We start from the raw sequence: 56,910 nt of genomic DNA, 5'->3' as shown, positions 1-56,910 counted from the left end.
TTCATCTCCGGTAAAATAAACTACAATGGTTCGGTCTTTCAACATACCCAACTCGTGTAGGGCTTTTAAGCTGGCAAAGATCATGACATTTCCACCCTTCATGTCATTCACTCCCTGTCCGGTAGCGGTGCTGTCATTGATGATGGTAAAAGGAGAAAAAGGCATATCTGCTTCAAAAACCGTATCCAAATGCCCGATAAAAAAAAGCTTTTTGCCTATACTTCACTTTTTTGTGGCCACAAAGTGACCTGCTCTGTTTAGGGAATCCGGCAGGCTCACCCATTCTGTTTCAAAACCGATGGTTTGAAACTCCCTTTCGAAGATACGACCCACTTCCCTGACACCATTCAGATTTAAAGTGCCCGAATTGATATTGACCGTTTCTTCTAAAAGACCCAACATCTCCTCGTAATTTTCCTCAACCCGCTGAATGAGTAGCTTCTCCTTGTCAGAAAGCCGTTGGCCCATGGCTTCAACCGTTAAAATCAGAAGGGCAAAAGCAAAGAATTTTTTCATAAGCTAAGGGATTAATGAGTAGATTTTGGGTTTGTTTAAGGACAAAATTAATCATCTTGGGCATCTTTGAAACCACAGTGACATAAATCTATACCCCTTATCAGGAAATAGACCCTTCTAGATGATACATGAACATTGACACTTTTCAATTCCGGACCGATTACGTATCTTTCTACATCTGCCTATTTATCTAAAGAAAATTTCCTGAAATGATAAACCTGAAAAAACTGTTGATTTGCCTTACTATTGGGCTATTTGGGAGCTTGTCTTCTATACAAGCACAATCGGTATATCTTGCGTATGACAAAACCTCACCCCAATCCACATATGCTTATTCTCAACTTTCCCAAGTTCTAAAACAAAAGGGATATCAAATTCAATCAGCACCCGGCAATTATGATTTCCTGATTAGTTTGGCCACTCATCCCATGCGGCTCAAACCAGAATCATTTTCTATCATTCCGGAAGCAAAAGTCATCAGCATTTATGGGGGTGATCAAAGGGGAATGATTTACGGGGCCCTCGCAGTGGTGGAGGCCCTAGAAAATGGACAAACCCTAGGAGAGATCAAAGCTTCCGAAGCAAGTCCAAATCAGGAGTTTCGAGCCATCAAATTCAACCTTCCATGGCAAACCTACCGTGAGAGTTCAGCGCTTGACCTGCATATGGAGACAGCAAAAGATCCTGAATTTTGGAAGGCGTTTTTGGATATGATGGTCAAGAACCGCTTCAATACCATCAGTCTTTGGAACATGCATCCATATACTTTCATGATCAAACCGAAGAATTTTCCTGAGGCAAGCCCTTGGACCGATCAAGAACTGGCGGAATGGAAAAAATTGTATGCCTCCATATTCCAAATGGCCAAAGAGCGTGGATTGGATACCTATTTGGTACATTGGAGCATATTTGTATCTGAGGAATTTTCCCAAGCCCATGGGTTAGCAAAAGACAATGTCTTCCCCAATTATTATGTAGAGGGGGATACCTCTGAGATAGTTCGTCGGTATTTGCGGGAAAGTGTAACACAGGTTTTGGAAGAATATCCTGATCTGGATGGCATAGGCATCTCACATGGGGAAGGCATGGCTGGTATGACTCCCCTGGAAAGACAACTTTGGATGGATGATGTCCTGATTGCAGGAATGTTGGAAGCCAATAGGCCCGTAAAACTGATCCACCGGGTTCCGTTTTCTTCCGGTCTGTCATCTGAAGGCGGTACCAGCAGAAACGTAGAGGTAGTCACAAGAGAGGCGATCGAAAGGTTGGAAAACCGCTTCGATGGGCCTATTTGGGCCGAGATGAAGTTCAATTGGTCCCATGCACACTCCACCCCCAAACTGGTGAAAGTCCATGGTGGGGATCTGGGCGATACCTATTTCGATCCCCTTCCTTCCAATTACAAAATAACATGGATGGCAAGGAATGAAGATTTCTTTGCCTTGAGGTGGGGAGTGCCAAGCTTTATCCGAGAACATATTGCCCGTAACGGAGAAGCTTCCTATGTAGGAGGGTACTTCGTTGGATCCGAATGTTATATTCCCGCCAAAGATTATTTCACTTCCTCAAACGGTTCCTTCAACTGGAAATATGCTTTTGAAAGACAGTGGCTTTTTTATAAGCTTTGGGGCAGGTTGCTTTATGATCCTAAAACCCCCGATAAGGTTTTTCAAGCGGCTTTCAATCAGCGGTATGGAGATGGTGGGGACAATTTGTTGAATGCATTTTCTCTGGCCTCTTCCACCCAGCTTCGTTTGGCCTCTCAATATGACTCCAAATGGGATTTTACATTGTATAGTGAAGGTTTCTTGGCCCTTCAGGGAGATACTACCAAATTTATTTCTGTAAACCAATTGATAGCGCACCCCACCATGGATAAAGATTACGTGTCAGTGGCTGACTATGTGGATAAAGGGCTCACCAAAGGCTCATTTGGTGCCGGGTCCACCACTCCACTAAGTTTGGCCAAAAATCTGGAGCATGACAACCTTGAGGCATTGCGGCTTGTTGAAGGGATTGATGTATCCAATGATGCTTCCCTTCTGCATGAAGTGGCCGATGTGAAGATTTGGGCAAATTTAGGCCTATATTTTGCCGAAAAGCTACGTGGAGCAGTGGCTTTACAGACTTTTAGAAAAACGTCAGACGCCAATTATCAACAGGAAGCGATTGATCACCTTGAAAAGGCTTTGGCTTATTGGGATGAGGTAATTCAGATTTCACGCCCTCTTTACAAAGATATGCCTCTTACGCATTACAACCACAATTTCTTTTATCCCAATGAGGACAATCTTTTCCATTGGGCATTATTGCGAAAAGATGTGGCTAGAGACATTGAAATAGCTAGAAATAGTGTTGGTGAGCACAAATAGTATAAGCATGGTTAGGTTCAAAAAAACAGGATGGGTCTGTAGGAACAGGCATTGAATTCGATTAATCGAAGGAATAGGTCCGATAAAGAAAAAATAAAGGCAGCTTACTAAAGTGACCCGCAATTTTTGGTCATCCCCGTTGATGCAGACATTGTGGTACCCTATTGCCAAAGTGAACTTTTTACCAAAGCATTGGAAGCAAAAGGGCTATTATATAAGTTTGTAATCGTATCAGGAGGACAACATGTGCCAGACACCTTCAAATAAGACAGGTTTGTCCAAATGATAGAATTCTTTCTGTTAGCATCAAAGAAACCATAAAAATTTGGCTCTAGTATTAGGGATCAACAATGGAATTTAAATATCCTCACGATACGATTGATCATTAACTTTTGAAGGAAGGCACCAAAAAAGAGAAAGGGGCCTAAAAAACGATTTTTAAAATACCCCTCGCAGTGACTTAATCTTAAAATTTTTAGCAGAAAAAGTTGCTTAATCACCCATGTCAAAATTAGTAAATAATTTCACATTAACAAAAACATGTTTTGAATTATTTTATTTGCATTTTAGACAAAGATATTTTTAATTTTTCATGAATTAGTTCAATTTGAATCGATGATATCCTGAGATATCTGTTTATAAATTTCAGCCAGCTGCTCATTGTAGTTTAGAAAATGAACATGGTCTTCGAGGGTTTCAAAATCATTGCGTATGGCCGGTCCTGTTTGGGCATATTTTGATCCCATTTCTAAGCTTTTGCCGATGGTCTCAATGATGAGGGGTTTGAGCATGTCAAAATCCAATCCTTGTCTTCGCATCACCTCTTCTGCGATCCTGATCATATGATTGGTAAAGTTATTGGAAAACACTGCTGCGATATGCAAGGCCTTACGATCTTTTGATTTAACCACATATTGCAGAGGAGAAAGGCTTTTAGCCAATTTTTTCAACTTCTGCAGCGTAGTCTGATCATCCGATTCCAAAATAAAAGGTACATCATCCATTTCCAACTCTCTTCCGGCGGTGAAGGTCTGTAGTGGGTAAAAAATACCGGTGAAAGAAGCCGAACTGTAGTTAAGGTAATCCAGTGGCACTGTTCCTGAGGTATGGACCAGAATGCTGTCTTCTGGAAGGATCACCTTATCAGCGATTTCACTGATAGCAGAATCACTTACAGCCAAAATAAAAATTTCTGCTTTGCTTTCTGAGAAGTCCAGGTCATCCTTGGGCTCAGCTTCATACAGCCGTTCGGTAATTTTTGAAGCTGCCTTTATATTTCTTCCGTACACCTGCAAGACATGGTGCCCCGCATTTTCCATTGCTGGAGCCAGGTGCCAGGCTACGTGACCTGTACCTAAGAGAACAATTTTGAAATTCATAGCTGAAATAACCAAAATTTCCTGAAAAAATAAAGAAACCGAGACCAACTTCTTTAGGGTGGTCTCGGTTTCTTCTTTCCATAAAAATTTTATTCCAATCCTTTGTCACGCATCTTACTGAATTCATCATATCGCCTGTAAATGGCTACTGAGAATCCGAAGAGCATGATGATGGTGCCAGCCCAAAGAATGTTGATATGGGGTTTGACCATGGCTTTCATCACCACATAATCCTTTTGGTAGCGGTTGACCTTAAAAACAAATTTGTTTTCTTCCGGCAAAATATTTTCCAAGGTCACTTTGACACCCAGGTCATTGTCAATGACCGGAATCCTACCCACTTGACTGCCCCGGATCAGAAAAATGGGTTCAAGAGGCTTTCTTATATCATTGTCCAGAACGATCAGCTTGGCTTTCACCGCAATATCACCTTCCTCCAATTCAAAGCCTTCCACCTCTGTGATTACTTCCCCACCTTCAAAATTTGTTACGAAATCACTGATGAAAACCTGTTCTCCGGGACTGATTTCGTACCATTCATCTTCCTTCCATTCAGGATCCTCATAATCATTGATGGCAGATATATGGGTGTATAAGTCCTTGGAGAGAAACCTTTTGGAATCCGGCGAGGAGATCAGCCCCATCGTGGGATTGGGTTGAGACATAGGGAAGAGGGTAAATTTGTACTCATCGTCCTGATAATATTCTATTTCAAAATAACTGTTTTCCTCAAGGACCAGATTTACTTTATCTCCTTTTTGATGATACACCTTTCCTTTAGCCGAAATGTCCTCAAGGGCAATGGCTACATTGACATCATCTGTGGTTTGTAGCTTATTTACTCTGACATAACCAGGCACACCCACCACCTTCTTGTGTCTTCCCCGGTATACCACATCGTAATCCTTCATTTGGGTGGGTTTGTTGACCCAAAGCAACACATTCTGCTTATTAAGATCATCTTCCCATTCTCGCTTATAGGTCAAACCACTCAGATTGGTAGAGATTACTTCAGAGTATCCCGAAGAAAACATGATCCCAATCAATATCATCCCCAAGCCAATATGGGCTAGAGAACCGCCAGCCAATTTAAAGCTTGATTTTCTGAGTATCTTGATTAAAATGGTGCTGTTGGCCACAATGGTAAACACACCTGCCAAAACAATCACCATAAACCTTATGTCATACACCTTTGCCAAAACAATAATGATGGCTGTGAGTAAAATGGTAATGATGTAAGGAACTGTCAATGCTTCTTTTAGGGTTTTTCCGTCCATTTTGTTCCACCAAAAGAACTGTCCCACCGCGGTCAACAAAGCCAGGATAACGGCAAACCACAATTGGAATTTGGTGTAAAAACCTACTTGGTCCGCCGGGGGAGCCATGTTTGAAATGCCTCCAAACATTTCCACGATGGCATTAAATACTGGAATGGAAGTAGGCAAAATAACCTGAAAAGCCATCAAAGCCAAGGTGGTGGCTCCGATGAAAATCCAAAATTCTCTGGAATAAACTGATGCCTCTCTTTCCGAAGTGGGGATGTGTTTCCAGGACTTTGCGGCCAGAAAAACTGCAGCGAAGAGAAAAAAGAGCATGTAAATCAACAATTGCCCTGATAGCCCTAAGTCTGTAAAGGAATGTACAGAGGCATCTCCCAAGACGCCACTTCGGACCAAGAAAGTAGCATAAAGTACCAGGATAAAGGTGGAAATCACCAGAACAATGGAGGTTTTGAGTGCTGTGCTGCTTTTTTTGAAGGTGATCATGGTGTGAATAGATGCCACCAAAATCAACCAAGGCACATAAACGGCATTTTCTACTGGATCCCAATTCCAATAACCTCCAAAATTTAACGTCACATAAGCCCAATAGGCTCCCATTATGATGCCCATCCCCAGAATCATAGCCGAAAATATGGCCCATGGCAATGCTGGTCTGATCCATTCGGAATATTTTTTTGTAGCCAATCCCGCCATCAGAAAGGCGAAAGGTACCAAAGTAGAGGCATACCCTAGAAACAAGGTAGGTGGATGAATTACCATCCAAATGTTCTGCAACAACGGGTTAAGCCCCGTACCATCAGCAGGTACAAAATCTGGATTGATCTGGAAAATAGGGGCATTGCTGACATCTCTCAACAACATGAAAGGAGAACTACCTATCTTTAAATCCCCAATTACCACGCCTAAAATCATGGAAACAAGGAAAGCCTGAACCAATGCGAAAACGATCATGACAGGTCCCTCCCATGCCTTGTTGGTGCGAATCAAAATAAGTCCCAAAACCATGTTCCAAAAGATCCAAAGGATAAAGGCCCCTTCCTGACCTTCCCAAAAACTTGAGATCATGTAATGCACTGGCAGTGCTTTGGAGGAATGGGAATAAGCGTAGAAATACTCGAACCGGTGGTTGTAGATAATTTCAAAAAGAGCAAAAGCGATGGTCACGCTGGAAAGCGCATGCACGTAAAAAACCGTCCGACTGAATTTTTGCCAACTGGGTTTTTCCAATTCAGAAGCGATACTGAATCTGTAATAAGCATAAGCTGTGAGGATGGCGCTTACAAAAGCCAAGACCACTGCGAAATGGCCTAAATTACCAACAAAGGTATTGATCATAGTTTACTTTAATCGAGAAGGAAACATGCTTACATTCCGGCTGACTGTACCTCAGTCTCCTGATATTTGGATGGGCATTTCATGAGGATCTTATCTGCAACAAACATTTCCTCAGACTTAAAAGAACCGATAACGACGATTTGTTCAGTCCTAACAAAATCCGCTGGAACAGGTTCGTTGTAATAAACCTGTTGCTCTATGCCATCATTGTCCACCATGGTAAAAATGAAGGAGGTTTTATCTTCTTCTACCTGCAAGCCTACTACCCTACCATACGCGTCTTTTTTCAATTCTCCTACCACGTGGATGGCTTTGCTATCGCCTTTTACTGCCAAGGCTTTAGCTGTGGAGAAACTTTCATAAGTACTTGCATCTCCAATGGAGGAAATGATGATCAAGATGGCGACGGCTATGATTCCAATCCCGATGATATGTCCCTTTTTCATAATTTTTATCAATTTATACAGCAAGAAGGCTCATTGTACCTAACGACAAAACCTATCTCTCTGATCATTGTTATTAAGCATTTTAATCGGAAATTTTCTGAATAAAATGATATTCAATCATATCCACTCTCTTCTTTGAGCATTTTCTCGAGTTTGACCACTTTCCTATCGGTACTTATGAGGTAAACCAAAATTCCGCCGAAAACAATCCCGATAATGCCAACTAGCACATAAATTTTTCCGCTAGAACGCATGACGTCCGCCATTTCAATTCGGGAATTTTGATAGTCTTCCTCTGTGATGGGGATTTTATCCTGAGCCGATGCATTCAGGCTGATCACTAGGAAAAGGATGCAGAACCAGTTTTTCATTTAAGTCTGATTAATCAGTTTGTTTTCAAGTTTTCGCTCTATCCTTCTGAGTCTCACCCTAACTGTACTCAACCATGCTCCCAAAAGCGTCCAACCTATAATCGCGGGATAGAACACCAATCTAAGATTGCTGTCAAGATCATAGGCATTGAATCCAGGATTACCTCCGTTGCCAGGGTGAAGGCTATCGGTAAGTCTTGGCAAGACAAAGATCAGCGGAATAAAAGCCGCAAAGGCAAAGATATTGTAAATGGCACCTATTCTGGCTCTTTGATATACATCAGTGAGTGAATTTCTTAAAACCAAATAGGCAAAATACATCAGCAATCCAATGGCTGAAGCGTTTTGTTTGGGATCACCACTCCAATAGTCTCCCCAAGTAAATTTAGCCCACAACATGCCCGTGACAATTCCCAAGACACCAAAAAGAATGGCGGAATTGGTAAATTCTATGGCCATATCATCATGCTTCAGGTCATTGGATCGCAGGTATCGGATGCTGTGGTATACCGCTACCACCAGCATAAGGATCATGCCAAACCACATGGTCACATGGAAATACAAAGCCCGAATGGTTTCATTGAGAATAGGCAGTCTAGGAACATCTCCCAAAAGGCCCACGGTCAGGGTAAATCCCAATAAGATGACTGACAGTACCTTCCACCAGTTTGCTCTCATTTTATTTCGTTTGCTTAATTAAGTGCAAAAATAAGCCATAAGTTTCTCATTCCTGTGCTTTTTGTCATATAATAAGTCCCGTTTTGGATAAATGGCAGAAAATCGGAAAGAGGGGTATAGAAACAGGAAACCAAAGAGATAAGGTAAATCTTTTGTTTTGGGGTTTCAAACAGCTTTCGCCAAGTGGAAAATCTCAACTCCTCCAGAGGTAAGGAAAAAGTATATAAGCCGTGGCAGCGATCACGGCATTGATCGCCAAAAGGGTGATCAACTTATCCACACTGACAGACCAATCCAAACCATCCAGGGCGTTTTTAGAAATCCGTATGGACATCAATAAGATGGGAATAATGATGGGAAAACTCAGGATGGCCATCAGCGTCGCGTTGTTACCCGCTTTGGAAGCAATCCCCGAAACCATGGTAAGACAGGCCGAGAATCCCACAGATCCCAAAAAGAGGTTCAAGAGAAAAAGACCTTGGTCCTGCACCGGATTTCCCAATATCACCCCAAACACCAGATAACCCAACAAAGCCAACATCAGGGTCAGCAAGGTATTGTAAAAAATTTTGGAAATAATGATGGCTTCAGGGGAAGCGATCATGTAATAGTACAGCTGCCTGCCTTGATGCTCCTGAACGAAACTTTTGGCAACCGCATTGACAGCAGAAAAAAGAATGATGATCCAATACAAGGCATTCCAAGTCCCGACATTAAGGTTACCTTGCTGGGCACCTACACTGAGATAAGTGAGAAAAACCGCACTTACTACATACAATAGGATACCATTGAGGGCATACTTTTGCCTCCACTCCAGGGTGATTTCCTTTCTAACCAATACGGCAATTTCTTTCCACATGGTTTTGGTTCTTAATGACAATACTGATCCAACAGCTGACCCATTTCCTCTTTTATCTTTATCGCCTCTTTTTGTGCTGACCGTCCAAAATCTTTGTCTCTTGAAGCATAAATGATGCCTCTTGAGGAATTGACCAAAAGGCCACACTGTTTGTTCATCCCGTAGCGGGCCACTTCTTCCAAACTCCCGCCCTGCGCTCCAACGCCCGGTACCAGAAAAAAATGGTCGGGAACAATTTTTCTGACTTCGGCAATTCTTTCCCCTCTCGTCGCTCCCACCACATACATCAGGTTATCCAAATTTCCCCATTGTTGACTCTTCTTCAAAACCTCCGAATACAGAGGACTCCCGTCTTCAAGGAGCAGGGACTGGAAATTTTGACTGCCTTGGTTAGAGGTCAGGGCCAATAAAATGACCCACTTGTCTTTGAAATCCAGGAATGGTTTTACACTATCCTCACCCATATAGGGCGCCACAGTTAAAGCGTCAAAATCCATGGTTTCAAAAAAAGCTTTCGCATACAATGCAGAAGTGTTTCCGATATCGCCTCTTTTGGCATCGGCTATAGTAAAAATGTCTTTGGGAATGTATTCAAGGGTTTTCTGAAGGCTTTCCCACCCTTTAGGTCCTTGGGCTTCGTAGAAGGCTAAGTTGGGTTTATAGGCTATCGCATGGTCTGCAGTATGATCAATAATTTGTTTATTGAAGGCGAAGACCGGATCTTTTTCCTTCAGCAAATGGGTAGGTATTTTGGAAAGGTCTGTGTCCAATCCCACACAGAGGAAGGAGGACTTGTTCTGAATGTGTTGAAAGAGGGCTTGTCTATCCATGGGTTGATGCTGGGTTTAATGGAGAGGCCGTATAAAACTTGCCCCAACAAAAACTAGCACAAACTTAATACAAAGCATGCAAATAGTAAGGAAAAAGGTGCCTAGTTAAATAGCTATCAAGATTGGAACCCATTTCTTGGTGACTACACTTATTTTGAAAGCAGGGCAAACTCCTTGGCAAAATAGCTTAGAATCACATTGGCGCCTGCTCTTTTGATACTCAATAGAGATTCTAACATGGCCCTTTCTCCGTCTAGCCAGCCTTTTTCATCTGCTGCTTTGATCATGGCATATTCACCGCTCACATTATAGGCGGCGATAGGAAGGTTATAATTGTCATTCAGCAGGCGAATCACATCCAGGTAAGCCAGGGCAGGCTTGACCATCAGAAAATCAGCCCCTTCCTCTGCATCAAGATCTGCCTCTATCAAAGCCTCCCGATAATTCGCCGGATCCATTTGATAGGATTTCTTGTCTCCCATCTTAGGCGCAGAGTCCAAAGCATCTCTGAAAGGCCCATAAAATGCACTGGCGTATTTGGCGGTATAAGACATGATGGAAACTTCGGTGAAATCATGCTCATCCAGTACCTGTCGGATATACCCAACTCTTCCATCCATCATATCAGAGGGACCTAAAATATCGGCTCCTGCCCTTGCTTGGGCCAAAGCCATTTTGCCAAGGATTTCTAAGGTCTCATCATTGAGTATCTTGCCATTTTGAACCAATCCATCGTGTCCATCTGAGCTGTACGGATCCATGGCCACATCGGTCATCACACAGGCTTCTGGAAAAGTGGATTTGATCTTGTGGATGGCTTTGAGGTAAAATGTATCAGGCTGGTAACTTTCTGTAGCCCATTTGTCCTTCTTGTCCTCAGGATAAGCGGGGAAAATATCAAAGGCTTTAATCCCTAATTTTAGACAGCTTTCGACCTCCTCCAAAAGCAAATCCAAGGAATAACGATAAATTCCAGGCATGGAGGCAACAGGAATTTTTTGGTTAACACCTTCTATCAAAAAAACAGGGAAAATGAAATCCTTGACTGATAGTCGGGTTTCTTCGACCATTTCCCGAATTACGGTTGATTTCCTGTTTCTTCTGGGTCTTCTTAGCATGGCAATTTTATGGTTTACCAACAAAAGTAATGATTATGAAAGAAGATTCGGGTCCGGAATGTTTCTAATTCTCGTAAAACCTTTCTCAAATGCTATTTCAATTGTTCATCTAAAAAGTTTTCCATCATTTGTGGATGTAAAGGTGAGGCGCCCACCAATACCTGTTTGACTTCACCCTCCGCCGTTACCATAAGGTGAAGCGGAATGGCTCTTCCATGGTACCTTTGATCAAAGGCTTTCAGAAAATCATACGCATCCAGGTTTCCAAAACTGAGCTCATAATCAAATCGAAACTGCCTTCTTTTTCCAACAAATTTCTGATAGACCGTTTCATTTTCATCCGAAAAAGCAATAAATCTGACTTTCTTTCCTTCATACTTATCCACCAGATCATTAAGGTCGGGAATCTCTTGGATGCAAGGGCCGCACCAGGTAGCCCATAGGTTGATGATAACCACTTCTTCCGGTTGCAGCATGGGAATGTCACCTTCCACAAGCAGTTTATTCAGCCTATCCTTTACATTGTCTGCTTGAACAGGTTTATCGGGAACAGCTGTGTAGGATTTGATGTATTCAAATCTAACGGGTGTAAGGAGATATACTGTGAGCCAAACAGCAAAAATCTGAAGCTTGATCGTGTTCATGTATATAGGTTTGAACCAATAAGCCCAAATTTAAGAATAGAAATCCAAAATTTTACCATATGGATTTTGTTTGGAAAATATTGCTCATTGGCATCTTCAGGAATCTAAATCAAAAATTGATTTGTGCCTGTAATCTGAGTAGACTTCCTTTTTGTCTGTTGTCAGGGTTAAGCGAATTTTCAAAGGTCCGATCTGATATGGTATACATAGCAACGAGTTCAAAATTTCGATGCGGTTGCCACTCCACCCCTATCTCCAGTTCTTTTACCCGATGCCGTGTGGCATCCAACTCATGTTTTTTCCCGCCCTTATAATAGTGGTATCTAGTGAAAGGAATAAAAATATCCTTACCAGATCTCAAAAAATAGGAAGCCAATACATATCCACCTTCCAATGGCTTGTCCTCCACATCCATGGTTTCAGGATTGAACTCAGGTCCTCTTCCCCAGTTAAATTCGGCCTGAATACCAAAAGGCTGTGGATACATGATAAAGCTCGGCCCATACCTATATTCCCTAAATTCGGTCTGGTCAAAATCAGTCAAAGGATTTCGGTTGATGACAAATTTTCCGGTATACCCTTGGAAAGAACCTTCAATGATCTGTCCTGACGGCAATTCAAAGGGATAGGTCACCCTTGATACCACGTGCAAGGAGTTGTTTTTTTCCGGATTGTTGGCAGTTTGTCCGTTGTACAAGCCTAGTCCAAAAACACCATAATCTCCTGATCCTTTCAGTCCTGATGACACCAGGTATGAAAATCTTTTTCGGATTTCAGTAGGTGCATAATAAAACATGACCCCGATGTCCCGTTCGTTGGCGACTGCGGAATTTAAACCATCATTTCGGTCCAAGGGAACCCGGTTTTGACTGGACTGCAGGTTTTCGAAACCAAAAGGCACCTTGCTCTGACCAATTCGCAACCTAAATTCCTGCTTGGCATCCAAGCCAAGATCAAAATAGGCATCTCTGATCTGAGCAAAATTTCCTCCTCCGGAAGCGAAATCCGGCTGAATGTAAAAGTAAATCCTAGGATGAATGTCACCATAAAAGATCATCCGGATCCTACGAAAGAAAAACCCTCCGTTTTCCCCCCAGGATTTATCGCATTGTTCACACTGGAGCAATGGATTGGTCTCAAATAGCCGGTTATACCGCAATTGGGCATAACCTCTCAATTGGATACTTTCAGCCCAATGCTTTTTAACAGGTGTTTCAACAGCATTGGTACTTACTGAGTCTTCCATCGTGTCCCTTGCAAAAACACCATGGAAGGTCAAAACCAGGAAGGTCATGACCAAAGCGAAAGTTGTTCGCATACCAAGAAGTAGATAAAATTAAATTGTACAGCGATGCAAAGTTGAGAAGTTATTGTTTCCTTATCGTGTCCGGTAGATTATCAATTTGTTATTTGAATTTTGGGAAAAGAGGTGAAATCCATAGGATGACGCCAGAAATACTTTGAAAAAGGTCTAAATCACCATAATTCAGGCTATTCAGCAATGTTACCGAATTGTTAACAAATCAACTTATGTTAAGAAATCTTTACTGGATTGTTACCTAAACACATGTCCGGAAGTGATCTGATAATGGCGATTAGCGTTTTTTCCCTTTTCGCTCGTGATTTTTTTGCATTTGCCCAAAAAAATAAAAGTGGATACCATGCATCAATTTTCAACCTTTGAGTTGCCAAAATTTTAACTTAACCCAATAAAAAAAACTGCCCAAAAGGTTTTCCTAGTGGGCAGTCAAAATACTGTGATGGAGTGTAAAAAGCCTACTTTTCAAACTCCTTTACAACCCTCTCGATGATGTCACAGCATTCATGAAGCTGCTCCTCAGTCATTACCAAAGGGGGTGCAAATCGGATGATATTGCCATGGGTGGGCTTGGCCAAAAGCCCATGCTCTTTCAAGGCCACACACATGTCCCAGGCCGTGGAACTTTCGGGAGAATCATTGACCACCACTGCGTTCAATAGACCTTTTCCTCTTACCAGTTTGAGAATGCTATACTTATCCACCAAAACCTGCATCCTGTCTCGAAAGATTTTACCTAGTTTTCGGGCATTAAGGGCAAGTTTTTCATCCCTGACTACCTCCAAGGCCGTCATGGCAACTTTAGCCCCCAGCGGATTTCCTCCAAAAGTTGAACCATGTTGGCCAGGCTTAATGACATTCATGATGTCATCATTGGCCAAAACGGCAGATACAGGATAAAATCCCCCAGAAATAGCCTTACCAAGAATCAGTAAATCAGGCTGGGTATATGTTTCTTGTTTTTCGCAGTGACCTTGACATGTACAGTTGCCACATACGGCCAAAAGAGAGCCTGTTCTGGCAATTCCAGTTTGGATTTCATCAGCTATAAATAAAACCTGATGCTTCTTGCAAGTTTCTGATGCTACTCTTATGTAGTCTTCTGCCGGAGTATATACACCAGCTTCTCCCTGTATGGGTTCGACAAGGAAAGCAACAACATTTTTTTGCTCAAGTGCCTTTTCCAAAGCAGAAATATCATCGTATGGAATCTTTACAAAACCCGGGGCATAAGGACCAAAGTTTTTTCTTGCATTTTTGTCATTGGAAAAAGAGATAATGGTGGTGGTCCGACCATGGAAGTTGTTTTCGGCTACCACAATGACCGCTTCATTTTCTTCTACTCCCTTTTTTTCGTATCCCCATTTCCTTGCTATTTTGATTGCCGTTTCCACTCCTTCGGCCCCGGTATTCATGGGTAGTACCTTGTCAAATCCAAAATACTCCGTAATGTACCGCTCAAATGGACCTAAAACATCATTATAAAATGCCCTTGAAGTTAGGGTTAGTGTTCCGGCTTGCTCAATCAGGGCTTCTTTGATCCTGGGATGGCAGTGTCCTTGGTTGACCGCAGAGTAAGCGGATAAAAAATCAAAATATTTCTTGCCCTCCACATCCCAGAGGTATACACCTTCTCCTCTGGCCAAAACTACGGGTAGGGGGTGGTAATTGTGTGCTCCGAATTTTTCTTCCAGGGCAATGGCCTGCTGACTTGATGTAATTTGTTCCATAATTATGAGTAATTTTGTTGTCTCAGCCGCAAAGTTAGCAAAAGGGAATTTCAAGCCATGTTAATTTGTAAAAAGATGCTTATCTGAAATCAATCTAAATCTCTGAAACAATCCCTTGGCATGAGAAAAATGTAAGTTGAGTAATGAAAACACCAAAAAAAACGGTTAGACCGATGGAAATACAGGATGGGGATTATTATATGGATGCCAATGGGTTGATGGTATTTACCGCTCAATACCATCTCAGAAGGGGGAGCTGCTGCGGTTCGGGGTGCAGGCATTGCCCTTACCATGAAAAGAAAGATTAATCAGGGAAAATCAGGGAATTATTTAGGCAGCTCTTTTGGTAATTCACAATTTCTTCCGATATTTGCAAGCTCAATTGAAAAACGTCTTTAATATTTCGATCATATATCATGGCAAAAGTTTGTGACATCACCGGTAAGCGACCTCAAGTAGGTAACAACGTATCGCATGCGAACAACAAGACCAAGCGTAAGTTTTATCCCAATCTTCACAAGAAAAGCTTCTATGTGCCTGAGGAGGATGCTTGGATCACGTTGACCGTTTCCAGCAGTGCTTTGAGAACCATCAATAAGAAAGGCATCTCTGCCGTATTGAAGGATGCTCAAAAAGCAGGAAACATCATCATCAAATAATATAGTATTAGCGCACCCTATAAATAGATCAAGCGATGGCTAAGAAAGGAAACAGAGTACAAGTAATCATGGAATGTACAGAACATAAAACATCAGGTCTTCCTGGTACTTCCAGATACATTACTACCAAAAACCGTAAAAACACAACCGAAAGACTGGAATTGAAAAAATTCAACCCAATCATGAAGAAGGTGACGGTTCACAAAGAAATTAAATAATTCAAGGCATCAATATTGCTGCAAAGCATTATTACTAAACCTAAACGCAATGGCTAAGAAAGTAGTAGCAACCCTAAAAAAAGAAGGTGGCGTAACTTACGCTAAAGTGGTCAGGGCGATCAAGTCGGAAAAAACTGGCGCCTACACTTTCAAAGAAGAAATGGTTCCAACCTCTTTGGTACAGGATACCCTCAAGAAATAATCAACGGTCCTTATTCAAAGGCCCAAGATGAAAAATCCCTCCTGATATTTATTGGGAGGGATTTTTTATTATCTTCATGGCAAAATTAAAATGTAGATTATGGGAATTTTCGGTTTCTTTTCCAAAGAAAAGAAAGAAAGTCTAGACAAAGGGCTTCAGAAAACCAACGAAAACCTCTTTTCCAAACTAGGGAAAGCGATTGTTGGAAAATCCAAAGTGGATGAAGAAATTTTGGATGAACTGGAAGAGATCCTCATCACTTCTGATGTAGGTGTAGATACCACTATCAAAGTAATTCGACGCATAGAGGAAAGGGTAGCGAGGGATAAATATGTAAACACTGCCGAGCTAGATGTGATTTTGAGAGAAGAAATCGCGGGTTTGCTGGAAGAAAACAACTCAGAGGACCTGTCCAATTTCGATCTTCCTGAAGATAAAAAACCTTACATCATCATGGTAGTCGGCGTAAACGGTGTAGGCAAAACCACCACCATCGGAAAATTAGCCCACCAATTCAAGACTGCTGGTAAATCAGTTATCTTAGGTGCTGCGGATACCTTCAGAGCGGCGGCTGTAGATCAGCTGATCTTATGGGGAGAAAGGGTCAATGTGCCAGTGGTCTCGCATGGCATGAATACCGATCCTGCCTCAGTAGCCTTCGATGCAGTCAAAAAAGGAGTGGATACCGGTGCAGATGTGGTCATAATAGATACTGCAGGCCGACTGCATACCAAAGTCAACCTGATGAATGAACTATCTAAAATCAAGCGGGTGATGCAAAAATTCATTGAAGACTCACCTCATGAAGTCTTGTTGGTCTTGGACGGGTCTACGGGTCAGAATGCCTTTATCCAAGCCAAAGAATTCACCAAAGCAACAGAAATCACCGCACTGGCCATCACAAAACTCGACGGAACAGCCAAAGGTGGCGTGGTAATAGGCATCTCCGACCAATTCAAAATCCCGGTGAAATACATAGGCGTAGGAGAAAAAATGACAGATCTTCAGGTCTTCAACAAAAAAGAATTTGTAGACTCCCTTTTCAAGAAAAAACTGGCATGATCCTAAATGCATTTTTTGTCATGTCATATCTTTATTTATTTTAGTTTTATTTCGAACTTTCGATGATGTCCAAAATTTTGCTCTTTTTTTAAGAAAATTGGCTTAGATTTTGTCAATGAAAAATCTATTCTTTTGGCAGATTTTGGTGAATTTTGAATAATTAGGGCGAAATAATTACCTACACGTAATCCTTTTGTAACATGAAATTAAGTGATTTGACTGAACACAGGTTGGTTCATGTGAAAGTCTGGCTTATGCTGGCCTTGGCTATTTTTTCTTGTAGCCGTAATGTGACCATGAATAGGCTTATGCCGGCTGACATTACCGTACCTAGCCATGTGCAGCGCATTTTGATCGTGGATAGAACGGAACCGGAAAGCCAAGGTTTAGCCATCATTGAAGGCATATTGACAGGAGAAGCGCCATTTGAGGTGAAAAATGCGGTGGAGTCCACCATCGCCACCATTACCCAAGAGCTAAACACCTCACCCCGATATGAAATCATCAGAGCCAGAGAAAGACTAAAAGGCGGACTTTTTGCCCAAACCTTTCCCCAACCCCTTTCTTGGGAGCTGATTGACAGGTTGGTAAAACAATACGATGCAGACGCAGTGCTGAGTCTAGAAATGTTCAGTTCGGATTTTATCGTGACAGATAAAGCCCAACTCATTAAGAAAACAGTGGGCAGCGGTGAAAATGCCAAAGAAGTCGAGGTACAGGGATTTTATGCAGAAGGCATTGCCAACGTCAAAGCAGGATTTCGTTTCTATGATCCTGTAAACCGCAATCTCTTTGATCAGAAAGAGTTTTCCAAAACCAATACCTGGAGTGCCACGGCGGAATCGAGAGGACAGGCCTTGGCATTATTGATAGACAAATCAAGGGCAACCATTTATGTGGGACAGATGGCAGGGGCCTCCTATGCCAGAAGGGTAGCACCCATGTACCTCAACATTTCCAGAACCTATTACCCCAAATCCAAAAAGAATCCGCAAATAGAACGAGGGGCAAGGTATGCCCAAGTCAACCAATGGGAAGAGGCGATTGCCACCTGGGAAAGTGGACTACCTTCTGCCCATCCCAAAACCGGAGGTAGAATGGCTTACAACATCGCATTAGGTTATGAGGTATTGGGTGACTTGCAAAATGCAAAATACTGGGCTGACTTAGCCTACCTGGATTATGGTTTCAAAAATGCCCGTGCTTATTCCCAACAGCTGGACAGGAGAATGGGGGATGAAGAGAGGCTAAGGTACCAAATGGGAGAGGCACAGTAGTTTCTATTTATCTTTCCTCTGCCAAAGCAACCTTGAGTTGAAAATAGCTGTACCTTTCTCCAAAATGTTCTTTTAGAGGTTTGAGGAAGTGTCCTTCCTGCCGCCTATAATACAATCTTATGTTCAGCAAGTCATCTTTTCCCATCACCTCAAGGGGATCTATTTTTCCTGCCTTGACCAATCCCACCAAGTGGGTTTCAATGGTAGAAGGAGACATGTTTCGGTCCTCAGCAATCTGATACAGGCTTTTCCCTTCCTTAAAAAGTTTCAAACTAAGCAACTCCGAACCAGAAGCTGAAGTTGTGGAAGCTTCCCTTACTCTTTTTGAGGCTGGCTTTCTTCTGGACTCCAATTCATTGACATCAGCGTACTTTTTTATGAGATCCATAAATACTGCTCCATATTTTTCAGCTTTAAGTTGACCTACACCGGTGATGTCCAAAAAGGCCTCCTGATCCATAGGCAGGTAGGTTGCCATTTCCAGCAGGGATGCGTCAGAAAAAATGATATAAGGAGGCACCTGATCCCGTTGAGCTAGCCTGAACCTGAGTGCTTTCAGTTCATCCAAAAGGCCTTCTTCCCTTTTTTCCTTGACTTCTGAAACGGGAATGCTTTCTTCCATGGACAGCAGTATTTTCTCTTTCTTTTTGAGCTTTTCCCAAGCCAATTGGGAAAGTTTGAGGGTAGGAAACTGACTGCCCACTTCCTCCAAATACCCTTCCTGAATGAGTTGTTCACCTATCTTTTTCCAAAAATCCTCCGACTTGTCTTTTCCTAATCCGAAAACGGAAAGGGTTTTGTGTTGTTCTTGGACCTTGGCAGACTGCGACCCCCGCAAAACCAAGACAGCATAACCCAGTCCAAAATTCCCATCCAATCGCCCAATGGTGGATAGCAGCATTTGGGCAGGAATGGTCTGATCCTTTTTGTTCCCGCGCTGAAAACAAACATCACAATTGCCGCAGGCATCGGGATGTTCTTCTCCAAAATAATTCAAAAGGTATTTTCTTCTACAGGTTTTGCTCTGACAAAAAGCCTTCATCCTGTTCAGTTTGGCAAGCATGACTTCCACATGAGCGGGATTTTCTGACCCTTCAATCATCTGGGACAAGACCATGGCATCCCTAATCCCGAAAAAGAGCAATGCATCACTGGGCAACCCATCTCTTCCGGCCCTGCCGGTTTCCTGATAATAGCTTTCGATATTCTGCGGCATGTTCATGTGGACCACAAAGCGCACATTGGATTTGTCTATTCCCATCCCAAAGGCTATGGTTGCCACCATGATTTTCACTTCATCCTTGATGAAAAGGGTTTGATTCTTTCTGCGCACATCCGCAGACATTCCTGCATGATAGGGCAAGACGGAATAGCCATGGGCCATCAATTTTTCTGAAGTTTCCTCTACGTTCTTCCTTGATAGACAATAAATGATTCCGGCATTCTTTCGGTGAAAATCCAGAAAATCCACCAACTTATCAAACGCATTTCTTTTGGGGGCAATTCGGTAGGTAATGTTACTTCGGTCAAAGGAGGAAATAAACCATTCCGGTGAAAAAAGTCCCAGCTTATCTGCGATGTCCTTGCGGGTCTGCTGATCGGCTGTCGCGGTCAAAGCCAAAAACGGAACATCCTTAAGGGCTTTTCGGAGGTTACCGATCTTCAGGTATTCAGGGCGGAAATCATGCCCCCATTGAGAGACACAGTGTGCCTCATCCACCGCCACCAAGGACAATTTGATGGATTTTAGCCATTGATCTAGCGGCTTACTCCCGCTAAATAGCCGTTCGGGCGCAATGTAAAGCAGTTTAAGGGCTCCCTTTTCCGCTTCTTGAAGCACAAAACGCTGTTCACTTGCATCTTGGGTGGAATTCAGAAAAGCTGCCGGTATGCCATTGGCCTTCAAGGCATCCACCTGATCCTGCATCAATGCAATCAGCGGGGATATCACTAGGGTCAAACCCTCCATGACCATGGCCGGCACCTGATAACAGACCGACTTTCCCGCACCAGTGGGCATCAATACGATACCATCCTTCCCCTGAAGGGTGGATGAAATGATTTTTTCCTGTTTGCCCCTAAACGAATCGTATCCGTAAAAATCCTTTAAAACCTCTAAAGCTGTCATATTTTAAAAAACTTGGTGATAATTCTAATTTATGAAAAACAAGCTTAATTTGGAATTGAAACGAAATCTTTATTTATAGAATCTCCGGATTTTTGAGCACCTCCCCAGTTGATGTCATGCATAACATGAAATCTATTACGCTGATTAACAGAAATTTTAACCTATCCTATCAAATCCCAAATAAGGTTGCAGAATTTCCGGCATGCTGATGCCGTTTTCGTCTTGGTTATTTTCCAGAATGGCTGCCACAATCCTGGGCAAAGCCAATGCGCTCCCATTCAGGGTATGGGCCAGCTGCATTTTACCCTCTTCATTTTTGAATCGAAGCTTGAGTCTATTGGCTTGGAAATTTTCAAAATTACTGACAGAACTTACTTCAAGCCACCGCTCTTGAGCAGCAGAATAAACTTCCATATCATAGGTCAGCGCGGAAGTAAAGCCCATGTCCCCACCGCAGAGTTTCAATACCCGATAAGGAAGGTTTAATTTATTCAACAAGCTTTGAACATAAAGATTCATCTCTTCCAAGATCTCATAGGATTGATCCGGATGGGCGATCTGCACGATTTCGACTTTATCAAACTGATGCAGTCTGTTGAGTCCCCGTACATGGGCTCCCCAGCTACCTGCCTCTCTTCTGAAACAAGGTGTAAAGCCAACATTTTTGATTGGAAAATCAGACTCTTGGAGGATCACATCCCTGTACATGTTGGTAATGGGCACTTCCGCTGTAGGAATCAAATACAATTTGTCCGCCGTGGCTTCATACATCTGCCCTTCCTTATCCGGCAATTGACCTGTACCATAACCTGAATCTTCATTGACTAATATCGGGGGTTGGACTTCTGTGTAGCCAGCTTTTTGGGCTTCATCCAGAAAGAAGTTTACAAGGGCCCTTTGAAGGCGGGCACCTTTTCCTTTGTACACAGGAAAACCTGCGCCTGAGATTTTTACTCCTAAGTCAAAATCAATGATATCAAAATCTTTGATCAATTCCCAGTGGGGTTTTTTCCCTTGGTGAAGAGCAGGTATGGTGCCACTTTCCAGGATCAGTTCATTGTCATCGGCAGATTTACCAGCCGGAACACTGCTATGTGGCACATTAGGCAAGGTGTACAACACCTGTTTGAGCTCCTCCTCATAAGTGACATATTGTTCTTCAAATTGCTTGATGCTGCTTTTTATTTCTGAGGTCCTTGCTTTGATGTTTTCAGCTTCTTCCTTATTTCCATCCCGCAACAACAAACCGATCCGCTTTGAAATGACGTTGGATTCTGCCTGCAATTGATCTCTTTCCAGTTGGGTGGACTTTCTTTTTTTGTCTAAATCAAGCACCGTATGAAGGATACTTTCCGCATGTGCAAAATTTCTTTTTCGCAAGCCTTCCAGGACCTGTTCAAAATTTTCCTCGATGAAATTTACCTGTAGCATAAATGTGAAGTCTCTCAAGATTTGAATGTGCAAAGATAATGATTTGGGACTGTTTACGCAGTCAGAACCAGGATATCCTCAAATTTTATCTTTCTACTGCATGACCTAGTTAAAAACCAGCCATAGCAGACCATCAAGAAAGGATGATTGGTGTGAAAATTAGGGCCATCATGTCCCTAATGGATTTTTGTTTTTTTCCGGATTGATTAGATGAAGGTTGTTCCAGTCTATATTTCTAGTCAAATACATGGTAGCTCCCAAAATCAAGAAAAGCCCAACACTTCCCATCAGCAGGGCAAATTCCTGTAATTGGAGGTTGACAAATAAGAATCCGAATAGCACCAAAAGTAAGGTGGTGAGTACAAGAGTGAACTTGGTGGATTTGAAAAGAGGTATGGAATAAAGGCTTATCATCGCTACAATGGCGACAGTAGATAATACAAAGGCCAAATCAAAACCGCTGTGTTCAGCAATCGAAATTAAAAGGATATAAAATAAGCAAAGGGCCAAACCGACCATCCCATATTGGAAAGGATGTATTTTCCTTTTTCCAAGAATTTCCACCAAAAAAAACATGAGGAAAGTCAAGGCAATGGTCATCAACGCATATTTGGCTGACCGCATGGATTTTTGGTAATCGTCCAAAGGAACCAAAAGGTCAATCCCAAAATCGGAGCTGTTCAATTCAGGAAAGTAGCTTCCTCCTGTCCAAGATTGAGGAAAATTACGGTTCAATTCCAGTACTTTCCACTCTGCCGAAAATCCATGTTCGCCCAAATCCCTTTTGTTTGGAAGAAAATTACCGTTGAATTTGGGTGAGACCCAATTTGACTGGATTGAAACCTGGGTAATTCTACCAACCGGTACAAAAGAAAGATTTTCACTCCCTTTAATCTTAAGGTCTAACTGGAAGGGTACATTGTCCCCTATTTGTAAAGACTGATCCTCAAGCTTGACCCCAAATCCAGGCCCAGAAAGATGCTGGCTTCCAATGCCCGGCTTGACTGGGAATTGCTGTCCATTCCAAGTGAGATTTACCTCTTCCTCAATACCCCTCAAATCGGTCAATCCAAATGAAATCGTCGCATCATCCCAAAGGATGGACTTTAGGTGGGCAAGATCCATTTCAGCTGAAATTTGAAAATGACCACTATAATTTAGTGTTGACCTGTAAACCGCTACCTGATAAATGCCTCTCTTGAGTAATTCGGGATCTATAGTACCTTGGATTTGAAGATCTTCAGGAAGCAGGTGATAGTATTTGGTCTCTTGGATCATTTCACCGGATTTTTCTTTCTCATAAATAAGAGGAACACTCAAAATGGGGCCAGTCAATTTTTGTTGACGTGCCCATTTAGACCCGACTTCCTCTTTGGCTTCAATACTTAGCAGTTGCCTTTCAAAAATGGTGGATTTTATCATTTCGGAAGGAATCAGCAGCAACAAAGCCAGGATGCCAATGACAGCAAGCTTAATGAAAACCGAAAAGCGATTAAAGTATTCAGCAATGAATTCTAAGGGATTTTTCATAGTCAGTTGAGTAAATGGATTAAAAGTACTTTGTTTTTCAAAGTAAATGTTTAAATTTTTTATTTCAGTAAGTTTTCAATCGCTTTTAAATGCTTGAGAAAGGCCTGCCTTCCTGCGGGTGTGACGCTGTATTTGGTATTGGGTTTTCTTTCCAGGAACTCCTTGGAATAGCTGACATAGGCTTCCTTCTCCAATGTTTTCAGGTGGCTGGCCAAGTTGCCATCAGTGGCACCCAAGAGGTCCTTAAGTGAATTAAAGTCCAAGTGATCATTCACCATCAATGCGGACATGATGCCCAACCTGAGTTTGTTTTCAAATGCTTTGTTTAAATCTTTTAACTTCTGCTTCACGATCCGTACCTCATGTGCATGATTATACCATAGATGATGTGCAATACTCCAAATCCAATGGCCCAGAACAAAAGTCCATAACCAATAAAATACATGGCCATCAAACCCAAAACAATTTCCAGAATCCCGAGGCTACGAATTTCATTTAAAGTGTATTTGCTGGCGTTGACCAGTGCCAAGCCGTAAAAGATAAGAGTCAAAGGAGCTAAAATACCCACATATCCCCGGCTAAGAAAAATTAGGCAAAGCACCCCGCCTGTAGCTAATGGAATCATTAAGTTGGAAAGTAGGCGCTTTGAATTCCTGTCCCAAATTTTCTGCTTGTTTTTGCCTGCTTTGAGACTTGTGAAAAAGATCCCTGACCCCAAAGACAACAAAAGGACAACTCCTGCTAAAATAAAAAGATTGAACATAGAAGTCTCATCGATGCCCACCATCTTGTAATCAAAGTATTCGCTTTCTTGATAAATGAATAGGTAGGCAAAATAAGCTCCAAACAAGGCAATGATGCCTGCGGATACACCAGATAAACCGCTTAGGGATATAAAACGGGAAGACCGGTCCATGATTTCTTTAATGTCGTGGATATCCGAAAGGTATTTTTCTTTGTTCATATAGAGTACTTTGAATTTCAAAGTAAATACAATAATCCGATTTGAGCAAGGTATTAACAAAAATTCACAAAAAAAGCCCCTCATCAGAGGGGCTAAATATATTGATGTATTAAAGAAGGTTTAATTTTTTGCCAAATATGCAGATACTCCTTCTTTGGTCGCTGACATGGCTTCTTTTCCTTCTTCCCAGTTGGCAGGACAAACTTCTCCGAATTGCTCCACATGGTGCAGCGCATCTACCAATCGGATCATCTCGTCAATATTTCTTCCCAAAGGAAGGTCATTGATGGTCTCTTGTCTTACTACCCCGTTTTTATCAATCAGGAAAGTCCCTCTGTAAGCTACCGGTGCTCCTTCGAAGGTAAGTTCTCCAGCATCATTGTAGTTCCACTCACCCGCCAAAACGCCATAATTATGGGCTATGGTTTTAGCGGCATCTGCAACCAAAGGATAGGTTACACCTTCAATTCCCCCATGGGCTTTAGGGGTAGCCAACCACGCTAGATGGGATTCTTCTGTATCACAGGATGCGCCGACTACAGCCACACCTCTTTTTTCAAACTCTTCCAATTTCTCCTGAAATGCAAGTATTTCAGTGGGGCACACAAAAGTAAAGTCCTTTGGATAAAAGAAGAATACCACATCTTTGTGTCCAATGTATTGTTCCAAAGAAAAGTTTTCCACGATTTCCTCTCCGTCAAGGACAGCTGCAGTGCTAAAATTAGGAGCTTTTTTTCCGACTAACGACATATTTTTTTAAATTTTATATTGATAAATTGTTTATCTGATTTTTAATTTTTCTCAAGCTGATTTTCCTGAGTTCATCAATGAATCTATGAGGGCATTACTTTTAGAACCTTAATATTCTTATCAGTTAACATAATCATTCCTCACCTGGAAACGTTCCACAAAACTAATAAAATTTTGTGTTTTCATTAAATTTTAACAAAATCAGAATTAATATTGCTATTTATACGAAATAAAATAATTAAATACTGAATCTTTCTTTAATTAAAAGATATTTTATCGATTTTATTGAAATTACTTCTTTTTCTTAGACATATGTCAATATTTGATGTCATTTACTAATCATTTTTATCCAAACAAGTGATTTTTTTTGCTTCTTTTAAAAATAAAAATTGCTTGAAAGATGGTGGTTTTTGCAGAAATTTGGCTAGCCATTTAGAATTCAAATGTGACATTCCCATTGATTTTCAATTCCTTAAAGACAGCTACTAAGTTTTATTTTTTATGTATTTTTTCGAGGAAGGATGTTTTGGCATTAAAAATTTTATTAAATTGAATCCTAAAGAAATGGTCAAAATAAGGAATCACCCAATAGTTAATATTTGACGATTTTTTGTCCAGCAGGATTAATTTAGTCATTCTTTTCATCATGTGTAGGGTATCGTATGCATGATGAAAAAAGTGATTTGAATGGGTTTATTTAGTACAGGAAACCTAAAAACAAAAGTCAAACCGAAGGTTTAAATTTCAACGATGATTAAAGTTTTATTCGTTTGTCTGGGTAATATTTGCCGATCACCTCTGGCAGAAGCCATTTTTGAACATAAATTAAAAAATCACAATCTTCATACTAAATTTTTCAGTGATAGTTGTGGCACCTCGGATTACCATATCGGAGAACTACCAGATGAGCGTACGATTGCCTGCGCAGAAAAACATGGCATCCCCATCAAACACAGAGGCCGTCAGATCAATCGGGTGGACATCCGCGAATTTGATTACCTGATCGCCATGGACCGTTCCAACCAAAAAAACATACAAAATCTGATCGATAAATCAGGGATAAAAAATAAGCAGGTTTATTTGATACGTGATTTTCAACCTGATGCAGATGATCCTGAGGTACCTGACCCATATTATGGGGGTTCGGAAAGTTTTGAGGAAGTATACCGCATCTTGGATGATGCCATTGATCACTTGTTACAACAGCTTCGACAGGAGAATCAGATCTATGCGTGACCCAAGTTTGGATTTTGATCAGGTACTCAGATTGATCACTAACCAAAATATCCAAGTCCATTCCTATCAATTTATTTCCTCAGGCAACATCAATCAAGCAGTTTCCCTAAAAACTTCTCACGGTGATCTGTTTTTGAAATCAAATTTTCAGGCTCAGCCAGACATTTTTGAAAAAGAAATAGCTGGTTTGGAATTGCTTAGAAAGCATAGTCCGCTTACTATTCCCAAAACTCTGGGTCATTGCCAATGGGCTGAACAGCATTACCTGGCGATGGAATGGATCAAACAAGGAAGGAGGAGTCCAGATTATTGGCAAAAATTGGCGCAAGGCATGGCCCAAATTCATTTTACCTCGGATACCCATTTTGGTTTGAATGAAGACAATTACATTGCCATTCTACCCCAGATCAATAGCAGAATGGTCGAATGGCCTGACTTTTTTTGGACTTGTCGCCTGGAACCACTTGCCGGAAAAGCTTACTATGAGGGTTTGATTCCCAAAGAAATTTTGAAAAGTTTCCAAGCGTTGCAGCCTAAATTATCTCAGTTGATGCCGAAAGAAAGGCCCGCTCTGATCCACGGAGATCTCTGGTCTGGAAACATTCTGGTCAATGAAAAAGGAGATCCTGCATTGATTGATCCTGCGGTCTACTTCGGACACCGTGAGATGGACCTGGCTTTCTCATTGCTTTTCGGTGGATTTGAGGAGTCTTTTTATGAAACCTACCAGGAAATTTTTCCAATGGAGCCGGGATTTGAGGACCGAGTAGATCTCTACAACATATACCCTTTGCTCGTTCACTTGCATCTTTTTGGCAAAAGTTACCTCCCGGGCATCAACAGGGCATTGAACAAGTACCTCCACTAAGCTTTGGTAACGACCTGAAAAGTAGTACGGGTGGCTTGTTCGAGCAAAACCTCCCTTCCTTTTAGAATACCATCAATGGTGTTCATCTCTTTATTTTTTACAGTGATGAGCAATAGGTTTTCATTGTAACGAATTTCAAAAAAATGCCTTAATTCCTGCATGAGTCTTTCCAATTTGAAAAGTTCATGATCGATGCAGATGGAAAGGGTGATGGCTGATATCTGCAAAAGATTTACCTTCAATTTTAGCTTTTCCAAAACCCTGTATACCTGATGGATATGGCTTTCTTCTATAAAGGTAAAATCCATCACCCTAAAAGTGACCAAAATCTGCTTTTCCTTAATCACAATTACCGGGGTTGCATGCTGGACATCAAAATTTCCAATAGCTGTTCCCGGTGCCTCTGGGTTCAAAAAAGATTTAACAAACAGGGGAATTTGGGCATTGGCTAATGGCTTGATGGTCTTGGGATGGATCACCGATGCACCATAATAAGTCAACTCCGCTGCCTCCCTGTAGTCGAGTTGCTCAAATCGAATGGTATTGGCAAATCGTTTGGGATCCGCATTGAGCACGCCCTCAACATCCTTCCATATCGTAACCGACTTAGCTTTGACGCAGGTAGCCAGGATTGCGGCAGTAAAATCAGAACCTTCTCGGCCAAGTGTGGTCGTCCTTCCTTTTGCTTCCCGGCCTATAAAGCCTTGCGTGACGATTGGAAATTGACTTGAATTGGAGAGCAACAGTTTTTTACAATTGGCTTGGGTGATTTCCCAATCCACTTTTGCAAATCGGAAATCATCGTTGGTACGGATCAGTTCACGGGCATCCTGCCAGATACAAAAAAGCTGCTGTTGACAAAGATATTCCTGTACAATGCGCGTGGAAAGCAATTCCCCAACACCTACTACCTGATCATAAAACTCATCATAGTTTTCTTTGGCCAGGTTTTTTTCCATTTGTCTGGAAAGCTGGGTAAATAAATTGTCAATCCAGGCAAAAACCGGTGCTTCTTTTTCAAACAATTCGCCACATATATCCAGATGAATTTGCCTGAGAGCAACCATATTGGTAGTGTATTCTAACCCTTGCAATTTTAGATTCAGAATTTCCTCAAGCGCATTGGTGGTTTTTCCAATGGCGGAAATAATGATGATCATTTGGTTTTGCAAACGTTTGTTTATTATATTTGAGAGGTTTTTGATCGCATCGGCATCTTTTACAGAAGCCCCTCCGAATTTGAAAACATGGTAATTTTCCATTAAAAATGATGGGTTGAATATTTTAATAGAAGTATAATTTTAAATTTTTCACGATTATGAAAACAAAACCTTACGTTCGGGACAAATCGGCTTTAGGTTATTCTGTTGGTGTCACTTTAGACCGATTCATCAAAAGCAAACAAGATGACTTTCCTTTTGCCTCAGGGGAACTTTCCCAGTTGCTTCGGGACATCGCATTGGCGACAAAGATAGTAAATAGGGAAATCAATCGGGCAGGTCTTTCCAATATTGGAGGGGCATTTGGCCAAACCAATGTGCAGGGAGAGGAACAACAAAATCTGGATGTGATTGCGAACATCCGCTTTACCAGAGCCCTTAGCAAAGGTGGGGAAGTCTGCGCCATTGTCTCCGAAGAAGATGATGAGGTGATCGACCTTCAAAACCAAAGTGGTAAATATGTCGTAGCCATTGACCCACTAGACGGTTCTTCCAACATTGATGTCAACATCAGCATCGGTACCATTTTTTCCATTTACAGAAGGGTCTCTCCAGTGGGCCATCCCATACAGCCTGAGGATATTTTACAAAAAGGTTTGGATCAGGTAGCCGCAGGCTATGTGTTGTTTGGTTCTTCCACCATGCTGGTTTACACTACCGGCAATGGGGTCAACGGCTTCACTTACGAACCTTCTCTCGGAGAGTTTTTCCTCTCACATCCCAACATGTGTGCCCCTAAGACAGGAACCATCTATAGCATCAATGAGGGAATGACCAATCAGATGGACGAAGGCTTGAAAAACTACATTCAATATTGTAAAGAAAAGGCATACAGTGCCCGATACATAGGCAGTTTGGTAGCTGACTTTCACAGAAATTTGCTGAAAGGAGGCATTTATATCTATCCTGCCACTCAAAATACCCCAAATGGAAAAATCAGACTCATGTATGAAGCCAATGCCCTCGCTTTTATTGCCGAACAAGCCGGAGCTGTGGCGATAGATGGAACAAGGCGCATTTTGGAGATTCAACCTGAAAGTCTCCACCAAAGAACCCCACTTTACCTTGGTTCGGAGGAAATGGTAAGCATGGCGGAAAGCTTCATCAAGGAGAAAGTATTGAATTCATGAGATTGAAAACCTATCATTAATCAAAAAATAAAAACAAAAACCCAATAATAACGATAGGGCCCGGGATCAGTTCCGGGCTTTTTTATTTTCCGTATTTTTTTCTAAATGCAGCTTTTAGAAGATGTCGGTCTACCAAAGCGGTGGTGAGGTCCAATTTAACCTTGTCTGGTTCGCTTTCGTGCAGAATGGCTTTCAGGGTTATTTCATCTAAGTCCACACGATAGCATATTTGAAGCAGTTTTTCAAAATGCTGGTCTAACAACTCCCCCACCACTGGAATCAAATACTTGATTAAAGCTGCTTTGTCTCCTTGCTCAGGTATGGGCTTCAGGTCAAGGTTTTTTTCAATCAATGGCAGTGAAGCAGCCAAAATTTCATGGTCCATCTTTGCAAAAACCTTTATTTGACACTATTTAATTCCCTAAACAGTTCACATCATTTATTCTTCCGTCTTCTCCGAATCCTTTCCTGATTCTTTTTTCTCCTCCAGCAATTCGGGGGCCTGAACCCGAATAATCTGATACCAGGTAACCAGTTTTTTGATATCCGATGCGTAAACTTTGTTTTCATCTACCTCAGGCAGCACATGCTTCATAAATGCCCGCAATTCATCCTGATCGGCAGTAGCATCCAGACCAAGGTCCCCTTGAAATTCCTTTTCTACATCGATCAAAATATCCTCTAAAGGCTTAGCCCCTTCTTCATCCATGGTATACATGGATATTTCACTCAAAACAGATACCCTATGGCTACCTCCTGCAATCAATTTGGATTTTTTCTCATCCAAGGACTCCAGAATTACACCTCCACGGGTGGGTTTCAGTACTTTGTACAAACCAGGCTTGCCTGCCACTGTTGCTATGTCTTTAAACTGCATTATTTTAAATTTTTGATTTTATCTGCAAAGATAGTTTTTTTTACCAATGCCCAAGTCCTATCGGGATTCTTGCTCAAATTCCTCAACCAATTCCTCTATAAACCCTATGATTTCTTCCTTTCCTCTCCCTTTCTCTGCTGAGGAAATGAAATAAAGCGGTGGTTCTTCAAACATCTTTTCCATCTCTTTCAGAAATTTGTTTACGTTTTGTTTCACTTTGCTGTTGGAAAGTTTGTCGGATTTGGTAAAAATCAACACAACGGCCACTTCATTTTGGGCGCACCAAAGGATAAACTCCAGATCGATTTTCTGAGGTTCCAACCGACTGTCAATCAGCACAAAGGTAACCTGCAGGTTTTCCCGATGCGTCAGATAGCCCCGGATCATTTGATCCCAATCTTTTTTGAGTGTCTTGCTTGCCTTGGCAAATCCATATCCTGGAAGATCCACCATGAGCCATTTGTCATCTATGTCAAAATGGTTGATCAACTGTGTTTTGCCTGGGGTACCCGAGGTCTTGGCCAGACTTTTGTTGTTGGTAAGCATGTTGATCAGTGAACTTTTGCCTACATTAGATCTCCCGATTAAGGCTACTTCTGGTTTTGAGGTAGCAGGGCAATTCTTGAAATCGCTGTTACTTACCAAGAAAGTTGCTTTTTTGATCATTATTTTGCCTAGTTTTTCGTCAAAGGTATGGTTTTCTGCTTAAACTCGGACTGCCAATTTATCATTAACATTTTTCCTTTGCTCAGGTTTACTTAGTAATATTGTGCCACGTTAAAAAAAAACAAATGTCAGTAGTACCATACAAGGACAAAGAAGCAGGGAAAAAAGAACAGGTTGCCACGATGTTTAACAACATCAGCAAACGGTACGACCTACTGAATCATGTACTCAGTTTGGGCATTGACATCAGGTGGAGAAAGAAAGCAGTGAAACTGCTGCAAAAAGACCAGCCCAAACTCATTTTGGACATCGCGACAGGCACGGGCGATTTTGCTATCGAGGCCTTGGCACTAAAGCCAGACAAAATCATCGGCGTAGATATTTCTTCAGGCATGCTGGAAGAAGGCAAGAAGAAACTCAAAAAGAGAAAACTGGATCACCTCATTGAACTTCAGATGGGGGATTCAGAAAAGCTTTTGTTTGAAGAAAATAAATTCGATGCCGTCATCGTTTCGTTTGGAGTGAGAAACTTTGAAAATCTTGAAAAAGGTTTGGCTGACATGCTCAGGGTTTTGAAACCAGGAGGCAAAACAGTCATTCTGGAATTTTCCAAGCCTACAAGTTTTCCTATGAAACAAGGTTATAATTTCTATTTTAAATATATTTTGCCCCAAATCGGCAAGTTGGTATCCAAAGACAATTCGGCTTATACCTATCTTCCGGAATCAGTTCAGGTCTTTCCGGATGGGAAGGATTTCTTACAGGTCTTAGAAAAAGTTGGTTTTAAAAACACACAATGCAAACCCCTCACTTTCGGAATAAGCTCGATCTATTTGGGAGAAAAATAGTCCTATCGCTACTTTTCTTTTGCTGTATCGGTACAGGTTTTGCCCAAAATAACTTTTCAATCTTCAATCCATCCGGACAAGATGATCAGTTCTTTTCCTATGGCTTCTTTCTAGCTGCCCATACGGGTACTTACCGAATCAAATATTCTGATGCATTTCTTGACCCGGAAGATCCTAGATTTCACGGAATTCAAAGCATTCAACCCATTTATCAACAAGGTTTTTCTCTTGGTTTTTTGGTTACCATGCGCCTTCATGATCAGGTGAACTTGTTGTTTACTCCGAAGGTTGGATTTTATGAACATGTGGTACAGATCAACAATTTTGTTGCAACAGATTTTGCCGAATCTGGTTTAGGAATACGGACAGAGGAAGCACTTGTAGAGTCAACACTGGTGGAATTTCCCCTTTTGCTGAAATATAAATCACAGAGATTCAACAATACCCGAATGTATTTTATCGGAGGGGGCAATTACTCCATCAGGACCAAGGCACAGGATGAGGCAGATGAGGATCCAATTTCTACATTGGGCCAAGACCTGGCATTGGAAATGGGATTGGGTTTCGATTTTTACTTTAAATTCTTTAAATTTTCCCCGGAAATTCGGTTCTCCCATGGACTTTTCAACATCTACCGGCCACAGGCTACTGATCCTGCATTTGCTGATGCCATTACGGATATCCGACGGAAATCAATTACCCTGTACCTTAATTTCCAATAGATCGTACCCCACTTCTCCTATCAGTTCAGAAAACCAACCATCACCAAAACGGTAATTTAATCTTTGTTTCCCTTCGGATAGGTTATTTTTCTCTTTAAATTAAGGCATGGATCAAAAAATTGCCTTGATAACCGGAGCCACTTCCGGAATAGGAAAAGCCACTGCCATCACCCTAGCCAAAATGGGCTATGCGATTATTGCCACTGGGAGAAGGGCGGAAAGGTTAAGTGCCCTCAAAGATGAACTACCCAAAAATACCCCTTATCTCCCCCTTCAATTCGATGTAAAGAAAAGGAAGGAAGTGGAAAAAGTATTCAATGACCTTCCAGAAACCTGGCTTAAAATCGAAGTTCTAGTCAACAATGCGGGAAATGCGCATGGGCTCAGCCCCATACAGGATGGAGATGTGGACGATTGGGATGCTATGATGGATATCAATGTCAAAGGTCTACTCTACGTTTCTAAAGCAGTCATTCCCGGTATGGTTGAACGGAAATCCGGCCAGATCTTGAATGTAGGTTCAATTGCTGCCAAAGAAGTGTACCCCAATGGCAATGTTTATTGCGCTTCAAAGCATGCCGTTGATGCCATTACCAAAGGCATGCGGATGGATCTAAATCCCTATGGGATAAAAGTGATGGCCATTCATCCGGGATTGGTGGAAACGGAGTTTTCTCTGGTCAGATTCAAAGGTGACAGTGACAAGGCAAAATCGGTTTATCAAGGATTTGCACCGCTGCTTGCGGAAGACATAGCAGAAGTCATTGCTTTTGCCATCAGCCGGCCCAGTCATGTAGTAATGGCTGATATGGTGGTCTTGGCAACCGCACAGGGAAGCAGTACCATGGTACATAAAGACCTACAAAAATGAACCATCATCTTTTGCTGATCATTGGCCTCCTGTTGTTCTGTTCCTCCTGTTCCCAAGAAAAGTCCAATGAGCAACGCATGCTGGACGACATTTTACAGGAAGGAACTTATACCATTCCTGAAGAAGCAGCGGAAAACCTGGATTTCAGTGATTTTGGTGAATTGTCTGAGTTGGAGCAGCATTTGATCGATGCGGGGTTGGTGGACATAAAATCGGTACTTCCAGAGGTATATGTTGACCTCAAGTATTCAAGTGAGGACAATTTTTTTGGCCAAGATGTGTATGGTGACCTTCAAAACTGCTACATGCAGCCTGAAGTTGCTGAAATGCTGGCAATAGCCCACAAAGCCTTAAAAAATGCTCATCCCGAACTCACTTTTTTAATTTACGACGCGGTACGTCCCTTAAGTGTCCAGCAAATCCTTTGGGATAACCTGGACAAACCAGCATCTGTAAAACCCCTGTATGTAGCAGATCCTAAAGAGGGAAGTTTGCATAATTTTGGCGTGGCGGTAGACCTTACCCTAGCCTATCAAGAAAATAGTGAGGCTTTGGACATGGGTACGGCCTATGATTATTTTGGCTATCCCGCTTATCCAGACCGTGAACAAGAAATGCTAAAAGAAGGAAAAATCACACCTAAACACATAGAAAACAGAAAAATTCTTAGGGCAGCTATGAAAGCCGGAGGCTTTTCGGGCATTGCTTCAGAATGGTGGCATTTCAATGCCTTTTCCAAAAAACAAGCCCGTGAAAAATTTGAAATCATCCCTTGACCAAACCTTTGCATTAACCTTATCCAACAATAACCGAAATATGAATACTTCCAAAACCTTATTTGTCTTAATGGCGGTTTTTTTATTGGCCCCATTGATTAGCCTTGGCCAAAATGCACAATTTAAAGCCTTGGTTTTCAGTAGAACAGCTGGTTTCCGCCACCAATCCATCCCTGAAGGAGTGGCTGCACTCAAAAAAATGGGGAAAGACCATCTGTTTGAGGTGTATGCCACCGAAGATCCGCGTGTATTTTCTGACAAAGGTCTGGAATCCTATGATGTGGTCATCTTAATGAATACCACAGGCACTATTTTCAATGAGGAACAAAAAGCCGCCTTTCAGAAATTTGTCCGATCTGGGAAAGGTGTCGTAGGCATCCACAGCGCCACGGATACCGAGTATGAATGGCCATGGTACAATGAAATGATTGGAGCCCAATTTATGAACCACCCCTATTCGCAAACAGTAAGGCTACAGGTTTTGGACAAAAAACACCCATCCACCTATCACCTTCCGGACAATTGGCTGTGGACAGACGAACTGTATGCTTTCAAAAATTTCAATGAAAATGTCAAAGTCCTGATCAACGCAGATGAAACATCCTATGATACCAATTTTTCCTGGCAGCCAACAGCAGGAATGGGTGAGTCTCACCCCATGGCTTGGTACCATGAATTTGATGGAGGAAGGGTATTTTACACGGCTTTGGGACATATAGAAAGCACGTTTCTAGACCATGATTTCAAAAAGCACCTTTTTGGTGGCATTTGGTATGCCGCCAAAGGATTTCCAATTGAATGACCTTTGAAAATTCAGCCATTAAGGTCTGAAAATTTAAATGGAAGCAGCTGATCTATTCCTTCTGCCTTGAGCACTTTACCTTCCGGTGTCAGAATAAGGATTTCTATGCTTTGCTTAAATATCATTTCCATCTCACTGATGGTTTGTCTGCATATGCCACAGGGAGTGACGGAGGCATAACGTTCTCCTTCTCTTCTCTTGGCTGTTATGGCAAGCTTCAAGGGGGCTACATTGGGATAGTTGGCATGTGCGTAAGTCAAAAGCACCCTTTCTGCACAGACACCACCCGGGAAAGATACGTTTTCCTGGTTGTTTGCATGGAGTGTTTCACCATTGTCCAGCAATAAAGCCGCTCCTACCATAAAGTTGGAATAGGGCGCATGGGCGTTTTTCCCGGCTGTTTTGGCCATCTGAATGAGTCCTTGGTCTTCGCTTGTCAACTCATTCCATTCGTATTCTGACAATAAAACCGTCCGTTCGAGTCTCTTTACCATACATAAACCATTAAAAAGGGGAAACAAGTAACAAATTAATTGGGATAAAGTTGGAGCAGATCCTATTTTTTGACAAATATTTTTTCACTCCGGAAATATTTAGCATCTTCAAATTCCTCAAATAAACCATTAATTTTTACATGAAAACCATTTTGATCATAGGTGCAGGCAAGTCCTCAACTGCTTTGATAGATTATTTGACTGAACAGGCCAAACCCAAAAACAGGCAGGTGATTTTGGCTGATATATCCCTTGATTTGGCTGAAAAAAAGCTAAAAGGAAAACCGCAGACCAAAGCTGTCTCCCTGAATATAGAAGAGGAAGAGGAAAGGCAGAAACTCATCAAAGAAGCAGATGTAGTGGTCAGCATGTTGCCTGCTTTTTTACATGGTAAAGTGGCTATGGATTGTCTTGCCTTTGAGAAACATTTTTTTTCTGCTTCATATGAATCAGAAGAACTTAAGGTCATCGCCGATCAGGTTAGGAAAAAAAACCTTTTCTTCTTAAATGAATGTGGATTGGACCCTGGCATAGACCATATGTCTGCCATGAGGATCATCGATCATGAAAAAAAATCAGGCAATGAAATAGTGCTTTTTAAATCATTTACAGGTGGTTTGTTGGCGCCTGAATGTGAAGACAATCCCTGGAAATACAAATTCACCTGGAATCCCAGAAATGTGGTTCTTGCTGGCAAGGGCGTCTCTCGATTTATCCGAAACGGCCGCTTAAAATTTATCCCTTACCACATGCTGTTCCGGAGAACCGAGAAAATAAGTTTCGAAGACGTAGGTGATTTTGATGGCTATCCCAATAGGGACTCGCTGAGTTACCGTAAGGTATATGGGTTGGAAAATATCCCCACCATCCTCAGAGGCACCTTAAGAAGAGAAGGATTCTGTAAAAGTTGGGATGTGTTTGTACAGTTGGGTCTTACGGACGATTCTTTCCAGATGGATTTACCTGAGGATTTTACCATGCGTATGTTCATCAACACTTTTTTACCCTACCATCCAGATAAATCCGTGGAAACCAAACTCATGGAAATCCTCCCCCATTTGGACGAAGACACCATGAACAAACTGGAATGGCTAGGTATCCTTGGCCATGAAAGCCTGCCGCGATTCAAAGGAAGCCCCGCTGAAATTCTGCAGGAAATCCTTGAAAGTAAATGGCAGCTCCTTCCCAACGACAAGGACATGATTGTCATGCAACACCAGTTAGAAATCAACACTGGCCAAGGCCAAAAAGTGATTACCTCCAGTCTGGTAATCAAGGGAGAAAATCAAGACCAAACTGCCATGTCCAAGACCGTAGGCTTGCCTTTGGCCATTGCCGTTGACCTGTTTTTGGAAGACAGGTTTTCAAGCAGAGGTTTGATGTTGCCCATTCATGAGGAGATTTATGAACCCATTCTTAAGGAATTGGAAAAACATGGCATTGTATTTAAGGAAACGGAAACTGTAGCCCAAACCTAAATGGGGATTTCTTGATTTCTTTGACCAGCATAATGATGCTTTTTTGTTCAATAAGGTAGGCGATTTAGAAGAATTCATTCTTGTGGCTGATCAAAAAATGGTCAGAAAATCGCGCAAAAGATTTCGGTACACTTCAGCATATGCGCCTTCTTCATTTTTGATATGGATAATTCCTTTCCTAGGTTCCTTTTTTTGAAAAGAAAAACAGTAAACCTCTCTGATTACCTTAGTGGAGGGCTTGTCTGAAACCTGTATGCAGGTCAGGGGCCATAAATGAAAAAAAGCCGCCAACCTTTCAAGTTCTCTCATTTCTTTTGGAGGCAGGATGACCCAAAACTCCCCCTCCGGATGCAGCAGCTCAGTGACACCTTTGATGAGTTCCTGAAAAGGAAGCGAATCATTGTGCATGGCCAAGTCTTTCTGTTCATTGCCTGATTTTAAATGGCTCGAATAATATGGCGGATTAGTGATGATCAGGTCAAATTTGTGGAGCACTTGTTTTTTATAATCCTGAAAGGACATACCAACAATGGCTATCTTATCCATAAAGCTGGAAACCTCCACATTGGATCTGGCCTGAAGGATGGCTTTTTCATCAATCTCCAAGGCGGTTATTTGGGCTTTAGCAAACCTTTGGGCCATCATAAGGGCAAGCAGGCCGGTACCTGTTCCAATATCAAGGATGGTTTTGGGTTGACCTTTCCCAGCCAAAGCACCTAAAATCACCCCATCGGTACTCACTTTCATGGCGCATTGGTCTTGCCGGATGGAAAACTGCTTGAAATGGAAGTAAGGATTTTTCATTTACTATTGAAGACTAAAACAACCCCTGTTTGTTTTCTCCTTCATAAGCTAAATCAGCTGGTAAATTAGGCAACTCTGCGGCTTGGACGGCCAATTGGTCACAGCGCTCGTTTTCCACATTCCCTGCATGCCCCTTTACCCAGTGAAATTTGGGCTTGTATTTGAGGTGAAGCGGGATATACCGCTTCCAGAGATCCACATTTTTCTTGTCTTTAAATCCTTTTTTTTGCCAAGCCCAGATCCAGCCTTTTTGAACAGCATCTACCACATATTTGCTGTCTGAATAGATATTTACTGGAATATCTTCCACTTTAAGTGACTCCAAGGCCTTAATCACCGCCAATAGCTCCATGCGGTTATTGGTAGTCAGTCTAAAGCCTTCAGCCAATTCTTTCCGGTGTTTCTTATAAAGCAAGACAGCACCATATCCCCCGGGTCCCGGATTGCCTTTGGCTGCGCCATCAGTGTATATATTGATCATCCTTCAAAGAAACAAAAAATGCCAGAATTGAGCAGGGCGGTTAGAGAAAATCAACAGTCTTTCCAAAAATATAAACACATTTATTACATTTGAAAACTATTCAACAACCCAAATCTTTCCATGAAAAAACAACTACCTGTTCTTCTCCTCATGCTATGGGGATTGGTATCGTGTCAAACCTCAGATAAGAATGAGCGAGTCGTTTTGGATGTCAATCCCGTATTTCCCATACTCACATGGAATCTTTCTGACACTTTTTCCGAGGTTGCCTATGAACGTTTTTTCCTTCCAGAGGGATTGGAAACCGGACAATTTGCTTTGGCAAAATCTTACAAAGACCAGCTTGCCATTCTAGACAAGTTCTTCAACCGCATCTATGTATTCAATGTCCTAAATGGAGAGTATCTCTATACCATAGAAGCAGAAAATGACGAGGATTATGAATTTGAAATCATCGGTGACTTTGAGTTGGGGGACAATGGGCAACTCTATGTGTATCACCCAGGCAAAAATGTGATGCTTTTTCAAAATGGCCAGGTAAAGAAAACTTACCCAGTTTCTGTAGTTGGATACGGTTTTGCGGTTGCCCAAGATGGCTTCATGTTTTTCGTTCCCACCACCCAGTATAAAGAAGAGTCAGGTTCCATCTTGTACCTAGATTGGGAAGGCAATGTCAAAGCGGTTTATGGCGGAAATAAAATAAATTCTGAAGTGTATGCCTCGAGTTTAATTCAAACGCTTGAAAAAGAAATCCTGATCAATGATTATTACCATCAGCACCTGCTTTCCTTCAACAAAAAAGGGGAATTACAAAAAACCTACCGATGGGAGGCTCCCATGGATGTGAAAGTTGAGCCAGGTTATTTTCTGAAGTTTGACCCTTACCTTTTTACTGTCACTTCCATCAACCGGGCCACATCCCAACCCCTGTTGCAGCTCTTTGAAAACGGAAAATCGCAACACAACATCGGCAAAGTGTTCTCTGATTTTGACGGTTTTCCAGTGGATGGCTTTGCAGGGTTTAATGAAGCGCACCGTTTTGTATTCAGGGTTTTTGGGGAAGAAAACTACGATGATATCCGTTACCTCTATACCGAGAAAGGCCTGGCCCAAAATTTTGTTGAGGAAGATGGGTATTTCAAAACAAAGGGTTATTCTGAAAGCAAGATATCTGGAGAGAAGCTGGATAGGGCAAAAGAAAGGTTTGATTCCCTTCTCTTGCCAACAGAACAGTCCAGCTTCTTGATCATGAAGCTTTACCAATAAAAGCGCTCAGCTAAAGGTACCTAGGTTGGTCTTAAAAATTTTGATGGCGATGGAAAGCAGGATGATGCCAAAAATCCTCCTTAACACATCCAATCCGGTTTTACCCAATTTTCTTTCCAACCAATTGGTACTTTTCAATACCACATACACAATGATGAGGTTGATCACTATACCGATGGCGATATTGACCTGGGCAAATTCGGCTTTGAGGGTAAGAATGGTGGTCAATGTTCCCGCCCCAGCGATCAAGGGGAAGGCAATGGGAACAATGGAGGCACTCCCACTGGCATCGGGATCGGGCTTGAAAAGCTCTATCCCAAGGATCATTTCTGCCCCCAAGGCAAAAATAATCAGAGCACCGGCGATAGCAAAATCCTCCACGCCTATCCCAAATAAACTGAGGATGGATTTACCTATCAGCAGAAAAAGAATCATCAATACGCCTGCTGCCAAGGTGGCTTTTTCGGACTGAATGTGGCCCACTTTCTGACGTAAATTGATCACAATAGGAATGGAGCCCAGAATGTCAATGACAGAAAACAGGATCAAGGTGACGGAAAGCGTCTCTTTTAAATCAAACATATGCGGAAATTTCCCGCAAAGGTAGGTGTATTGTTCAGGATAAACTATCCCCTATCCTCAATATTCTTTCAAGAACCTAAGCAAGTTCTCAAACTCCCGATCATTGATGGCTGGAAAGTTGGCGATTCTGAAGCTGCTTGCCTTCAGTGGACCATAGCCCCCACCCAACTGCATGCCCTTAACTTCAGCATCCTTTTTGATCTGCGAAATAAATGGCTCTCTCGCAGTCACTGCAAGCACAGTACTGCTTCTGGCCTCGGGGTTTTGGATCAGCATCCGCATAGGTCCTGTATTTGCGATGGCATTCTCCAATTGCTGCATCCTGCTACGGGTTTTTTGATCGATATGCTGGATTTCAGGGATATCTTGCAAAACCCTTTTGAGCAAATAAATGCCCAGGACATTAGGGGTGTAATGTGTTTGGAAGTTTTCTGCATTTTCAAGCATAAAACTGAGGCTGTTGTACCTTCCTCTTTCCCCTTTTTTCTTAACTTTTTGGATGGCTTTGGGAGAAAGAAGCAAGACTCCAAGACCTGCTGGCATGCCGAAACATTTTTGTACAGAAGCATACCAGATATCCGCCAAAGAAAAATCCAACTCAATGCCCGCCATCGAAGAAGTGGTATCAATCGCCATCATTTTTTCCGGAAATTTGTGTGCAATCGCAGCTATGGTTTCATTGCTCACCTGGGTGGCATTGGAGGTTTCATTCTGTGTGATCGCAATCAGGTCAAACTCATACCCGATGTCAAGGTTAGTCACATCAACAGTCTGATCCGGTTCCAACTTTAGAATCCCGGTCTTGGGTTCAATGTACTTGGCAAATTCATACCATTTTTTCCCAAAAGAACCTGAGAAAATATGGAAACTGGCTGATTCCGTCACAGACTGGGCTATGATTTCCCAATTTTCCGTAGCACTGGAGGTGAAGAGCAACTTATAGTCCTGAGGCACGTGCAGTTGTTCTTTGATCAGGGTTTCGGTTTCCTGATAAAGGTCCATGAACATCGCACTTCTATGGCTGATGCTCATGATGCCCATTTCAAATGCTTCTTTTAAATAGAGGGGCAGTGTATCGTAGACTTTTGAGGGTCCAGGAGAAAATGTAACCATGGATTATTTTTTAGCGGTAAAATATTGGATGCCCAAGGCATAGCCTTCCAGACCCAAGCCGGAAATCATGCCTACACATTCTTTTGAGATGATGCTTTTGTGACGAAACTCCTCTCTTTTGTAAATGTTGGAAATATGGACTTCGAGCACCGGAGTGTTGATTCCTGCGATCGCGTCTGATATGGCAACTGAAGTGTGTGTATAACCTCCTGCATTGATCAAGATGGCATCATGGTCAAACCCAGCCTCATGGAGTTTGTCGATGATTTCACCTTCTATGTTGCTCTGAAAATAGGTCAGTGAAAATTGTTGAAATCTTTTTTGAAGGCTTTCAAAAAAATCTTCAAAAGATTCTTTACCATATATTTCAGGCTCTCTTTTTCCCAATAGATTGAGATTGGGTCCGTTGATGATACAGATTTTCAAAATGATATAGGGTTAAGTACCGTTTTCTCAAACAAATTTAGCGAATGCAATTGGATTTGTTCCCAGCAATCCAAGGTAAGAAATTACCTTTGGGCAAGTTTTTTTGATTTATCTTTATCGGATGGCAAGTCTGTGGGAAAAACAAATCAAGGGGTTTCAATACCATCTGAAAATAGAAAGGTCGCTGAGTGAAAATTCCATTCTTGCCTATGTGCAGGACATGGAAAAGCTCAGAAACTTTATGGAGGCCCATTATCCGACCACGCAACCTGAACAGGCTCAATTAGAACATCTCCGGAATTTCGTAAATGAAATTGCGGCTATGGGCATCGCGGCTTATTCCCAAGCCAGGATCATTTCCGGGATCAAAGCCTTTTACAGGTACTTGATGTATGAGGATAAAATTGAGGAAGACCCAGCCCAGCTGCTGGAAGCCCCAAAACTGGGCAGGAAATTACCGGACACCCTGAGTTTTCTTGAAATCAACCAGATATTAGAAAGCATTGAACTTGGAAAACCCGAAGGACACCGCAACCGGGCCATGTTGGAAATCCTGTACAGCAGCGGGCTAAGGGTTTCGGAATTGACCGAGTTAAAAATCGGAAATGTATATGCCGATATAGGATTTCTGAGGGTCACAGGAAAAGGTGACAAAGAGCGATTGGTTCCAATAGGCCATGATGCCCTGAAGTACTTAAAGATGTATACGGAGCTTGTTCGGGTACTTCAGCATCCCGCTAAGGGTCATGAGCAATATGTATTCCTCAACCGAAGAGGCAAAAAACTCAGCCGAGTCATGGTATTTCTTATCATCAAAAAACAAGTGGAATTGGTCGGTATAAAAAAGAATGTGAGTCCACACACCTTTAGGCACAGCTTTGCCACCCACCTGATTGAGGGCGGGGCAGACCTCAGGGCAGTGCAGGAAATGCTTGGCCATGAAAGCATTACCACTACAGAGATCTATACCCATTTAGACAGGGATTATTTGAGACAGGTCCTGACCGAGTTTCACCCAAGAAAATAGCCTGAAACTAAGTAGGATCAAATGCCAGGAAACGCAATATATTTAACATAATTCCTTTAATTTAGCCGATTGAAATCAATTCCTTCCCGTGTATAAGTCAATTCTGAAACCGCTGTTATTTCTTAAAAATCCGGAGAGTGCCCATCATTTTACTTTTACCTGGATCAAAAGAACCTTTAACCTTCCCGGAATAAAAGCCATTATTCAGCGGACTTTTGCCATGGATCATCCTTCATTGAAGCGGGAGGTATTTGGGCTTACCTTTGATAATCCTGTGGGGTTGGCAGCAGGCTTTGACAAAGATGCTAAACTCATAGATGAAATGGCGCTGTTGGGCTTCGGCTTCATTGAGATCGGTACACTTACTCCCAAACCTCAGGAAGGGAACCCATTGCCCAGATTGTTCCGACTGCCGGAAGATGAAGCATTGATCAATAGAATGGGTTTTAACAATGGAGGAGTGGATGAGGCTGTGAAAAGGCTGAAAAAAAGAAAATCAAAAGTCATCATCGGAGGCAACATCGGGAAAAACAAACTGACACCCAATGAAAATGCAGTGGACGATTACCTTCACTGCCTGGAAGTTCTCCACCCTTTTGTGGATTACTTTGTGGTCAATGTGAGTTCCCCCAATACGCCGAATCTACGTGAACTGCAGGAGAAAGCACCGCTTCAAAAACTTTTGACTGCCATTAAATATGCCAATAATCAAAAGACCAAACCTAAGCCTATCCTCCTTAAGATTGCCCCGGATTTGAGTCAGGGGCAATTGGATGACATCGTGGACATCGTGAAAGAAACGAAAATAGACGGGGTCATCGCAACAAATACCACCATAGACCGGGCCCAGTTAAAAACAGCTACCGCAGAAGTAGAAGCGATGGGAGCTGGAGGTGTCAGCGGAAAAGTTTTGGCTGACAGAAGTACGGAAGTCATTCGCTACCTTGTCGAGCGTTCCGGAAATGCATTTCCCATCATCGGGGTGGGAGGCATCTTTTCTGCAGAGGATGCCATACAGAAACTGGAAGCCGGAGCATCTTTGGTTCAGGTCTACACAGGCATGGTTTATGAGGGGCCAAGCCTGGTTAAAAGAATTAAACACGGACTTGTCCGTTATTATCAAAATTGAGATTTTATTTGTTCGATAATTCCTTTATCTTAAAATCCGAGAAATCGCCCAATTGAATAAAATGGCTGCCAATACCCCTAAATCCAATACTTTTAGAAAAAAAGGAGAACCAAAAAAAAGCGGCTCTCCCAAAAAGTCTTTCAACTGGTCTTTGGGCTTTCTGAAGGATAAAAAAATAGGCCTTTCCGTAGGAATCATCCTAATGATGATAGGCTTGTTCCTATTGTTTGCCTTTGTGGCTTATTTGTTTACCGGACCAGCCGATCAAAGTGTGGTATTGTCCAGTACTGATGCCTCCCTTAGAGAAAATGCAGGTGAGACCCGCAATTGGCTGGGTTTAATGGGTGCAAAAGTTTCCCATTGGCTTATCTTCAGGTGGTTTGGACTGGCCGCTTTTCTTCTCCCCCCATTTTTGTTTTTTCTTGGGTTCAAGTTGAGCTTCAAAAAACGACTCATCTCACTGACCCGATATAGCACCTTTGCACTTTTCTTTACCTTTTGGTTGGGTTTGCTGCTGGGGTATTTGGTCCATATGGCTGACAATTATACCGTATTGGGTTTCTTGAGTGGTGGATTTGGTTATGAAATGGCTCAGTTTGCTGATGATTTTCTGGGATGGGGTACTTTTATCCTGATCTTTGGTTCGTTGCTGATCTTCATCATTTTCTTTTTCAACATTGACCAGCTCAACTGGTTTACCAGTCAAGACGTCCCGAACACCTATGAAGAAGAGGAAGCGCAATGGGATGAAGACCAGGCCTTGGCCGAGCGAAATGCCTTGAAAAATAAACCCACCTTAGCCAACAGTAACAATCCTTATGACGAGGAGGAGGATCTCGATGAGGAAGAATTTGAAGAAGAAGGCACCGATGATGGCAGTAGCTGGGTAATCAAAACAGAAGAGGAAGAAAAGAAAAAGCCCGTCTCCGTACCAGAGCTGAATATTGAAGAAACTGATCGCTTTGAGGAGAAACTGGTGGTAGAACACCAGGAGGACAGCAAGCAATTTTCCATAACCAAAGCGGAAGGAGAGGAAAAAACGGCAGAAGAGGTAGAAAATCTTGATCCCTACGACCCTACCTTGGACCTGCCGCATTACAAATATCCATCCCTTGAATTGCTCAATGAGTACGACGTACAAAAAGTCACTGTGAGTCGTCAGGAATTGGAAGAAAACAAAAACAAGATCGTAGAGACCCTTGTCAATTTTAAAATAGGCATTCAGGAGATCAAAGCCACCATAGGTCCTACTGTGACGCTTTATGAGATTGTGCCAGATCCAGGTGTAAAGATATCCAAGATCAAGAACCTGGAAGATGACATTGCTTTGAGTTTGGCAGCCTTGGGCATTAGGATCATTGCACCTATCCCCGGCAAAGGCACCATAGGGATAGAAGTTCCCAACAAAAACCGTGAACTCGTTCCTGCTAAAGCGGTGATCGGCACGGAAAAATTCATGAAAAGCGACAAGGACCTTCCGGTAGCCTTTGGTAAAACCATTTCCAATGAGGTATTTGTCATGGACCTAGCCAAAATGCCTCACCTGTTGATGGCAGGTGCAACGGGGCAGGGAAAATCAGTGGGATTAAACATGATTCTTGCCTCACTTATTTATAAAAAGCACCCTTCTCAACTGAAATTTGTACTGGTAGATCCAAAAAAGGTAGAACTTACTCTTTTCAATAAAATCGAAAGACATTTCCTGGCCAAATTGCCCGGTGCTGAGGAAGCCATCATTACGGATACCAAAAAAGTGATCTATACGCTCAATTCCCTTTGTATAGAAATGGACAACCGATACGACCTGTTGAAAGATGCGGGTTGTAGAAACCTGAAGGAATACAATGCCAAATTTGTAGCCCGTAAGCTTAATCCTGAAAAGGGGCACAAATTCATGCCATACATCGTCTTGGTCATCGACGAACTGGCTGACCTGATGATGACAGCTGGGAAGGAAATTGAAGCCCCTATCGCCAGGCTGGCGCAACTTGCCCGAGCTATAGGAATCCACTTGGTGGTGGCCACACAGCGGCCTTCTGTCAATGTGATCACCGGTATCATCAAAGCCAACTTCCCGGCCCGATTATCTTTCCGGGTGACTTCAAAAATTGATAGCCGGACAATCCTGGATGCCGGAGGAGCAGATCAGCTTATTGGTATGGGAGACATGTTGCTTTCCCATGGTTCGGAAATGACCCGTTTGCAGTGTGCCTTTTTGGATACTCCGGAAGTGGATGCCATCTGCGACTGGATTGGAAGCCAAAAAGGCTATCCGGATGCCTACATTCTGCCTGAATTTGTTGGAGATGAGGGAGACAGTGGGGCTTTGGATGTGGACCTTTCGGACCGGGACCCCTTGTTTGATGATGCCGCCCGACTGATTGTGCTTCACCAACAAGGAAGTACCTCCCTGATACAGAGAAAGTTGAAACTGGGATATAACCGGGCTGGTAGGATTGTGGACCAACTGGAAGCTGCTGGAATTGTAGGACCTTTTGAAGGAAGTAAGGCAAGAGAGGTATTAATTCAGGATGAAATGAGTTTGGAACAATTATTGAATAGCCTGTAAATGTCTTCAAAAAACCTTCTTGAAGGGCTATATTTATGTCAATAATGAAATTTAATTTATGGATGATCCTTTGGATTTTTGTGGGATTTTCGACTTTCGCCCAAAGTCAGAAAGATCCCAAAGCCAAAGCGATTCTGGACGGGGTAAGTCAAAAATACCAGTCTTTAAAAGGGCTTCAAGCCAGCTTTGAATACACTTACGAAAATGAGATTGATGGGAGTTCCCAAACCAATTCGGGAGAAGTGACTATCAAAGGAAATAGTTACCTGCTCAAATTGGATAACCAAGAAATTTATAACAATGGTAATACGGTATGGACTTACATCGAATCCAACGGATTCAAGGAGGTTACCATCAACAATGTCAATACCCAAGAGGATGAATTGACCCCTTCCAGTGTATATAACATGTACAAAAAAGGGTTCAACTATCAACTGCTAGGTGAGAAAAATGAAAACGGAAAAACAATTCAAGTTGTCGAGCTGACTGCAGAAAAAGCGAATGCTCCTTTCAAAAGGGTCAAACTAATGGTGGACAAAGCCCAGAAAGACTTGATCGGTTGGGAAATATTCGATGATCAAGGGACTGTATTTCGCTATAAATTCAAGGATGTCGATACCAATATAGACCTTAAAGATGATTTCTTTACCTTTAATGCAAGCAATTACGGAAAGGTTGAAGTGATAGATTTAAGATAAACAGATAATTCTTATACAAAAGAAAAGCCATGACTTCTGTCATGGCTTTTCTTTTTGCAAGATTTGGAAATGAAATCATTTGGAAATATTCCTGATGTTACCCGGCAAATGATCCAAAATTAAAGATCTTCCATTTATAACATGTAGGTGCGCAATGATGCCAGGAAAATGGTAATTCAATACAAATCTCGCCAACAAACTGAAATCTCCGGTACATCCCTGCCCGACGACAGGTGGGCCTGCCTGCCTATGGAAATGGGACTTTTGATTTCCGTCCCCTTTGAAGAAGAATATTGGGTTAGTGGCAAAGGAGCGGATAACCATTATTTTACAATTCTTCCTCTCTTTCCAGCATCAGGATGGAATGCTGTGGGACAATAAAGTACTTATCTCCTTCATACATTACTTCGTAGGCCCCATTTAATAAGAAAACAGCCAAATCTCCTTCTTGTGCCTGCAAGGGAATGTATTTGATCCGGTCTTCTCGGTCCTTCCAGAGTTCCTCTTCTTCCATAGGGGCTGGTATGGGATATCCTGGTCCGGTTTTAATGATGTATCCCTGCTGGATCTTTTCTTTTTCCTGAACTCCGGGCGGCAGATATAAACCGCTTGCGGTTTTTTCATTTGCCTTTTTCAATTTGATCAAAACCCGGTCTCCAACGATGATCAGTTTCCTCAATTTATTGTCTGGGGTGATTTGTGTGGACATATTGTGTTTTACTGCCTAATGTGAACATTCCTGACTGTATTAAAAATTTCTACAGGGAAAAAGAAGGGCATCCAAAATCAATCAGATGCCCTTTTTGGTTGGTAACTAAACGAGTTGGTTACTTTTTATCTTCATTTACTTCTTCATAATCTACATCCGATACTCCGTCTCCGGCGTCTTCAGTAGTATGACTTTCTGTAGCTCCTGAAGCTCCGGCTCCGTCAGGAGCACCTTGGCTGGCACTGTACATTTCCTGAGAAGCAGCTTCCCAAGCTTTGTTCAAGCCTTCCATAGCGGTGGTGATGTTGGCTAAATCCTGCGCCTGATGGGCTTGTTTTAGGTTTTCCAAAGCACCATTGATCGCTGTTTTATTGCCTTCGGAAAGTTTATCTCCAAACTCTTTCAGTTGCTTTTCAGTTTGGAAAATCAGGCTGTCAGCTTGGTTAAGTTTTTCAACTTTTTCCTTGGCTTCTTTATCTGTTGCGGCATTGGCTTCCGCTTCTTTCTTCATTTTTTCGATTTCTTCCTGAGAAAGTCCTGAGCTCGCTTCGATCTTGATCTTTTGCTCTTTCCCGGTTCCTTTGTCCTTGGCAGACACATTAAGGATACCATTGGCATCAATGTCAAAGGTCACTTCAATCTGAGGAACACCTCTTTGTGCAGGAGGAATATCCGTCAACTGGAATCTTCCGATGGTCCTGTTGTCTTTGGCCATAGGACGCTCTCCTTGCAAGACGTGGATGTCCACAGCAGGTTGGTTGTCGGCAGCTGTAGAGAATACCTCTGACTTTTTGGTTGGGATGGTGGTGTTGGATTCAATCAGTTTGGTAAATACACCGCCCATGGTTTCGATGCCCAGAGACAATGGAGTCACATCTAACAACAAGACGTCCTTCACTTCTCCAGTCAAGACACCACCCTGAATTGCAGCACCAACGGCTACAACTTCATCCGGATTTACTCCTTTGGAAGGTTTCTTGCCGAAGAATTTTTCAACTTCTTCCTGAATCTTTGGAATTCGGGTAGAGCCCCCTACCAAGATGATTTCGTCAATGTCAGATGGAGACATGTTCGCATCCTTCATGGCTTTCTTACAAGGCTCCAAAGACCTGCGGATAAGATCTTCTGCCAGTTGCTCAAACTTGGACCTGGAAAGGCTTCTGACCAAGTGCTTGGGTCCGGTTTGTGTAGCAGTAATATAAGGCAAATTAACTTCTGTATTGGCTGAGCTGGACAACTCTATTTTGGCTTTTTCGGCTGCTTCTTTAAGACGCTGAAGGGCCATAGGATCTTTTCTGAGGTCAATCTGTTCTTCAGTTTGAAACTCATCTGCAAGCCAGTCTATAATGACCTGATCAAAGTCATCCCCCCCGAGGTGAACATCACCATTGGTCGACTTCACTTCAAATACCCCATCCCCTAGTTCAAGGATGGAAATATCGAAGGTACCGCCACCAAGGTCATACACCGCAATTTTCATGTCTTGGTTTTTCTTATCCAATCCATAGGCCAAGGCAGCTGCTGTAGGTTCGTTGATGATTCTTTTCACATCCAAACCTGCAATCTGACCCGCTTCTTTGGTAGCTTGCCTTTCTGAATCATTGAAATAGGCCGGAACAGTAATGACTGCTTCAGTCACTTCCTGACCAAGAAAATCCTCTGCTGTGGTCTTCATTTTCTGAAGAATCATGGCAGACAGTTCTTGGGGTGTGTAAGAACGATCCCCTATTTTGATAACCAAAGTATCATTTGGTCCTTTTTCTACTTTATAAGAAGCATGTTTTTTCTCTTCAGATACCTCTGAGAACTTCTTACCCATAAATCTCTTTACTGAAGAAATGGTATTGGCGGGATTGGTGATGGCCTGTCTTTTGGCAGGATCACCTACTTTTCTCTCTCCGTTACCGTTATCCAGAAAAGCCACGATAGATGGCGTTGTCCTTCTTCCTTCACTGTTTTGGATTACTACCGGCTCATTGCCTTCCATTACGGCGACGCAAGAGTTTGTTGTACCCAAGTCTATACCTATAATTTTTCCCATGATAATATATTTTCGTTTATTAGTTACAAATTTCAATCTACATGGACCTTATTGACAAGGGTTGTGCCAACGTGCTATCTGCCTATTTCCGTGTCAGAGTGACAGATTTTATGACAGGAGTAAAGTAAAATACTTACTGAATTGTTGGGTTTAGTGATGTATTGTCAGGTGCTTACCTCTTCCAGCCGACGGGCGAATAGGCAAATCCCATCTTTCTAAATCAATTGAACTCTCAATCAAATACCCACCATTCGGGACCTCCTTCATCCCATTTTCTACTTCCGGCTCTAATGGCACAGTTCAAGCATGCTGGAGGATAGGCATCTCTCGGTATTTCAGGATTATACTTACACGGTTCAGGCATGAAAAAAGGAACATCTTGCCTGGTCGTATAGATCCTGGTAATTTTGGCTCTGCCTACCTCAAAATATCCAAATACTCTTTCGTTTCCGTCATCGACGTTGGAAATATTGCCAAATATAGGTGCAGGTGGAATATCAAAAAGTGACCCTTCATTATTGACCATGATTTTGACTTTTTCCCAATATTCATAGGCTTCTCTATTGATGCTCAATTGCGTGACACTGAAGAAAAACGGGAAAAAAAATGAATTATCAACATTTCTCCTACCCATAACCTGATTTAATACCCGGGTATTTGAAGTCAGTCCGTCAAATAGATTTAGCCTACTGGGTTCTAAAAAATCGTAAATAAAACAATTTGGAGGAGGCGGAGGACACAATCCGGAACAAGGGAAAACAGTGCGCATCCACAAATGTGTTTCTTCAGTTTGCCATCTAAGGTAAATCGGTTCAGAGGAAGATGGAATTTCGGTGTAAGCAGAAAGCGTAAAAACCTGTTCTGGAATTTCATTTCTCAACGGTTCAAAAGTAAATGTAAAACTTAAGCTGTCTTCTGCAATAAGGGAAGGGATTTTTTCATATGAAGACCTATAAACTTTGCCATCAGCCAAAACTTCAATTGCATAACTTTTATTCTCCATGCCTTTAATGCCCTGTAATTCGTAATTGCCGTTTCCAGCATTCAAGTAAATAAATCTTTCCCCTTCTTCCGTCAAAAGTGTAACTTGTGCATTCGTGACGCCTATGGGTATCAAACCCATAGAAACTGTCTTGCTTACATTTACAACCTGTACTTCATCAAGGTCTGTGAATAGGCCATAGATGATAATTTGTCCTTCATCGGTTTCTGAAAAAAAATCAAGGCTATCAATGCAGGAAGACGTATGGGTCAATATCACCAAAGATAAAAACCAATAGCCTAACAATATTTTTTTTGAATTTCTCATTTGGTACAAAATAAGCTGTTTGCATACTGAGGAAAGCTGGAATTAAAGCCGAATCTGAGCTTATACAATAGGTTTGTCTTCTTCATTTATTAAATGATACAGTATAGGCAATTGACGGAAAAACCGAACCCAGAATAGAAACCTGGTAAGGTCTTAGGCGTGAGGAATTTTCATCTCTTTGAAAAAACACCGAATAGGCGTTTCTCCTTGCCAATAGGTTATACACACTGATATTAATTTTATCATTCCACTTTCTTACAAACCCATTCGTAATATAGGAAAGGTCAATTCTAAAGTAATTTGGTATTCTGAATTGGTTCCTGTCACTGTAATCAGGTATCAAAATTCCTCCTATCAGGTAATTTGTTGTGGGCGATGTAACAGGTCTTCCGGTTGAAAAATTGAAGTTCAGATTAAAATTTCTCCGATTTCCCAAATGAAAGTTGGTCACTAATGAAACGATATGTGGCCTGTCAAAATTTGTAGGGAACCAATTGCCCCGGTTTACCTGAATTTCACTGAACTCTGACGTGGTCCTGATCAGAGACCGGCTATAGGTATAGGCTAACCAGCCTGTAATGCCCCCGCTGTTTCTTTGGATCAAAAATTCAGCTCCATAAGCAAGTCCTTGCCCTTGGACCAATTCTGTTTCTAAATGGGGATTTAGAAACAAATCTGCGAAATCCCTGTACTCCAACTGGTTTTGGGTAGTTCTGTAAAAGCCTTCCAGGGAAGTGGACCATTCGTTTTCTTTGAAATTTCTGAAATACCCTAATGAAAAATTATGGGATCTTTGCGGTTGAATGTAAGTGGTACTCAATTGCCATAAATCAATGGGTGTTGGACCTGTGGCATTGGAAATGGTCTGTAAATACTGGAACATGCTTGAATAGCCCGCTTTGATGGAATTTACCTTGTTAAATGTCCATCTGAAAGAAGCACGAGGTTCAAATCCACCGTATTGGACTATTGTACCGGTTTCAAAAAAATCGATGTCAGAAATGGTAAGACTTGTCTGTGGTAATCCTTCCTGATATCTAAATACTGAATCGGGTCCCAATTGGCGGTATTGCGAGTACCTAAGGCCTCCTGACAACCCAAAGTTTTGGGTAGGATTCCAATCCATTGAAACAAATGGCGCATATTCCAATCCCTTTTGCTTGCTTACATTTTCCTCAATAACCCCTGACTCGACGGTATAGGGCATAAGGGTTTCGGGCCTCATCTGGTATTGGACACCTTCTCCCCCAAAGGTTATATTGATCTTTTCAAATGTGAGCAGGCCGGTGATTTTTCCCTGAAAATAATACAAGCCATTTCTGATTATCGCTGGATCCGCGCCTTCAGGCTCAAAAAACCCGTTGTTAAATGAACCAAAGGCAGCCATCCCAATAAGAGAAAAATTCTCGGTCAAAAGGTTATTGCTGGTTAGTGAAGTGACAAAATTGTTCCACTCAAATCCAAACTGATTCGAGAATCTAAAATAATCTCCAGTATTGAGCAGGGAAAAATCGATGGAATGATCTTGGGAGAACATGTGGTTGATACCAAGATAAATATCGTGAAATTTAATGTTGCTGTTTCTTACATCCGATTCATTGACTATATTCAATAACCAATTCGCATTGGATCTTCTCAATGCTGCAACCATACTTGTTTTTTCGGGAATGACTGGGCCATCAATCAAAAACTTGGTCAATGGCGTGCCTATGGTTGCCGAATAATTCCATTTTTCAAAATCACCTTTTTGCATTTCTATGTTCAATGCCGCAGCACTCCTACCACCAAAATTGCTGGGTACTGTACCTTTATACAATGTAAAATTCCTGACTACGTCACCATTAAATGACGAAAGAAAGCCGAGCGCATGACTGTTACTCAGAACAATCGCCTCATTCATCATGATTAGATTTTGATCTGCCTGACCTCCTCTGATATTCAATCCAGAAGATCCTTCACCAACAGAAGTGACACCTGGAGTAGTCTGAAGTACATTGAAAACATCCGGTTCTCCCATCAATACAGGTACCAACCTTATTTCCTCAATATTCATTTTGGTAACACCTGCGATGGGATTTGTGATATTCCTGTCTTTTTCTTCATCCCGCACAATAATTGTCTCTAATTCGAAACTAAGATTTTCCATTTCTACATCCAAAACCCCATCTCCGAAAAGTTCCACAATGAAAGGCTGTCCCCTTTTGCCCAATTGTCTGAAAACAATTCGGTGTCTGCCGGAATCTAAATGCGCCAGGTACAAACCATTTTTATCAGTATTAATTCCTGAAAACAAACCATCTATGTATACGCCTACACCTGAGATCAACTCACCGGTTTGCTTGTCCGTGATTTTGCCGGTCAAGATGTATTTGGACTTTTTATTGTCAGGATCTGCCCTAAATTCCACGGTTGTAATTTCTGTTTGAGCTAAGACCTCAGAATGGACATTGATAAAAAAAATAACAATTATAAAACAAAAGAAAAATCGGTACCCCAGTGTATATTGACTGCTAAAATTCATAGGTCCAAGCTTTTGTTTTTGGCATTGAAAAGTATTTAGTTTAAAGTAAACGATTATATTTAATTTTAAAAAAGAACTGATTAAAATAGATCAACCTTCTCTTCTTCTACGAAATGCCCAAAATCAATAATTTTTTTTTGCCTTTGGTTTTGAAGGTTACCTTGTTAATTTGATGACTGTTTTATTTTTGCTTCAAACAGGAATTTATTTGTTGTTAAAAATTTTCCAAAAGAAAAAGTTTTCTTTTGTACTCAATTCCAAGAGAATCCGCCTCCCTGAAAACGCTTCTCCTTTTTTGCCTTTTTCACTATTGACTACAATAGAATTGCTAAAATGGCCCTCCACTTTGATCGATCGGGAAAAGTCAGCTAAAAATTTTAACCCTTTGAAATGATTGTCCAACGCACTCGATGATGATAACTGATCAAGTGATTCCCATGATCTATCCCACCGGCCCATGCAACCCAAATCAAACTTTTTGTATCTTTACAGTATAACACTTTTCGTTATGAAAAATAATTTGGTAAGAGATCGGATAAAATGGTTTATTGTTTTGCTCTCAGGGGCGCTGCTTTCCGGATGGGTATCATTTGGACCCAATCAGGCTTTGCTTCCTCATTTGCAGCAAGTTGTAAAAAATTCTTTTTTTTCGATAAACAAGGATGATTTTGGTAAAAAAGTGATTTTTAAATCTATTTCAGACAAATACCACGGAAGATTTCAGGAGTTGTTTTGATTCAGGAAGTTCAAAAACTAACTTTATCACAAACAAACTCCCAATCCTTATGCAAGTATCGGCCATCTACATCTATCCCATCAAATCGCTGGGGGGCATTGCTCTACCTAGTGCAAAAGCTGAAATAAAAGGCTTTCAACATGACCGGAGGTGGATGCTGGTAGATGAAAGTGGAACATTTTTAACCCAACGCAAATATCCCCAGATGGCATTGCTCCAAGTCACCCTCGAAAATGATGGTTTGAGGATCAGTCACAAAAAAAATGAGGAAAAGTCCTTATTTGTAGCTTTTGAACCCCAAAAGGGTAACGTAGTCCAGGTTATAATCTGGGATGATGTAGTGGGGGCAATAGAGGTAAGTAACGTGGCCAATGACTGGTTTACAGAACAATTGGGCATGACCTGCAAGCTGGTCTACATGCCCGATGTAACCGAAAGAAAAATCAAAGCCAAATATGCGGTAAATGAAGAATCCGTCAGTTTTGCAGATGGCATGCCTTATCTTCTGATCGGGCAAAGCTCCCTCGATGACCTCAATGGCAAACTGGATAATCCGGTACCTATGAACCGTTTTCGGCCAAATCTGGTATTTACAGGAGCAGAGGCTTTTGAAGAGGACCAATGGAATTACCTTCAAATTGGAGCAATTTCCTTTAAAGTCACCAAACCCTGCGCAAGATGTGTGCTGACGACAGTGGACCAAGCGACGGGTAAAAAAGGAAATGAGCCCTTAAAAACATTGGCCTCCTACCGCTTAATGGATAAAAAAATCATGTTTGGTCAAAACATGATTTGTCTGGAAGAAGGGGTAGTATCGGTAGGGGATGAGATTAGACTGTCTCATTAAAAAAAAATGCCACCGTCCTTTGGCGTGACGGTGACAATTCTCAATCAAGTTTAGTTTAGTTGTTTACTTTTTAGAAGCTAAATCCAGTAGTGAGTTTGAAGAAGGAGTCCCTTCCTTCTACCAAATCAGTACCGAAAGAAAGCCTTGCAAATGCTCCACCAGATGGCCTTGAAAATTGTACATATGGTCCTAACCATTGGTACACGTCCGTAGAAGACTCCACTTCAGATCCACCAGTGTTAACCAGATGCTCAAAGTGGGCGCCAAGAGAAAAGAATGAACTGGCTTTGAAACCGAAATTTGCCCAGTAATGGAGGTAAGATAAGGTGGTTTGAGTTCCCACGGTTTCATTCCTTAAAGGAGCATAGTAGCCCAGGTAGATTTGGCCTTCTGTTTTGGCTTTGTCTAAGCCTATGGTCAGGTTAGGAACAATACCATCTCCAAATATAGCGGGACCAGCAGTACCTGATGAAAGCAGGTTTCCACCTAGAACACCAATTTGTGGGTTGACATTAATCCCTTCAGCTACTGGAAAATTCAAACCGACACCGAATTCAGTCCAGTTTCCCCAGCCTCCACCAGTTCCACCAGACCATAAAATTCCGTAGAATGTGAAATCCAAGCTTTCAGTTACGCTGTAGGAACCTTGAAAGAATGGATAAAACCCGAAGAATGTATCGGAGTTGAGACTGACATCAAAGCTGAATTTGCTGTCATCTTGTGCTACAGCGTCGGTCATTTGGATGGCTAGGCATAAGATGCTCATCAGGGCACCTTTTACCATCATTTTGGTAAATCTTTTTTTCATGGTTTAAATAGGTTTTGTGTGAGTTATAATTTGAAGCATTTATCTAGGATCTTGCATAAATAATTCAAATGTTGGATCGAAAGTAAACCATATTTTTGTTATTTGCAATAGTTTAATAAAAATAGTGCTAATTTTTTAACCATTATCTTATAAAATTGCATAATTAGTAAGTTTAGTGGGTCTTTTTTGAACCGGAAATAAAAAAAGGGATCCATTGGACCCCTTTAGTAAGTGAAATGCAAATTTCTTGACAAATCAGGTATAATTTTTAACCGCTTCTATAAATACCTTTACATTTTCCGGATTGGTATCGGGATAAACCCCATGTCCTAAATTGGCAATGTGGCGGGTCCCTTTAAATTGATCCAACATCCTGTGGGTGGCCTGTTCAATGGACTTCGGAGAACCATAAAGTACCGCAGGATCCAAATTTCCCTGTAAAGTCTTGTCCTGACCAATCAACGCCCTGGATTCCTGAATATCCATGTTCCAATCCAGGCCTATGGTTTCACAGTTGAGTTGGCCAAGGGCTTTTCTGGCAAAAAAGGCCCCTTTGGCGAAAACAGTCTTGGGAACTTCATGAATGGCATCACAGATTTTTGCTACATAAGGCAAAGAAAAATCCGCATAATGATCAGGTGGTAAAATCCCGGCCCAGCTGTCAAAAACCTGAACCAGGTTGACGCCTGCCTTGATTTGTGCTTTCAAATAATGAATGGTACTCTCAGTGATCATGTCCAAAAGTTGATGGGAAAG

General features: G+C 41.9%; 60 protein-coding genes (2 of these 60 only partly in view). 24 read left to right on the top strand and 36 right to left on the bottom strand.

Going from position 1 to position 56,910, the window contains the following annotated elements:
• Together H1A14_RS11780 and H1A14_RS23345 are read right to left on the bottom strand one after the other, a co-directional pair.
• On the bottom strand, window positions 1-189 hold the 5' end (the start) of the coding sequence (locus H1A14_RS11780; RefSeq protein ID WP_317174885.1) for a M20/M25/M40 family metallo-hydrolase. Its footprint begins 777 nt before the window's first position; 189 of the gene's 966 nt are visible here — the first part of the coding sequence; its start codon is at window positions 187-189; its stop codon lies beyond the left edge, outside the window.
• A gap of 33 nt (window positions 190-222) precedes the next feature.
• Window positions 223-516, bottom strand: coding sequence for a hypothetical protein (locus H1A14_RS23345; RefSeq protein ID WP_317174884.1), 294 nt, complete (start codon window positions 514-516; stop codon window positions 223-225).
• A 209-nt stretch (window positions 517-725) separates the two neighbouring features.
• Here H1A14_RS23345 and H1A14_RS11775 point away from each other — a divergent pair, with 209 nt between their 5' ends.
• Complete coding sequence (locus H1A14_RS11775) at window positions 726-2,888, top strand: hypothetical protein (RefSeq protein WP_228527748.1); 2,163 nt, start codon at window positions 726-728, stop codon at window positions 2,886-2,888.
• Between the two features lie 126 nt (window positions 2,889-3,014).
• Window positions 3,015-3,155 carry a hypothetical protein gene (locus tag H1A14_RS11770; protein ID WP_194776453.1) on the top strand — a complete coding sequence of 47 codons (141 nt, stop codon included), beginning with the start codon at window positions 3,015-3,017 and terminating at the stop codon, window positions 3,153-3,155.
• 335 nt (window positions 3,156-3,490) lie between these two features.
• Here the strand turns inward: H1A14_RS11770 and H1A14_RS11765 are convergent, their stop codons facing one another.
• The 11 genes from H1A14_RS11765 to rocD all read right to left on the bottom strand — a co-directional run bounded on the left by H1A14_RS11765 (window position 3,491) and on the right by rocD (window position 14,882).
• Entirely contained in the window at window positions 3,491-4,267 is a 777-nt protein-coding gene (locus H1A14_RS11765) for a Rossmann-like and DUF2520 domain-containing protein (protein ID WP_194776452.1), read from the bottom strand.
• 89 nt (window positions 4,268-4,356) lie between these two features.
• The gene (gene ccsA / locus H1A14_RS11760; RefSeq protein ID WP_194776451.1) at window positions 4,357-6,885 is read right to left on the bottom strand and encodes a cytochrome c biogenesis protein CcsA; all 2,529 of its coding nucleotides are present in this window, start codon (window positions 6,883-6,885) and stop codon (window positions 4,357-4,359) included.
• A gap of 29 nt (window positions 6,886-6,914) precedes the next feature.
• Window positions 6,915-7,331, bottom strand: coding sequence for a cytochrome c maturation protein CcmE domain-containing protein (locus tag H1A14_RS11755; protein WP_194776450.1), 417 nt, complete (start codon window positions 7,329-7,331; stop codon window positions 6,915-6,917).
• Window positions 7,332-7,444: 113 nt separating this feature from the next.
• Window positions 7,445-7,702, bottom strand: coding sequence for a CcmD family protein (locus H1A14_RS11750; protein ID WP_194776449.1), 258 nt, complete (start codon window positions 7,700-7,702; stop codon window positions 7,445-7,447).
• A complete protein-coding gene (gene ccsA / locus H1A14_RS11745; protein WP_194776448.1) occupies window positions 7,703-8,380 on the bottom strand; it encodes a cytochrome c biogenesis protein CcsA in 678 nt (225 codons plus the stop codon). It lies immediately after the preceding gene.
• Between the two features lie 193 nt (window positions 8,381-8,573).
• Window positions 8,574-9,239 carry a heme exporter protein CcmB gene (locus H1A14_RS11740; protein WP_194776447.1) on the bottom strand — a complete coding sequence of 222 codons (666 nt, stop codon included), beginning with the start codon at window positions 9,237-9,239 and terminating at the stop codon, window positions 8,574-8,576.
• A gap of 11 nt (window positions 9,240-9,250) precedes the next feature.
• The gene (gene pyrF, locus H1A14_RS11735) at window positions 9,251-10,069 is read right to left on the bottom strand and encodes an orotidine-5'-phosphate decarboxylase (protein WP_194776446.1); all 819 of its coding nucleotides are present in this window, start codon (window positions 10,067-10,069) and stop codon (window positions 9,251-9,253) included.
• Window positions 10,070-10,218: 149 nt separating this feature from the next.
• Complete coding sequence (gene hemB, locus H1A14_RS11730) at window positions 10,219-11,187, bottom strand: porphobilinogen synthase (protein ID WP_194776445.1); 969 nt, start codon at window positions 11,185-11,187, stop codon at window positions 10,219-10,221.
• A 92-nt stretch (window positions 11,188-11,279) separates the two neighbouring features.
• Window positions 11,280-11,831 (bottom strand): TlpA family protein disulfide reductase, encoded by a 552-nt coding sequence (locus H1A14_RS11725; RefSeq protein WP_194776444.1) that lies wholly within the window; start codon window positions 11,829-11,831, stop codon window positions 11,280-11,282.
• A gap of 109 nt (window positions 11,832-11,940) precedes the next feature.
• Window positions 11,941-13,149 carry a porin gene (locus H1A14_RS11720; RefSeq protein WP_194776443.1) on the bottom strand — a complete coding sequence of 403 codons (1,209 nt, stop codon included), beginning with the start codon at window positions 13,147-13,149 and terminating at the stop codon, window positions 11,941-11,943.
• 458 nt (window positions 13,150-13,607) lie between these two features.
• Window positions 13,608-14,882, bottom strand: a complete 1,275-nt coding sequence (gene rocD / locus H1A14_RS11715; RefSeq protein WP_317174887.1) for an ornithine--oxo-acid transaminase — start codon at window positions 14,880-14,882, stop codon at window positions 13,608-13,610.
• Window positions 14,883-15,022: 140 nt separating this feature from the next.
• On the opposite strand from rocD, the gene H1A14_RS11710 reads away from it, so the two are divergent.
• From H1A14_RS11710 to H1A14_RS11685, 6 genes are all read left to right on the top strand, one after another.
• Window positions 15,023-15,187, top strand: coding sequence for a DUF5522 domain-containing protein (locus tag H1A14_RS11710; RefSeq protein WP_194776442.1), 165 nt, complete (start codon window positions 15,023-15,025; stop codon window positions 15,185-15,187).
• A gap of 108 nt (window positions 15,188-15,295) precedes the next feature.
• The gene (gene rpmB, locus H1A14_RS11705; protein WP_194776441.1) at window positions 15,296-15,538 is read left to right on the top strand and encodes a 50S ribosomal protein L28; all 243 of its coding nucleotides are present in this window, start codon (window positions 15,296-15,298) and stop codon (window positions 15,536-15,538) included.
• A gap of 35 nt (window positions 15,539-15,573) precedes the next feature.
• Window positions 15,574-15,756 (top strand): 50S ribosomal protein L33, encoded by a 183-nt coding sequence (rpmG, locus tag H1A14_RS11700; RefSeq protein WP_035075268.1) that lies wholly within the window; start codon window positions 15,574-15,576, stop codon window positions 15,754-15,756.
• A gap of 49 nt (window positions 15,757-15,805) precedes the next feature.
• Window positions 15,806-15,958: a DUF4295 domain-containing protein gene (locus H1A14_RS11695; RefSeq protein WP_194776440.1), complete on the top strand. Its 153-nt coding sequence runs from the start codon at window positions 15,806-15,808 to the stop codon at window positions 15,956-15,958.
• A 99-nt stretch (window positions 15,959-16,057) separates the two neighbouring features.
• Window positions 16,058-17,020, top strand: a complete 963-nt coding sequence (gene ftsY, locus H1A14_RS11690) for a signal recognition particle-docking protein FtsY (RefSeq protein WP_194776439.1) — start codon at window positions 16,058-16,060, stop codon at window positions 17,018-17,020.
• Window positions 17,021-17,220: 200 nt separating this feature from the next.
• Window positions 17,221-18,297, top strand: coding sequence for a DUF6340 family protein (locus tag H1A14_RS11685; protein WP_228527746.1), 1,077 nt, complete (start codon window positions 17,221-17,223; stop codon window positions 18,295-18,297).
• A 7-nt stretch (window positions 18,298-18,304) separates the two neighbouring features.
• On the opposite strand, the gene recQ is transcribed toward H1A14_RS11685, so the two are convergent.
• The 6 genes from recQ to H1A14_RS11655 all read right to left on the bottom strand — a co-directional run bounded on the left by recQ (window position 18,305) and on the right by H1A14_RS11655 (window position 25,100).
• Window positions 18,305-20,425, bottom strand: a complete 2,121-nt coding sequence (recQ, locus tag H1A14_RS11680; protein ID WP_194776438.1) for a DNA helicase RecQ — start codon at window positions 20,423-20,425, stop codon at window positions 18,305-18,307.
• A gap of 156 nt (window positions 20,426-20,581) precedes the next feature.
• A complete protein-coding gene (gene serS, locus H1A14_RS11675) occupies window positions 20,582-21,856 on the bottom strand; it encodes a serine--tRNA ligase (RefSeq protein ID WP_194776587.1) in 1,275 nt (424 codons plus the stop codon).
• Window positions 21,857-22,024: 168 nt separating this feature from the next.
• Window positions 22,025-23,386 carry a cell envelope integrity protein CreD gene (creD, locus tag H1A14_RS11670; protein ID WP_194776437.1) on the bottom strand — a complete coding sequence of 454 codons (1,362 nt, stop codon included), beginning with the start codon at window positions 23,384-23,386 and terminating at the stop codon, window positions 22,025-22,027.
• Between the two features lie 59 nt (window positions 23,387-23,445).
• Window positions 23,446-23,736, bottom strand: a complete 291-nt coding sequence (locus H1A14_RS11665; protein WP_194776436.1) for a winged helix-turn-helix domain-containing protein — start codon at window positions 23,734-23,736, stop codon at window positions 23,446-23,448.
• Window positions 23,733-24,350: a hypothetical protein gene (locus tag H1A14_RS11660; protein ID WP_194776435.1), complete on the bottom strand. Its 618-nt coding sequence runs from the start codon at window positions 24,348-24,350 to the stop codon at window positions 23,733-23,735. Before H1A14_RS11660 ends, H1A14_RS11665 begins: the two co-directional genes overlap by 4 nt.
• 120 nt (window positions 24,351-24,470) lie before the next feature.
• Window positions 24,471-25,100 carry a peroxiredoxin gene (locus H1A14_RS11655; protein WP_194776434.1) on the bottom strand — a complete coding sequence of 210 codons (630 nt, stop codon included), beginning with the start codon at window positions 25,098-25,100 and terminating at the stop codon, window positions 24,471-24,473.
• A 750-nt stretch (window positions 25,101-25,850) separates the two neighbouring features.
• Between H1A14_RS11655 and H1A14_RS11650 the strand changes: the two genes are divergently transcribed.
• On the top strand, window positions 25,851-26,336 hold the full coding sequence (locus H1A14_RS11650) for a low molecular weight protein-tyrosine-phosphatase (RefSeq protein ID WP_194776433.1): 486 nt from the start codon (window positions 25,851-25,853) through the stop codon (window positions 26,334-26,336).
• Entirely contained in the window at window positions 26,329-27,204 is an 876-nt protein-coding gene (locus H1A14_RS11645) for a fructosamine kinase family protein (RefSeq protein ID WP_194776432.1), read from the top strand. Before H1A14_RS11650 ends, H1A14_RS11645 begins: the two co-directional genes overlap by 8 nt.
• Here H1A14_RS11645 and H1A14_RS11640 read toward each other — a convergent pair.
• Window positions 27,201-28,466: an aspartate kinase gene (locus tag H1A14_RS11640; protein ID WP_194776431.1), complete on the bottom strand. Its 1,266-nt coding sequence runs from the start codon at window positions 28,464-28,466 to the stop codon at window positions 27,201-27,203. The genes H1A14_RS11645 and H1A14_RS11640 overlap by 4 nt on opposite strands.
• Before the next feature lie 56 nt (window positions 28,467-28,522).
• On the opposite strand from H1A14_RS11640, the gene fbp reads away from it, so the two are divergent.
• On the top strand, window positions 28,523-29,554 hold the full coding sequence (fbp, locus tag H1A14_RS11635; RefSeq protein ID WP_194776430.1) for a class 1 fructose-bisphosphatase: 1,032 nt from the start codon (window positions 28,523-28,525) through the stop codon (window positions 29,552-29,554).
• Between the two features lie 82 nt (window positions 29,555-29,636).
• Here the strand turns inward: fbp and H1A14_RS11630 are convergent, their stop codons facing one another.
• Genes H1A14_RS11630 through yihA form a run of 3 tightly spaced genes read right to left on the bottom strand, consistent with a single transcriptional unit; the run spans window position 29,637 to window position 31,097 of the window.
• Window positions 29,637-29,939 (bottom strand): hypothetical protein, encoded by a 303-nt coding sequence (locus H1A14_RS11630; protein ID WP_194776429.1) that lies wholly within the window; start codon window positions 29,937-29,939, stop codon window positions 29,637-29,639.
• 54 nt (window positions 29,940-29,993) lie between these two features.
• Entirely contained in the window at window positions 29,994-30,431 is a 438-nt protein-coding gene (locus H1A14_RS11625) for a DUF5606 family protein (RefSeq protein WP_194776428.1), read from the bottom strand.
• A 57-nt stretch (window positions 30,432-30,488) separates the two neighbouring features.
• Window positions 30,489-31,097, bottom strand: a complete 609-nt coding sequence (gene yihA, locus H1A14_RS11620; RefSeq protein WP_194776427.1) for a ribosome biogenesis GTP-binding protein YihA/YsxC — start codon at window positions 31,095-31,097, stop codon at window positions 30,489-30,491.
• 125 nt (window positions 31,098-31,222) lie between these two features.
• Between yihA and ubiE the strand changes: the two genes are divergently transcribed.
• From ubiE to H1A14_RS11595, 5 genes are all read left to right on the top strand, one after another.
• Complete coding sequence (gene ubiE, locus H1A14_RS11615; protein WP_194776426.1) at window positions 31,223-31,945, top strand: bifunctional demethylmenaquinone methyltransferase/2-methoxy-6-polyprenyl-1,4-benzoquinol methylase UbiE; 723 nt, start codon at window positions 31,223-31,225, stop codon at window positions 31,943-31,945.
• A complete protein-coding gene (porT, locus tag H1A14_RS11610; RefSeq protein WP_194776425.1) occupies window positions 31,894-32,667 on the top strand; it encodes a type IX secretion/gliding motility protein PorT/SprT in 774 nt (257 codons plus the stop codon). The genes ubiE and porT overlap by 52 nt, the downstream gene beginning before the upstream one ends.
• Window positions 32,668-32,773: 106 nt before the next feature.
• Window positions 32,774-33,538 (top strand): SDR family NAD(P)-dependent oxidoreductase, encoded by a 765-nt coding sequence (locus H1A14_RS11605; protein ID WP_194776424.1) that lies wholly within the window; start codon window positions 32,774-32,776, stop codon window positions 33,536-33,538.
• On the top strand, window positions 33,535-34,314 hold the full coding sequence (locus H1A14_RS11600) for a M15 family metallopeptidase (RefSeq protein WP_194776423.1): 780 nt from the start codon (window positions 33,535-33,537) through the stop codon (window positions 34,312-34,314). The genes H1A14_RS11605 and H1A14_RS11600 overlap by 4 nt, the downstream gene beginning before the upstream one ends.
• Before the next feature lie 40 nt (window positions 34,315-34,354).
• The gene (locus H1A14_RS11595; RefSeq protein ID WP_194776586.1) at window positions 34,355-35,116 is read left to right on the top strand and encodes a ThuA domain-containing protein; all 762 of its coding nucleotides are present in this window, start codon (window positions 34,355-34,357) and stop codon (window positions 35,114-35,116) included.
• Between the two features lie 11 nt (window positions 35,117-35,127).
• On the opposite strand, the gene H1A14_RS11590 is transcribed toward H1A14_RS11595, so the two are convergent.
• Entirely contained in the window at window positions 35,128-35,610 is a 483-nt protein-coding gene (locus tag H1A14_RS11590) for a cytidine deaminase (RefSeq protein WP_194776422.1), read from the bottom strand.
• 140 nt (window positions 35,611-35,750) lie between these two features.
• Between H1A14_RS11590 and H1A14_RS11585 the strand changes: the two genes are divergently transcribed.
• Window positions 35,751-37,088 carry a saccharopine dehydrogenase family protein gene (locus H1A14_RS11585; RefSeq protein ID WP_194776421.1) on the top strand — a complete coding sequence of 446 codons (1,338 nt, stop codon included), beginning with the start codon at window positions 35,751-35,753 and terminating at the stop codon, window positions 37,086-37,088.
• A 90-nt stretch (window positions 37,089-37,178) separates the two neighbouring features.
• On the opposite strand, the gene H1A14_RS11580 is transcribed toward H1A14_RS11585, so the two are convergent.
• Together H1A14_RS11580 and rnhA are read right to left on the bottom strand one after the other, a co-directional pair.
• Window positions 37,179-37,892 carry a tRNA1(Val) (adenine(37)-N6)-methyltransferase gene (locus tag H1A14_RS11580; RefSeq protein WP_194776420.1) on the bottom strand — a complete coding sequence of 238 codons (714 nt, stop codon included), beginning with the start codon at window positions 37,890-37,892 and terminating at the stop codon, window positions 37,179-37,181.
• Between the two features lie 13 nt (window positions 37,893-37,905).
• Complete coding sequence (gene rnhA, locus H1A14_RS11575) at window positions 37,906-38,373, bottom strand: ribonuclease HI (RefSeq protein ID WP_194776419.1); 468 nt, start codon at window positions 38,371-38,373, stop codon at window positions 37,906-37,908.
• A gap of 120 nt (window positions 38,374-38,493) precedes the next feature.
• Between rnhA and H1A14_RS11570 the strand changes: the two genes are divergently transcribed.
• Complete coding sequence (locus H1A14_RS11570; RefSeq protein ID WP_194776418.1) at window positions 38,494-39,639, top strand: 6-bladed beta-propeller; 1,146 nt, start codon at window positions 38,494-38,496, stop codon at window positions 39,637-39,639.
• Between the two features lie 6 nt (window positions 39,640-39,645).
• Here the strand turns inward: H1A14_RS11570 and H1A14_RS11565 are convergent, their stop codons facing one another.
• From H1A14_RS11565 to aroQ, 3 genes are read right to left on the bottom strand one after another with little or no spacing between them, the layout of a single operon-like run.
• A complete protein-coding gene (locus H1A14_RS11565) occupies window positions 39,646-40,221 on the bottom strand; it encodes a MarC family protein (protein WP_194776417.1) in 576 nt (191 codons plus the stop codon).
• Window positions 40,222-40,278: 57 nt separating this feature from the next.
• Entirely contained in the window at window positions 40,279-41,334 is a 1,056-nt protein-coding gene (locus H1A14_RS11560) for an aminotransferase class V-fold PLP-dependent enzyme (RefSeq protein ID WP_194776416.1), read from the bottom strand.
• Between the two features lie 3 nt (window positions 41,335-41,337).
• On the bottom strand, window positions 41,338-41,760 hold the full coding sequence (gene aroQ, locus H1A14_RS11555; RefSeq protein WP_194776415.1) for a type II 3-dehydroquinate dehydratase: 423 nt from the start codon (window positions 41,758-41,760) through the stop codon (window positions 41,338-41,340).
• 121 nt (window positions 41,761-41,881) lie between these two features.
• On the opposite strand from aroQ, the gene xerD reads away from it, so the two are divergent.
• The 4 genes from xerD to H1A14_RS11535 all read left to right on the top strand — a co-directional run bounded on the left by xerD (window position 41,882) and on the right by H1A14_RS11535 (window position 47,183).
• Window positions 41,882-42,787, top strand: a complete 906-nt coding sequence (gene xerD / locus H1A14_RS11550) for a site-specific tyrosine recombinase XerD (RefSeq protein WP_194776414.1) — start codon at window positions 41,882-41,884, stop codon at window positions 42,785-42,787.
• A gap of 88 nt (window positions 42,788-42,875) precedes the next feature.
• The gene (locus tag H1A14_RS11545; protein WP_194776413.1) at window positions 42,876-43,916 is read left to right on the top strand and encodes a quinone-dependent dihydroorotate dehydrogenase; all 1,041 of its coding nucleotides are present in this window, start codon (window positions 42,876-42,878) and stop codon (window positions 43,914-43,916) included.
• A 61-nt stretch (window positions 43,917-43,977) separates the two neighbouring features.
• On the top strand, window positions 43,978-46,485 hold the full coding sequence (locus tag H1A14_RS11540; protein WP_194776412.1) for an FtsK/SpoIIIE family DNA translocase: 2,508 nt from the start codon (window positions 43,978-43,980) through the stop codon (window positions 46,483-46,485).
• Window positions 46,486-46,529: 44 nt separating this feature from the next.
• Complete coding sequence (locus tag H1A14_RS11535) at window positions 46,530-47,183, top strand: LolA family protein (protein WP_194776411.1); 654 nt, start codon at window positions 46,530-46,532, stop codon at window positions 47,181-47,183.
• 75 nt (window positions 47,184-47,258) lie between these two features.
• Here H1A14_RS11535 and H1A14_RS11530 read toward each other — a convergent pair whose 3' ends face one another.
• The 5 genes from H1A14_RS11530 to H1A14_RS11510 form a co-directional block, all read right to left on the bottom strand.
• Window positions 47,259-47,507, bottom strand: a complete 249-nt coding sequence (locus tag H1A14_RS11530; protein ID WP_194776410.1) for a hypothetical protein — start codon at window positions 47,505-47,507, stop codon at window positions 47,259-47,261.
• A gap of 4 nt (window positions 47,508-47,511) precedes the next feature.
• A complete protein-coding gene (locus H1A14_RS11525) occupies window positions 47,512-47,892 on the bottom strand; it encodes a co-chaperone GroES (RefSeq protein ID WP_194776409.1) in 381 nt (126 codons plus the stop codon).
• A 118-nt stretch (window positions 47,893-48,010) separates the two neighbouring features.
• Entirely contained in the window at window positions 48,011-49,933 is a 1,923-nt protein-coding gene (gene dnaK, locus H1A14_RS11520; protein ID WP_194776408.1) for a molecular chaperone DnaK, read from the bottom strand.
• 232 nt (window positions 49,934-50,165) lie between these two features.
• Window positions 50,166-51,242, bottom strand: a complete 1,077-nt coding sequence (locus H1A14_RS11515) for a DUF4249 domain-containing protein (protein WP_194776407.1) — start codon at window positions 51,240-51,242, stop codon at window positions 50,166-50,168.
• Window positions 51,243-51,324: 82 nt separating this feature from the next.
• On the bottom strand, window positions 51,325-53,649 hold the full coding sequence (locus tag H1A14_RS11510; RefSeq protein WP_194776406.1) for a TonB-dependent receptor: 2,325 nt from the start codon (window positions 53,647-53,649) through the stop codon (window positions 51,325-51,327).
• A 622-nt stretch (window positions 53,650-54,271) separates the two neighbouring features.
• On the opposite strand from H1A14_RS11510, the gene H1A14_RS11505 reads away from it, so the two are divergent.
• Both H1A14_RS11505 and H1A14_RS11500 read left to right on the top strand, forming a co-directional pair.
• A complete protein-coding gene (locus tag H1A14_RS11505) occupies window positions 54,272-54,499 on the top strand; it encodes a hypothetical protein (protein ID WP_194776405.1) in 228 nt (75 codons plus the stop codon).
• Window positions 54,500-54,548: 49 nt separating this feature from the next.
• On the top strand, window positions 54,549-55,346 hold the full coding sequence (locus H1A14_RS11500) for an MOSC domain-containing protein (protein ID WP_194776404.1): 798 nt from the start codon (window positions 54,549-54,551) through the stop codon (window positions 55,344-55,346).
• 70 nt (window positions 55,347-55,416) lie between these two features.
• Here H1A14_RS11500 and H1A14_RS11495 read toward each other — a convergent pair whose 3' ends face one another.
• The gene (locus H1A14_RS11495; RefSeq protein WP_228527744.1) at window positions 55,417-56,154 is read right to left on the bottom strand and encodes a DUF6733 family protein; all 738 of its coding nucleotides are present in this window, start codon (window positions 56,152-56,154) and stop codon (window positions 55,417-55,419) included.
• Between the two features lie 255 nt (window positions 56,155-56,409).
• Window positions 56,410-56,910, bottom strand: the 3' portion of a protein-coding gene (hemE, locus tag H1A14_RS11490) for a uroporphyrinogen decarboxylase (protein WP_194776403.1). Its footprint extends 525 nt past the window's final position; the window shows 501 of its 1,026 coding nt (coding positions 526-1,026); its start codon lies off the right edge, out of view; its stop codon occupies window positions 56,410-56,412.

The sequence above is a fragment of the Pararhodonellum marinum genome (assembly GCF_015354735.1).
GTDB classification, from domain to species: Bacteria; Bacteroidota; Bacteroidia; order Cytophagales; family Cyclobacteriaceae; genus Pararhodonellum; species Pararhodonellum marinum.
Note: the sequence above shows the minus strand (reverse complement) of the source record. Positions and strands in the feature narration are given on the sequence as shown.

Excerpts from the sequence above, each read along its gene's own strand:
- H1A14_RS11525 (WP_194776409.1), bottom strand. The coding sequence starts at position 47,892 with ATGTCCACACAAATCACCCCAGACAATAAATTGAGGAAACTGATCATC.
- rpmB (WP_194776441.1), top strand. The coding sequence starts at position 15,296 with ATGGCAAAAGTTTGTGACATCACCGGTAAGCGACCTCAAGTAGGTAAC.
- creD (WP_194776437.1), bottom strand. The coding sequence starts at position 23,386 with ATGAAAAATCCCTTAGAATTCATTGCTGAATACTTTAATCGCTTTTCG.
- H1A14_RS11590 (WP_194776422.1), bottom strand. The coding sequence starts at position 35,610 with ATGGTAAAGAGACTCGAACGGACGGTTTTATTGTCAGAATACGAATGG.
- H1A14_RS11505 (WP_194776405.1), top strand. The coding sequence starts at position 54,272 with ATGAAAAATAATTTGGTAAGAGATCGGATAAAATGGTTTATTGTTTTG.
- H1A14_RS11600 (WP_194776423.1), top strand. The coding sequence starts at position 33,535 with ATGAACCATCATCTTTTGCTGATCATTGGCCTCCTGTTGTTCTGTTCC.
- H1A14_RS11695 (WP_194776440.1), top strand. The coding sequence starts at position 15,806 with ATGGCTAAGAAAGTAGTAGCAACCCTAAAAAAAGAAGGTGGCGTAACT.
- H1A14_RS23345 (WP_317174884.1), bottom strand. The coding sequence starts at position 516 with ATGAAAAAATTCTTTGCTTTTGCCCTTCTGATTTTAACGGTTGAAGCC.
- H1A14_RS11605 (WP_194776424.1), top strand. The coding sequence starts at position 32,774 with ATGGATCAAAAAATTGCCTTGATAACCGGAGCCACTTCCGGAATAGGA.
- H1A14_RS11660 (WP_194776435.1), bottom strand. The coding sequence starts at position 24,350 with ATGAACAAAGAAAAATACCTTTCGGATATCCACGACATTAAAGAAATC.
- ccsA (WP_194776451.1), bottom strand. The coding sequence starts at position 6,885 with ATGATCAATACCTTTGTTGGTAATTTAGGCCATTTCGCAGTGGTCTTG.
- H1A14_RS11650 (WP_194776433.1), top strand. The coding sequence starts at position 25,851 with ATGATTAAAGTTTTATTCGTTTGTCTGGGTAATATTTGCCGATCACCT.
- recQ (WP_194776438.1), bottom strand. The coding sequence starts at position 20,425 with ATGACAGCTTTAGAGGTTTTAAAGGATTTTTACGGATACGATTCGTTT.
- H1A14_RS11585 (WP_194776421.1), top strand. The coding sequence starts at position 35,751 with ATGAAAACCATTTTGATCATAGGTGCAGGCAAGTCCTCAACTGCTTTG.
- H1A14_RS11530 (WP_194776410.1), bottom strand. The coding sequence starts at position 47,507 with ATGGTTATCCGCTCCTTTGCCACTAACCCAATATTCTTCTTCAAAGGG.
- H1A14_RS11655 (WP_194776434.1), bottom strand. The coding sequence starts at position 25,100 with ATGTCGTTAGTCGGAAAAAAAGCTCCTAATTTTAGCACTGCAGCTGTC.
- dnaK (WP_194776408.1), bottom strand. The coding sequence starts at position 49,933 with ATGGGAAAAATTATAGGTATAGACTTGGGTACAACAAACTCTTGCGTC.
- ubiE (WP_194776426.1), top strand. The coding sequence starts at position 31,223 with ATGTCAGTAGTACCATACAAGGACAAAGAAGCAGGGAAAAAAGAACAG.
- porT (WP_194776425.1), top strand. The coding sequence starts at position 31,894 with ATGCAAACCCCTCACTTTCGGAATAAGCTCGATCTATTTGGGAGAAAA.
- H1A14_RS11560 (WP_194776416.1), bottom strand. The coding sequence starts at position 41,334 with ATGGTTACATTTTCTCCTGGACCCTCAAAAGTCTACGATACACTGCCC.
- H1A14_RS11750 (WP_194776449.1), bottom strand. The coding sequence starts at position 7,702 with ATGAAAAACTGGTTCTGCATCCTTTTCCTAGTGATCAGCCTGAATGCA.
- H1A14_RS11515 (WP_194776407.1), bottom strand. The coding sequence starts at position 51,242 with ATGAGAAATTCAAAAAAAATATTGTTAGGCTATTGGTTTTTATCTTTG.
- H1A14_RS11630 (WP_194776429.1), bottom strand. The coding sequence starts at position 29,939 with ATGGACCATGAAATTTTGGCTGCTTCACTGCCATTGATTGAAAAAAAC.
- H1A14_RS11570 (WP_194776418.1), top strand. The coding sequence starts at position 38,494 with ATGAAAAAACAACTACCTGTTCTTCTCCTCATGCTATGGGGATTGGTA.
- H1A14_RS11720 (WP_194776443.1), bottom strand. The coding sequence starts at position 13,149 with ATGCGAACAACTTTCGCTTTGGTCATGACCTTCCTGGTTTTGACCTTC.
- H1A14_RS11640 (WP_194776431.1), bottom strand. The coding sequence starts at position 28,466 with ATGGAAAATTACCATGTTTTCAAATTCGGAGGGGCTTCTGTAAAAGAT.
- rpmG (WP_035075268.1), top strand. The coding sequence starts at position 15,574 with ATGGCTAAGAAAGGAAACAGAGTACAAGTAATCATGGAATGTACAGAA.
- H1A14_RS11765 (WP_194776452.1), bottom strand. The coding sequence starts at position 4,267 with ATGAATTTCAAAATTGTTCTCTTAGGTACAGGTCACGTAGCCTGGCAC.
- pyrF (WP_194776446.1), bottom strand. The coding sequence starts at position 10,069 with ATGGATAGACAAGCCCTCTTTCAACACATTCAGAACAAGTCCTCCTTC.
- H1A14_RS11740 (WP_194776447.1), bottom strand. The coding sequence starts at position 9,239 with ATGTGGAAAGAAATTGCCGTATTGGTTAGAAAGGAAATCACCCTGGAG.
- H1A14_RS11755 (WP_194776450.1), bottom strand. The coding sequence starts at position 7,331 with ATGAAAAAGGGACATATCATCGGGATTGGAATCATAGCCGTCGCCATC.
- H1A14_RS11495 (WP_228527744.1), bottom strand. The coding sequence starts at position 56,154 with ATGAAAAAAAGATTTACCAAAATGATGGTAAAAGGTGCCCTGATGAGC.
- H1A14_RS11710 (WP_194776442.1), top strand. The coding sequence starts at position 15,023 with ATGAAAACACCAAAAAAAACGGTTAGACCGATGGAAATACAGGATGGG.
- H1A14_RS11535 (WP_194776411.1), top strand. The coding sequence starts at position 46,530 with ATGAAATTTAATTTATGGATGATCCTTTGGATTTTTGTGGGATTTTCG.
- H1A14_RS11775 (WP_228527748.1), top strand. The coding sequence starts at position 726 with ATGATAAACCTGAAAAAACTGTTGATTTGCCTTACTATTGGGCTATTT.
- ftsY (WP_194776439.1), top strand. The coding sequence starts at position 16,058 with ATGGGAATTTTCGGTTTCTTTTCCAAAGAAAAGAAAGAAAGTCTAGAC.
- H1A14_RS11625 (WP_194776428.1), bottom strand. The coding sequence starts at position 30,431 with ATGCAGTTTAAAGACATAGCAACAGTGGCAGGCAAGCCTGGTTTGTAC.
- rnhA (WP_194776419.1), bottom strand. The coding sequence starts at position 38,373 with ATGATCAATATATACACTGATGGCGCAGCCAAAGGCAATCCGGGACCC.
- H1A14_RS11685 (WP_228527746.1), top strand. The coding sequence starts at position 17,221 with ATGAAATTAAGTGATTTGACTGAACACAGGTTGGTTCATGTGAAAGTC.
- H1A14_RS11565 (WP_194776417.1), bottom strand. The coding sequence starts at position 40,221 with ATGTTTGATTTAAAAGAGACGCTTTCCGTCACCTTGATCCTGTTTTCT.
- hemB (WP_194776445.1), bottom strand. The coding sequence starts at position 11,187 with ATGCTAAGAAGACCCAGAAGAAACAGGAAATCAACCGTAATTCGGGAA.
- yihA (WP_194776427.1), bottom strand. The coding sequence starts at position 31,097 with ATGATCAAAAAAGCAACTTTCTTGGTAAGTAACAGCGATTTCAAGAAT.
- fbp (WP_194776430.1), top strand. The coding sequence starts at position 28,523 with ATGAAAACAAAACCTTACGTTCGGGACAAATCGGCTTTAGGTTATTCT.
- H1A14_RS11540 (WP_194776412.1), top strand. The coding sequence starts at position 43,978 with ATGGCTGCCAATACCCCTAAATCCAATACTTTTAGAAAAAAAGGAGAA.
- H1A14_RS11500 (WP_194776404.1), top strand. The coding sequence starts at position 54,549 with ATGCAAGTATCGGCCATCTACATCTATCCCATCAAATCGCTGGGGGGC.
- H1A14_RS11725 (WP_194776444.1), bottom strand. The coding sequence starts at position 11,831 with ATGAACACGATCAAGCTTCAGATTTTTGCTGTTTGGCTCACAGTATAT.
- ccsA (WP_194776448.1), bottom strand. The coding sequence starts at position 8,380 with ATGAGAGCAAACTGGTGGAAGGTACTGTCAGTCATCTTATTGGGATTT.
- serS (WP_194776587.1), bottom strand. The coding sequence starts at position 21,856 with ATGCTACAGGTAAATTTCATCGAGGAAAATTTTGAACAGGTCCTGGAA.
- xerD (WP_194776414.1), top strand. The coding sequence starts at position 41,882 with ATGGCAAGTCTGTGGGAAAAACAAATCAAGGGGTTTCAATACCATCTG.
- H1A14_RS11580 (WP_194776420.1), bottom strand. The coding sequence starts at position 37,892 with ATGAAAAATCCTTACTTCCATTTCAAGCAGTTTTCCATCCGGCAAGAC.
- H1A14_RS11595 (WP_194776586.1), top strand. The coding sequence starts at position 34,355 with ATGAATACTTCCAAAACCTTATTTGTCTTAATGGCGGTTTTTTTATTG.
- H1A14_RS11645 (WP_194776432.1), top strand. The coding sequence starts at position 26,329 with ATGCGTGACCCAAGTTTGGATTTTGATCAGGTACTCAGATTGATCACT.